The sequence below is a fragment of the Pseudomonas syringae pv. coryli str. NCPPB 4273 genome, assembly GCF_000972175.1.
GTDB lineage: Bacteria > Pseudomonadota > Gammaproteobacteria > Pseudomonadales > Pseudomonadaceae > Aquipseudomonas > Aquipseudomonas syringae.
Map to the genome: position 1 here is coordinate 115,070 of NZ_AWQP01000053.1, position 54,859 is coordinate 169,928.

General features: G+C 58.8%; 52 protein-coding genes and 1 pseudogene (1 of these 53 only partly in view). 27 read left to right on the plus strand and 26 right to left on the minus strand.

The features are described from left to right. From P406_RS20690 to P406_RS20700, 3 genes are all read right to left on the minus strand, one after another. Nucleotides 1–289 carry the 5' portion of a pyridine nucleotide-disulfide oxidoreductase gene (locus tag P406_RS20690; protein WP_046237220.1) on the minus strand. 1,112 nt of this gene lie to the left of the window's left edge, so the window shows 289 of its 1,401 coding nt (coding positions 1–289); it begins with the start codon at nt 287–289; its stop codon lies beyond the left edge, outside the window. Nucleotides 290–997: 708 nt separating this feature from the next. Beyond that, nucleotides 998–1,258, minus strand: coding sequence for a DUF1652 domain-containing protein (locus P406_RS20695; RefSeq protein WP_032699109.1), 261 nt, complete (start codon nt 1,256–1,258; stop codon nt 998–1,000). 405 nt (nt 1,259–1,663) lie between these two features. Further along, nucleotides 1,664–2,173 carry a GNAT family N-acetyltransferase gene (locus tag P406_RS20700; RefSeq protein ID WP_003412242.1) on the minus strand — a complete coding sequence of 170 codons (510 nt, stop codon included), beginning with the start codon at nt 2,171–2,173 and terminating at the stop codon, nt 1,664–1,666. 351 nt (nt 2,174–2,524) lie between these two features. On the opposite strand from P406_RS20700, the gene P406_RS20705 reads away from it, so the two are divergent. The 3 genes from P406_RS20705 to P406_RS20715 all read left to right on the plus strand — a co-directional run bounded on the left by P406_RS20705 (nt 2,525) and on the right by P406_RS20715 (nt 6,205). Beyond that, a complete protein-coding gene (locus tag P406_RS20705; RefSeq protein ID WP_046237255.1) occupies nt 2,525–3,469 on the plus strand; it encodes an alpha/beta hydrolase in 945 nt (314 codons plus the stop codon). Between the two features lie 54 nt (nt 3,470–3,523). Continuing rightward, on the plus strand, nt 3,524–3,964 hold the full coding sequence (locus tag P406_RS20710; RefSeq protein ID WP_046237221.1) for a GNAT family acetyltransferase: 441 nt from the start codon (nt 3,524–3,526) through the stop codon (nt 3,962–3,964). Between the two features lie 120 nt (nt 3,965–4,084). Beyond that, nucleotides 4,085–6,205, plus strand: coding sequence for a TonB-dependent siderophore receptor (locus tag P406_RS20715; protein ID WP_082100885.1), 2,121 nt, complete (start codon nt 4,085–4,087; stop codon nt 6,203–6,205). Nucleotides 6,206–6,262: 57 nt separating this feature from the next. Here P406_RS20715 and P406_RS20720 read toward each other — a convergent pair whose 3' ends face one another. Continuing rightward, nucleotides 6,263–6,784: a DUF3237 domain-containing protein gene (locus P406_RS20720; protein ID WP_003412250.1), complete on the minus strand. Its 522-nt coding sequence runs from the start codon at nt 6,782–6,784 to the stop codon at nt 6,263–6,265. A gap of 184 nt (nt 6,785–6,968) precedes the next feature. Here P406_RS20720 and P406_RS20725 point away from each other — a divergent pair, with 184 nt between their 5' ends. Both P406_RS20725 and P406_RS20730 read left to right on the plus strand, forming a co-directional pair. After that, nucleotides 6,969–7,586 carry a TetR/AcrR family transcriptional regulator gene (locus P406_RS20725; protein ID WP_046237223.1) on the plus strand — a complete coding sequence of 206 codons (618 nt, stop codon included), beginning with the start codon at nt 6,969–6,971 and terminating at the stop codon, nt 7,584–7,586. A gap of 131 nt (nt 7,587–7,717) precedes the next feature. Continuing rightward, nucleotides 7,718–9,346: a methyl-accepting chemotaxis protein gene (locus tag P406_RS20730; protein WP_046237224.1), complete on the plus strand. Its 1,629-nt coding sequence runs from the start codon at nt 7,718–7,720 to the stop codon at nt 9,344–9,346. An 87-nt stretch (nt 9,347–9,433) separates the two neighbouring features. Here P406_RS20730 and P406_RS20735 read toward each other — a convergent pair whose 3' ends face one another. The 4 genes and pseudogenes from P406_RS20735 to P406_RS20745 form a co-directional block, all read right to left on the minus strand. Further along, nucleotides 9,434–10,315 carry a CAP domain-containing protein gene (locus tag P406_RS20735; RefSeq protein ID WP_046237225.1) on the minus strand — a complete coding sequence of 294 codons (882 nt, stop codon included), beginning with the start codon at nt 10,313–10,315 and terminating at the stop codon, nt 9,434–9,436. 138 nt (nt 10,316–10,453) lie between these two features. Further along, a complete protein-coding gene (locus tag P406_RS30575; protein WP_442439551.1) occupies nt 10,454–11,317 on the minus strand; it encodes a methyl-accepting chemotaxis protein in 864 nt (287 codons plus the stop codon). Beyond that, a pseudogene (locus P406_RS30580) lies at nt 11,312–12,166 on the minus strand (MCP four helix bundle domain-containing protein); the annotation flags it as partial. The gene P406_RS30575 and the pseudogene P406_RS30580, both read right to left, overlap by 6 nt. A gap of 118 nt (nt 12,167–12,284) precedes the next feature. Next, a complete protein-coding gene (locus P406_RS20745; RefSeq protein ID WP_046237226.1) occupies nt 12,285–13,010 on the minus strand; it encodes a GNAT family N-acetyltransferase in 726 nt (241 codons plus the stop codon). 575 nt (nt 13,011–13,585) lie between these two features. Here P406_RS20745 and katB point away from each other — a divergent pair. Together katB and P406_RS20755 are read left to right on the plus strand one after the other, a co-directional pair. After that, nucleotides 13,586–15,091 (plus strand): catalase KatB, encoded by a 1,506-nt coding sequence (gene katB, locus P406_RS20750; protein WP_003344123.1) that lies wholly within the window; start codon nt 13,586–13,588, stop codon nt 15,089–15,091. Between the two features lie 60 nt (nt 15,092–15,151). After that, the gene (locus P406_RS20755; protein ID WP_003412261.1) at nt 15,152–15,727 is read left to right on the plus strand and encodes an ankyrin repeat domain-containing protein; all 576 of its coding nucleotides are present in this window, start codon (nt 15,152–15,154) and stop codon (nt 15,725–15,727) included. A gap of 12 nt (nt 15,728–15,739) precedes the next feature. On the opposite strand, the gene P406_RS20760 is transcribed toward P406_RS20755, so the two are convergent. The 3 genes from P406_RS20760 to P406_RS20770 all read right to left on the minus strand — a co-directional run bounded on the left by P406_RS20760 (nt 15,740) and on the right by P406_RS20770 (nt 19,267). Further along, the gene (locus tag P406_RS20760; RefSeq protein ID WP_046237227.1) at nt 15,740–17,833 is read right to left on the minus strand and encodes a hybrid sensor histidine kinase/response regulator; all 2,094 of its coding nucleotides are present in this window, start codon (nt 17,831–17,833) and stop codon (nt 15,740–15,742) included. A 216-nt stretch (nt 17,834–18,049) separates the two neighbouring features. Then, nucleotides 18,050–18,274 carry a DUF6434 domain-containing protein gene (locus tag P406_RS20765; protein WP_032703038.1) on the minus strand — a complete coding sequence of 75 codons (225 nt, stop codon included), beginning with the start codon at nt 18,272–18,274 and terminating at the stop codon, nt 18,050–18,052. A gap of 108 nt (nt 18,275–18,382) precedes the next feature. Further along, nucleotides 18,383–19,267, minus strand: a complete 885-nt coding sequence (locus P406_RS20770) for a LysR family transcriptional regulator (protein ID WP_003403808.1) — start codon at nt 19,265–19,267, stop codon at nt 18,383–18,385. A gap of 99 nt (nt 19,268–19,366) precedes the next feature. On the opposite strand from P406_RS20770, the gene P406_RS20775 reads away from it, so the two are divergent. Both P406_RS20775 and P406_RS20780 read left to right on the plus strand, forming a co-directional pair. Continuing rightward, nucleotides 19,367–19,846, plus strand: a complete 480-nt coding sequence (locus tag P406_RS20775; RefSeq protein ID WP_046237257.1) for a multidrug/biocide efflux PACE transporter — start codon at nt 19,367–19,369, stop codon at nt 19,844–19,846. Nucleotides 19,847–19,949: 103 nt separating this feature from the next. Then, nucleotides 19,950–20,783: a PhzF family phenazine biosynthesis protein gene (locus tag P406_RS20780; RefSeq protein ID WP_046237228.1), complete on the plus strand. Its 834-nt coding sequence runs from the start codon at nt 19,950–19,952 to the stop codon at nt 20,781–20,783. A gap of 6 nt (nt 20,784–20,789) precedes the next feature. On the opposite strand, the gene P406_RS20785 is transcribed toward P406_RS20780, so the two are convergent. Further along, complete coding sequence (locus P406_RS20785; RefSeq protein ID WP_046237229.1) at nt 20,790–21,941, minus strand: MFS transporter; 1,152 nt, start codon at nt 21,939–21,941, stop codon at nt 20,790–20,792. 835 nt (nt 21,942–22,776) lie between these two features. Here P406_RS20785 and P406_RS20790 point away from each other — a divergent pair. The 13 genes from P406_RS20790 (at nt 22,777) to rarD (ending at nt 35,069) form a co-directional block, all read left to right on the plus strand. Then, nucleotides 22,777–23,796 (plus strand): Gfo/Idh/MocA family protein, encoded by a 1,020-nt coding sequence (locus P406_RS20790; RefSeq protein ID WP_046237230.1) that lies wholly within the window; start codon nt 22,777–22,779, stop codon nt 23,794–23,796. Nucleotides 23,797–23,834: 38 nt separating this feature from the next. Further along, entirely contained in the window at nt 23,835–24,947 is a 1,113-nt protein-coding gene (locus P406_RS20795; protein WP_004410948.1) for a DegT/DnrJ/EryC1/StrS family aminotransferase, read from the plus strand. Continuing rightward, a complete protein-coding gene (locus P406_RS20800; protein ID WP_046237231.1) occupies nt 24,948–25,460 on the plus strand; it encodes an NUDIX hydrolase in 513 nt (170 codons plus the stop codon). Further along, the gene (locus tag P406_RS20805) at nt 25,457–26,563 is read left to right on the plus strand and encodes a DegT/DnrJ/EryC1/StrS family aminotransferase (RefSeq protein WP_046237232.1); all 1,107 of its coding nucleotides are present in this window, start codon (nt 25,457–25,459) and stop codon (nt 26,561–26,563) included. The genes P406_RS20800 and P406_RS20805 overlap by 4 nt, the downstream gene beginning before the upstream one ends. Further along, a complete protein-coding gene (locus P406_RS20810; RefSeq protein ID WP_046237233.1) occupies nt 26,544–27,914 on the plus strand; it encodes an FAD-dependent oxidoreductase in 1,371 nt (456 codons plus the stop codon). The genes P406_RS20805 and P406_RS20810 overlap by 20 nt, the downstream gene beginning before the upstream one ends. Further along, entirely contained in the window at nt 27,911–28,609 is a 699-nt protein-coding gene (locus tag P406_RS20815; RefSeq protein WP_046237234.1) for an HAD family hydrolase, read from the plus strand. Before P406_RS20810 ends, P406_RS20815 begins: the two co-directional genes overlap by 4 nt. A gap of 2 nt (nt 28,610–28,611) precedes the next feature. Next, entirely contained in the window at nt 28,612–29,724 is a 1,113-nt protein-coding gene (locus P406_RS20820; protein ID WP_046237235.1) for a fatty acid desaturase family protein, read from the plus strand. Continuing rightward, nucleotides 29,721–30,626 (plus strand): S-methyl-5'-thioadenosine phosphorylase, encoded by a 906-nt coding sequence (gene mtnP / locus P406_RS20825; protein WP_046237236.1) that lies wholly within the window; start codon nt 29,721–29,723, stop codon nt 30,624–30,626. Before P406_RS20820 ends, mtnP begins: the two co-directional genes overlap by 4 nt. Next, on the plus strand, nt 30,623–31,219 hold the full coding sequence (gene nudK, locus P406_RS20830; protein WP_046237237.1) for a GDP-mannose pyrophosphatase NudK: 597 nt from the start codon (nt 30,623–30,625) through the stop codon (nt 31,217–31,219). The genes mtnP and nudK overlap by 4 nt, the downstream gene beginning before the upstream one ends. Nucleotides 31,220–31,227: 8 nt before the next feature. Beyond that, nucleotides 31,228–32,142, plus strand: coding sequence for an ABC transporter substrate-binding protein (locus P406_RS20835; RefSeq protein ID WP_046237238.1), 915 nt, complete (start codon nt 31,228–31,230; stop codon nt 32,140–32,142). After that, nucleotides 32,139–33,359, plus strand: a complete 1,221-nt coding sequence (locus P406_RS20840) for an MFS transporter (RefSeq protein WP_046237239.1) — start codon at nt 32,139–32,141, stop codon at nt 33,357–33,359. Before P406_RS20835 ends, P406_RS20840 begins: the two co-directional genes overlap by 4 nt. Nucleotides 33,360–33,365: 6 nt before the next feature. Next, nucleotides 33,366–34,022, plus strand: a complete 657-nt coding sequence (locus P406_RS20845) for an HAD family hydrolase (protein WP_046237240.1) — start codon at nt 33,366–33,368, stop codon at nt 34,020–34,022. Between the two features lie 162 nt (nt 34,023–34,184). Next, nucleotides 34,185–35,069 (plus strand): EamA family transporter RarD, encoded by an 885-nt coding sequence (gene rarD, locus P406_RS20850; protein ID WP_046237241.1) that lies wholly within the window; start codon nt 34,185–34,187, stop codon nt 35,067–35,069. A gap of 3 nt (nt 35,070–35,072) precedes the next feature. Here rarD and zapE read toward each other — a convergent pair whose 3' ends face one another. Together zapE and P406_RS20860 are read right to left on the minus strand one after the other, a co-directional pair. After that, nucleotides 35,073–36,188 (minus strand): cell division protein ZapE, encoded by a 1,116-nt coding sequence (gene zapE, locus P406_RS20855; RefSeq protein ID WP_046237242.1) that lies wholly within the window; start codon nt 36,186–36,188, stop codon nt 35,073–35,075. Between the two features lie 82 nt (nt 36,189–36,270). Beyond that, on the minus strand, nt 36,271–37,716 hold the full coding sequence (locus P406_RS20860) for a SulP family inorganic anion transporter (RefSeq protein WP_046237243.1): 1,446 nt from the start codon (nt 37,714–37,716) through the stop codon (nt 36,271–36,273). Nucleotides 37,717–37,860: 144 nt separating this feature from the next. Here P406_RS20860 and ampC point away from each other — a divergent pair, with 144 nt between their 5' ends. Continuing rightward, entirely contained in the window at nt 37,861–39,030 is a 1,170-nt protein-coding gene (gene ampC, locus P406_RS20865; RefSeq protein WP_046237244.1) for a class C beta-lactamase, read from the plus strand. On the opposite strand, the gene P406_RS20870 is transcribed toward ampC, so the two are convergent. From P406_RS20870 to P406_RS20920, 12 genes are all read right to left on the minus strand, one after another. Next, nucleotides 39,007–39,723 (minus strand): M24 family metallopeptidase, encoded by a 717-nt coding sequence (locus tag P406_RS20870; RefSeq protein ID WP_004410986.1) that lies wholly within the window; start codon nt 39,721–39,723, stop codon nt 39,007–39,009. The two genes, ampC and P406_RS20870, sit on opposite strands and share 24 nt — an antisense overlap. Nucleotides 39,724–39,795: 72 nt before the next feature. Continuing rightward, nucleotides 39,796–40,710, minus strand: coding sequence for an alpha/beta fold hydrolase (locus tag P406_RS20875; protein ID WP_235810361.1), 915 nt, complete (start codon nt 40,708–40,710; stop codon nt 39,796–39,798). Further along, nucleotides 40,707–41,981, minus strand: coding sequence for an ATP-grasp domain-containing protein (locus P406_RS20880; RefSeq protein ID WP_046237245.1), 1,275 nt, complete (start codon nt 41,979–41,981; stop codon nt 40,707–40,709). The genes P406_RS20875 and P406_RS20880 overlap by 4 nt, the downstream gene beginning before the upstream one ends. Then, nucleotides 41,978–42,910, minus strand: a complete 933-nt coding sequence (locus P406_RS20885; RefSeq protein ID WP_004410990.1) for an alpha/beta hydrolase — start codon at nt 42,908–42,910, stop codon at nt 41,978–41,980. Before P406_RS20885 ends, P406_RS20880 begins: the two co-directional genes overlap by 4 nt. 18 nt (nt 42,911–42,928) lie before the next feature. After that, nucleotides 42,929–44,212, minus strand: a complete 1,284-nt coding sequence (locus tag P406_RS20890) for an MFS transporter (RefSeq protein WP_046237246.1) — start codon at nt 44,210–44,212, stop codon at nt 42,929–42,931. A 57-nt stretch (nt 44,213–44,269) separates the two neighbouring features. After that, nucleotides 44,270–45,238 carry a class I SAM-dependent methyltransferase gene (locus P406_RS20895; protein ID WP_080343829.1) on the minus strand — a complete coding sequence of 323 codons (969 nt, stop codon included), beginning with the start codon at nt 45,236–45,238 and terminating at the stop codon, nt 44,270–44,272. Between the two features lie 48 nt (nt 45,239–45,286). Beyond that, entirely contained in the window at nt 45,287–45,583 is a 297-nt protein-coding gene (locus P406_RS30380; protein WP_046237247.1) for a Rieske 2Fe-2S domain-containing protein, read from the minus strand. Beyond that, the gene (locus P406_RS20905; protein ID WP_235810363.1) at nt 45,564–46,961 is read right to left on the minus strand and encodes an iron-containing redox enzyme family protein; all 1,398 of its coding nucleotides are present in this window, start codon (nt 46,959–46,961) and stop codon (nt 45,564–45,566) included. The genes P406_RS30380 and P406_RS20905 overlap by 20 nt, the downstream gene beginning before the upstream one ends. Nucleotides 46,962–47,143: 182 nt before the next feature. Beyond that, nucleotides 47,144–47,428 (minus strand): Ada metal-binding domain-containing protein, encoded by a 285-nt coding sequence (locus tag P406_RS28185; protein ID WP_080115806.1) that lies wholly within the window; start codon nt 47,426–47,428, stop codon nt 47,144–47,146. 11 nt (nt 47,429–47,439) lie between these two features. After that, on the minus strand, nt 47,440–48,591 hold the full coding sequence (ada, locus tag P406_RS20910; protein WP_046237249.1) for a bifunctional DNA-binding transcriptional regulator/O6-methylguanine-DNA methyltransferase Ada: 1,152 nt from the start codon (nt 48,589–48,591) through the stop codon (nt 47,440–47,442). Nucleotides 48,592–48,661: 70 nt separating this feature from the next. Further along, entirely contained in the window at nt 48,662–49,327 is a 666-nt protein-coding gene (locus tag P406_RS20915; protein WP_004411004.1) for a DNA-3-methyladenine glycosylase family protein, read from the minus strand. Nucleotides 49,328–49,467: 140 nt separating this feature from the next. Next, a complete protein-coding gene (locus P406_RS20920) occupies nt 49,468–50,184 on the minus strand; it encodes a 2OG-Fe(II) oxygenase (RefSeq protein ID WP_046237250.1) in 717 nt (238 codons plus the stop codon). A 232-nt stretch (nt 50,185–50,416) separates the two neighbouring features. Here P406_RS20920 and efeU point away from each other — a divergent pair, with 232 nt between their 5' ends. From efeU to efeO (P406_RS20940), 4 genes are read left to right on the plus strand one after another with little or no spacing between them, the layout of a single operon-like run. Further along, nucleotides 50,417–51,271 (plus strand): iron uptake transporter permease EfeU, encoded by an 855-nt coding sequence (gene efeU, locus P406_RS20925; protein ID WP_046237251.1) that lies wholly within the window; start codon nt 50,417–50,419, stop codon nt 51,269–51,271. An 8-nt stretch (nt 51,272–51,279) separates the two neighbouring features. Further along, nucleotides 51,280–52,491, plus strand: a complete 1,212-nt coding sequence (gene efeO / locus P406_RS20930) for an iron uptake system protein EfeO (RefSeq protein WP_046237252.1) — start codon at nt 51,280–51,282, stop codon at nt 52,489–52,491. A 19-nt stretch (nt 52,492–52,510) separates the two neighbouring features. Further along, the gene (efeB, locus tag P406_RS20935) at nt 52,511–53,833 is read left to right on the plus strand and encodes an iron uptake transporter deferrochelatase/peroxidase subunit (protein WP_046237253.1); all 1,323 of its coding nucleotides are present in this window, start codon (nt 52,511–52,513) and stop codon (nt 53,831–53,833) included. A gap of 29 nt (nt 53,834–53,862) precedes the next feature. Continuing rightward, on the plus strand, nt 53,863–54,687 hold the full coding sequence (gene efeO / locus P406_RS20940; RefSeq protein WP_003417764.1) for an iron uptake system protein EfeO: 825 nt from the start codon (nt 53,863–53,865) through the stop codon (nt 54,685–54,687). Nucleotides 54,688–54,859 lie beyond the last annotated feature (172 nt).

The following is a 54,859-nucleotide window of genomic DNA, read 5'->3' on the forward strand; positions in this document are numbered from 1 at the left end:
CCTTGATGCGCCAATAGGCTGCCGAGTACTCGAGAGGTTCGAACACCTCGCGCAATGCCGGATCGCGAAGGCAATCAATGAACACATCGCCTACCGAGTTGGCAGTGATCCGGTAATCTCCCAGCGCACCCGCACCGGGCTGGTCGCTCGCATCAATGACAATCAGTCCTTTGGCAGCGAGCCCGGGCATCGCGCCGCTCTTCAGGGCGTTGAACAAAAAGCCCATGCCCGCGAGCCCGGCCCCTCCCACCACGCAACCGCAAGCTGTTTCCATACAGTTATCAAACATAATGATGCTCCATCGTCATTTTCATACGTGGGTGCAGTCCAGAAGTTCTGGATGTCGAATACCTGATTGATAAGGCGAACCAGCGTCCCTGCACGATTCGAGGCGAAACACATGCAGCACACTACACACGCGCTCATTCACGGCGCCCATGGGACGACATGATTAGAGAAGGTGTTCTTCACAAAAAATTACAATAGGACCAACAGACACAGGCCCTGAGTTCAGACCTGACAGGAAGAAGGCATCATGCTACCGCCCTTTTTAAGGCAGCGTTTTTATCAACCTGAAAAGAGTGACAATGCGTTACAAAATAAGTCGGGCAACTGAATAGTTGCAAAGAAAAGCGGGAGTGTCAAATGGGCGGCAACGGTCTGGAGCGCTTTATAACCTGATGATCTGAATGATCTTGTATCTTTCGATCGTTAAATGCCCCTTCAAAAGAGCAGTTTTCGCTGACATTAACGCATTCAATGCGTTCAACTTATTTTTTATCGTCTGCGCTAAAAACAGCAAGCTTTCGACGCTGTTAATTTGACGAGCACAAAACGGCTGTGCGCCAACAGAGGTTCGCGTTCATGAAGACCAGCCGAGCCTCTCTCCCTGCGCTGAATGCGGTCGACAAGCGGCCCGTAGAAACGACAAGGCCCCGATCAGCGATGATCAGGGCCAGGTATCGTGATGCCAGGGCATCAGCGGGGTGCAGCAGTATCAGGCAGCGCTGTAATACGCTTTCGAGACACGGGGCATTACCGGCGCTTCGCGCAATTCAGCCACCAGGTCAGCGATGTCCCGAACCGTATTGATACGGCTGAGCGGCCGGCTCTTCTGAAGCTGGGCGCGCCCCGATACCGGATCGCTTATCTGCACATTCATCTGATCATTGGCAATCGTACAGGTGCAACGCAACGGCAGAAGCGCACGTTCAACCATACTCCTGAGTTCTAACTCGGACAGTCCACTCGCGATCATTTCTTTATCTCCTTATGTGTGTAAGCATGTCCCGACAGTGACAAATTTTTGATAATTTTTATTGTTGATGACTTTTTAAAAACGGCCCGCGCCAGCCCGCCAATTATCCGTCGCCACTCACGTGATGCTTAAACCCGTTATACACTGCGCGCTGCACTTCAGGCAACTTCCATAACTTAATATCGATAACCCTTTTAACGCCGCTTCTTATTGAACGCACCCGTGAAAAAAACGATTCACCGCCCTGCTCATCAACAAAATGGCACGTGGCGTGAACCACCGTGGATAACATGCACGTAAAAGAAGGAAGTAAAGACTGACGAACGGTTGAAGAGTGAAACGGGGGCGGCTCTCGCAAGGCACGCCCGCTCCTTCAAAAGAGTCGTGCGTGCCCTGCTCGAAAACTTACTCTTGTTCGTCCTGCATATTCTCTTTTGCGTCGGTGCCGGACAGCCGCAGGTGAATCAGCGCAACACGCTCGCCACGCTTATCGAGCTTTTCTTCGATATGGAAAGGACGGAATCCCATCCGCGGATAGAACAGCAGGCCCGGGACGTTGTGGTTGTAGCAGGACGCGATCATTTCGCTCGCTTCGTGCTTGTCGAACGCAATCCCCATCATGGTGGTGATCATGAAGCGCCCTACCCCTCTGGAGCGGGCTTTCGGTGCGATGATGACGTTGCCCAGCGAACAGCGGCCGCGAAAGGTGCAGAGAGAGAAGTTGGCAAATCCTACCACTTCGCCATCCATCTCGATGACGGTCGAATCATGACGCGTCTCGAGCGCATGGATGAGTTGCGAGGCGGTCAGCGGGTACGTTGCCCTGGGGAACATATAGAACAGCTCATCGGCATTCTGCGGCATCTCGCAGATGAGGGGGACGTCTTTTTCTTCCAGGGGACGGTGAGTGAACATAGGCGGTAACCTCTTGAAGAAATTGAAGAAAGCGCGGGAATACAGCAAGCAGATCGGCGAATCCGGCGACGGTAGATGACAAAAACACAGCGCCCTCGCCCACACAGCATAATCCGCAGCTATCGAAAAGGGCTACCTCAATAACAAAACGTGCTAATGAGCATCGTTGTCCAGGCTGCCTTCGGGCCACATCGCGCAAGGTATTGAAGCCACGGGTTTTACTCGCCTCGGTCTTTCAGTGCTTGCGACGCAGGTACGCAATATCCTGTAACCCGGCGTTCGTCGGCTGGCCTTGCATCCCGGATGCAGATTCTGCATTTATTTCAATTTGTTGACCGGACCATTCTTCTTATGTCGATTTCGCCTCTGGCTCGCTTCAAAGCCCGTCCGCTCAGATGGATTAGCATGATAGCCATCATCCTTGGCCTGCCCGTCGGCTGTGCAGTGCTTGAACACAAGGAGCGCGAACTGGTGTTTCGCATCGAGCCCGGTACCGCCAGCTGGTACAGCGGTCTGCCGGCAGATGTACAGGAAATCGAACTCAGTACACCGGCATTCGGTACCTCGCAGAATATCCACGCATGGTGGTGGCCCGCTGCGGACAAGAACGCCCCGGCGGTGCTGTACCTGCATGGATCACGATGGAACCTCACCGGCCAGCTGTTCCGTATCCAGCAACTCAAGGCACAGGGCTACTCGATACTGGCAATCGATTACCGGGGCTTCGGGCAAAGCATGGGCCAGTTGCCGTCGGAAAGGTCTGTGTATGAAGACGCACGCATCGCCTGGGAACGCCTGAAGCAATTGCAACCCGACCCGCAGCGCAGGCTGATTTATGGACACTCTCTGGGCGGTGCGGTGGCGGTGGATCTGGCGGCCGAACTGGGCGAAGACGCTGAAAAGGGCAATGCGCCGATTCAGGCCCGCGGGCTGATCATAGAATCGACGTTCACCAACCTGGCCGATGTGGCCACCGCGCTGGCCAACACCTCGCTGCCAGTGCGCTGGCTGCTGTCGCAGAAGTTCGACTCGCTGGACAAGATTGCAGACATCCATATGCCGGTGCTGATCGTGCACGGCACCGAGGATCGCTATGTACCGGCTCGCTTCAGCGAACAGTTGTTTGCAGCCGCGCAGGAACCCAAGAAGCTGCTATTGGTGCCTGGCGGTACGCATAACAACAGCATGCAACTCGGGCAGCCCGCTTACAGTCGGGCCATTCGCGCCCTGCTCGATACACCGGCATCGCTGCCTCAGGTGACAAAACAGGGCAAGGACTCAAAGACCGCGGGTTAGACAGCGCCGGGCACGTGGCAGTAGTCTTCGGACTCATGGCCAAAGGACCCCGCAATGAACTGTATTGTCGAGTATTCAGACCCGCATCACCGCCTCGCCGTCATCCAGCTGTGGAAGACGGTCTTCAATGACGACATGCCGCACAATCGTCCAGACCTGTCGATCGACAAGAAACGGGCTGTCGACGACCATTTGTTCTTCGTTGCTCTTGCGGATGACGAGGTGGCCGGTACCCTTCTTGCCGGCTATGACGGGCATCGCGGCTGGCTGTATTCGGTCGCCGTTGATCCAAAACAGCGCGGCAACGGCCTGGGCACCCGACTGGTCAGGCACGCAGAAAAGGCGCTTGCGGATCTCGGCTGCGTGAAGATCAACCTGCAGATCCATACCTTCAATGAGAGCGTGCAGGCCTTCTATCGAACCCTGGGCTACACGCCGGAGCTCATTATCAGCATGGGCAAGCGGATCGATGCCAACGTAACGGCTCAGTCCTGAGCCGAGCGCTCTCTATTTGCCGAGGCGACCGAAACCATCGGGCGCCTCAATCATTTATTTACATGAGAATTAATATCAAATTACAATTATTGCTATTAACGTCCTAGCAGAGCATCTCCCTTGAGCACTTCCTTCCAATGCCCTCGCCGCCCCGGCACTTTTCTGCTGTCCGCGCTTTCTCTGGCGATGTTCTCCGGCGGCGCAGTGCATGCAGCCGAAACCGCGACGCTGCCCGCCACGCAGGTGTCGGCAACCGCGACCGAAACACAGGAAGGCTACAGCGCCAAAAGCGCCAGTACCGCGAGCAAGAGCGATGTACCGCTCAAGGAAGAAGCGCAGTCGGTCAACGTGGTGACACCGCAGACCATCGCCGACTACAACGTGCGCTCGCTAGACGATGCCATGAAGTTTGTCAGTGGCGTCAGCCAGGGCAATACGCTCGGCAACACCAAGGACTCGCTGGTCAAGCGCGGCTTTGGCACCAACGATGATGGCTCGGTGCTGCGTGACGGCGTGCGCTCGGTGGTGTCTAAAAATTTCGGTGCCACGACCGAACGCGTTGAAGTGCTCAAAGGCCCGGCCTCGCTGCTGTACGGAGCAATGGAGCCAGGTGGCGTGATCAACGTGATCAGCAAACAGCCGCAATACGTGCAAAGCACCACGCTCAGTGGCTCGGCGTACAGTGAAGGCGGCGGCAGTTTCGGCATCGACACCACCGGCCCATTGGGCGACTCGGGGCTGGCTTACCGCCTGGTGGCCGAGCGTCAGAGCGAGGACTACTGGCGCAACTATGGCGTTGACCAGCACACGCTGGTCGCACCGTCGCTGTCCTGGACCGGGGAGCGCGCCAGCCTGACGCTGGCTTACGAATACAACGACTACGTCAGCCCGTTCGACCGTGGCACGGTGTTCACGGGCGGTCACCCGGCCGATATCAGCTACGACAAGCGCCTGGACGAAAAATGGGCAAATACCGTCGGCATCAGCGAAACCGCGACCGCGCGCTTCGAGTACCAGCTCAGCGATGACTGGAAAACCCGCCTGACCTACGGCTGGAACAACGACCGCTACAGCCTCTCGATTGCCCAGCCGAGCACGCTGTCCAGCAGCGGCGTGCTGCGGCGTCAGGCCAATGGCGGCCATTACGATTACGAAACGCGTTATGCCAGCTGGGACTTCATCGGCAAGCAGGAGTTATTCGGCCAGCAACATGATCTGCTGATCGGCGCAGAGCAGGAAGACTCCGACAAGTACCGCGGCAAGACCTACCGCAACACCGCGCAGAACGGCTTCAACATCTTTTCGCCCAGCTATGGCGGCCTGGCGGAGCCCAGTGTCGTCAGTGCGACCACCAGCAACCTGAGCAATCAACTGAACTCGTCGTCCGTTTACCTCAAGGACAACTGGCACCTCGATGATCGCTGGATTCTGGTCCTGGGTGGCCGCTATCAGCATTATGACCAGTACATCAAACAGGGACTGGGCGTGAACCGCACGGTGAACCTGGATACCAGCGACGATATATTCCTGCCGATGGCGGGTCTGGTGTTCAAGGTCAATGAGGACCTGTCGCTGTACGGCAACTACAGCCGCTCTTTCGTACCCAACGATGACGTCAACGATGACGGCACCACCTTCGACCCGGAAGAGGGCCGCAGCTACGAAGTCGGGGCCAAATATGCACTGGCACCGGAACTCGACTTCAACCTCGCGGTATTCGACATCGAGAAGAAAAACGTCGTCACTCCTACCGGCGTGACCGGTGTCAGCGAAGCAGCCGGCAAGGTAGGTTCACAAGGCATAGAGCTGGATGTGACCGGTCGAATTGCCGAGCGCTGGGACATGATCGGCACTTACGCCTACACCCACACCGAAGTGCTGGATGATCCAAGCAACAAGGGCAATCGTCTGAGCCAGGCCCCCAAGCACACGGCCAGCCTATACCTCACCCATCACCTGCAAGTCCCGTCCGGTCTGGGGGACTGGCACGCAGGTGGCGGCGCACGCTACGTCGGCGAACGCGCTGGCGACGATGCCAACACGTTCTACATGAGCAGCTATACCGTGGCTGATGCGTTCCTGCGCTGGGATGTGCCAATGGCCGGTTATAAAACACGCCTGCAGTTGAACGTGGATAACCTGTTCGACAAGCAGTACTACCCTTCCAGCACCGGCAGCCAGTTGCAGGTCAATGTGGGTGAACCGCGCACCGCACGCCTGAGCGCCAGCGTCACGTTTTAAGACGTTGCCACGGAGCAGGCCTGCGCGGGCTTGCTCGGTGGCACTTGAAGGGATGTATCAGAACTTAATTCGGTAAAAGCTGATCAGCGCTTCATTGCCATACAGGTATTCGAACCTGCCGATGAATGCGCTCTTCTCCAGCCACTCGTTAGGGCCCAGAGAGACCTGAAAGCGTGGTGTGCAGGTGCACTGATAATGGCCTTCGCTGATTGGCCATACTCCGTTCTGCAATTCGTGCTGGCCCGTTTCGTCAACGAGCAGAGCGCCTCTGCTTTCAACGTTGATCATTTCACCCAACTGGGTGACTAACGTGAAACGGGTTTCCAGAAAGGCAAGCTCGGATGACAACTCAACCAGCGTATTGCTACCGCCGGAAAGTACCGAGCCGCTGAAGTTTTCGCCGTAAAATTCCCCGCCCACTACATTGCTGTTGCTACGCAGTCCGTCGCTGCATATCCCCATGAGCACAGGAGCATCGGTCTTCAGAATCACGGTCAGCATTTTTTCCAGCTGAGGAGCGGCTGCCGTATTACTACGAAAAGCACGTTTGACGGATTTGTTGAAGTCGATAATGGTCATAGAACTGTTCACTCCATCTTTGAATGGATTCGGGCAACGAATGGCCGGGTGCAGTCCATCGGCATTTATCTACGCCTGCTTTTCCAGTAAGCTCCACGGAGTCGACTGAAATCGTACCGAACGGTTCAGTTCCAGTCTAGAGAATTTTGCACACGATCTGCCCACTGGAGAATTGAGGATATGAATGAAGGTCCGTACTGAAGCTCGCCGCGAGGCCATCATTGATGCCGCAGCAAGTGTCTTCCTCGAAATGGGCTACGAGCGTGCCTCGATGAATGAGGTCACCAAACGAATGGGTGGCTCCAAGGCGACGATCTACAGTTACTTTCCCTCCAAGGAAGAACTGTTCATTGCCGTGGTCAACAGGCTCGCAACCGCTCATCTGGCCGACGCGGTTTCAGAGCTGGTGATCCAGGATGACAAACCGATCGATTTGCGCACCCTGTTCACGCGCTTCGGGGAGCGCATGCTGATGGTGCTTATCAATGATGACAAGGCACTGGCCGTGTATCGCATGGTGGTCGCCGAGTCCGGGCACTCGGACATCGGCATGATGTTCTACGAATCCGGCCCCAGCCAGTGCCTGCAGACAGTCACCTCACTGATGACTCTGGCAATGCGAAAAGGCCAGTTGCGTGAAACCGATCCGCACATCGCCGCGTTGCAGTTGACCTCGCTGTTGACTGCCGAGACCGACATTCGCCTTTACCAACAGGCGCCCATGCCGCTGAGCATCGAAGAAATTCGCGCCATGGTCGAACGCGCAGTGGATACCTTCATGTTGGGTATGGAGGAACGCTGAGTCCGCATAACAGAACCAAGCGGTCCTGATAAGAGCCGATATTGCAACCCTTCTGAAATACCTTGTTACTCTTTTACAGCCAAGTTAATCCGAATGAGGGCGATAGCTGATTACCCCTTCGGAGAAACACTATGATCCTGCGAAAACTCAACCTGGCCGCCCGTTCGACGCTCTGTTTCGGCGTGTTCTGCCTGATGATCATTGCCTTGGGCCTGCTCGCCCTGCGTCAGGCGGCCGAGCTCAATGCGGCGGAAAAATTCATCGAGACCAATGTGCTTCCGAGCATAAAACAGCTCGGGTCGATTGATCGGGAGTTTGTCAGTATCCGCGGCAACAACGCCCGTGTGCGCAATCCGATTGAACCGCAGGATCGAAAGACCAAGGCGCTCAGCGATATCCAGCAGTCTCGCTCGCTGATCGCCGGCTATTTTGACGCACTCGGCAAATTGATCGTGACTCCGCAAGGGCGCCAGGCATTCGATGAATTGTCTCAGGCACAGGCCGGGTATCAGCTGGCACAGGACCGCTACCTGGCCTCGGTGGCGGCTGGCGATCTGGAAGCCGCAGTGGCAACCTCCAATGGTGAAATGAAAAGCGCGGCCGATCAGGTTGAAGCCGGGATGAAGAAACTCATCGGCATCAACGACGGCAAAGCCGAGAAAGCTGGCGCTACCGCTCAGGCTGCCTATGAGCAGACATTGTGGATGGTGGGTATTTTCATCGCCGTCGGCGTCATTACCACGCTGCTCCTTGCCTGGATGTACACCCGCAGTCTGACGGGCCCGATTGGCGATTCGTTGAGTATCGCGCAACGCATTGCCACTAATGATCTGAGCAAGGATATCCCGCAACATGGTACTGACGAGGCGGCGAAACTGATTGCCGCACTCGCCACCATGCAAACCAACCTGCGCAATGCCCTGATCCTGATCGGCGACTCGTCCACCCAGCTGGCGGCCACCTCCGAGGAAATGCATGCAGTCACGGAAGATGCATCGCGCACCATTCTGCGCCAGACCAACGAGATCGAAATGGCAGCCACGGCCGTCAACGAGATGAGCGCGGCGGTGGAAGAAGTGGCCAGTAACGCCGCATCGGCATCGGAAGTGACCTCGCAATCGAGCACTGCAGCCATGGCCGGACGCGCGCAGGTCGATGAGACCGTCACGGCGATCAACCTGATGGTTTCCAAGGTGCAGATCACCTCCACCGAGGTACAGGGCCTGGCCGTCATGGCGACGGATATCAGCAAGGTGCTGGATGTCATTCGCGCCATCGCCGAACAGACCAACCTGCTGGCGCTCAACGCGGCCATCGAAGCGGCCCGCGCAGGTGAAGCCGGACGAGGTTTTGCGGTGGTTGCGGACGAAGTCCGGGCACTGGCGCATCGCACTCAGCAATCGACCCGAGAAATCGAGCAGATGGTCGGCTCGATTCAGACCGGTACCGGCAATGCCGTCAGCGCAATGGAGCAGACTAGCGTTCAGGCCCACAAGACGCTGGAGATGGCCAATGGCGCCGGCAAGGCGCTGCTGGAAATCACCGAATCCATCAGCCAGATCAATGAACGTAACCTGATGATTGCCACCGCAGCTGAAGAACAGGCTCAGGTCGCTCGAGAAGTCGACAGAAGCCTGGTCAGCATTCGTGATCTGTCCAGCCAGACATCCGAGGGCTCCAATCAGACGGCCATCGCCACTGCCGAACTGTCGACCCTGGCTTCAAGCCTGAACCGTCTCACCAAGCAATTCCGCGTTTAAGCCCCTCTGCCGGGAAGCTCGCTTCCCGGCATCTTTCCTTGTCGAATGATCTACCCAGGCTTGCCAGCCGTTGCGCAGCGTTAGACGCTACTGCTGCGTGCCGAACATTGCCGTCCAGTAAATCCCTGCGTCACTTTTCGGGTCCATCGCGTAGGCTGCACCCAGCTCGCGGAAATCCGGATTCATCAGATTGGCGCAGTGGCCCGGGCTCAGCAGCCAGCCATCCACCACCTTGCGCGCACTGTCCTGACCGGCGGCAATGTTCTCCCCCACCTGCTGACCTACATACCCGGCCAGTTCGGCGCGGTCGCCAGGTGTACGGCCGTCACGATCCTTGTGGTCAAAAAAGTTTTGATTGGCCATCGCCTGGGAATGACGTTGTGCAGCGGTCCCCAGTACCAGGTTCCAGGCCAGCGGCGTGGTAGCGGCGAAGGATTGTGTGCCGCACTGGCGTGCCTGAGTGCGGGCGTTGTTGATCATTTCCAGTATCTTTTGCCCCTCTGTCTGCCAGTCGCCAAGACGCGACGCGACCAGCGAGCGCGCCAGCACGATACGCCAGTCTCGTCCTTCGCGGCTGACACCGATGTCGACGAACTGCGGGTCCAGTACCACGCGGCAGAAACTCTCCAGAACCGCCTTGAGTGCAGCGTCTGCATTGTTCGGACCGGACAGGCTTATCGCCTGCACGGTGACCATCGGGTAGGAAGCACGCGTCAGCGCCTGTTGCAGGTCCAGATTGCCACTGGCCGGCAGCACCAGACGCGCATCGCTGGTCAGCGGCGGCAGTTCCATGGACACCTGCTCGCCGCAGCGCTGCGCCTGGCCGCGATAGGCATTGAGGGATTCGATCAATTGCGTCTCGTCGCCGGCCAGTGCAGCACTGGCAAACACGCCAGAGCACAACACGGCCAGAAAGGCTATCGACACTCGCGGGAGTGACAGGCGCAGAAGGTAATGAATGACAGGCATGAAAAGTCTCTCTCGGGCTGAGTCCGCCTATGATGCGCGAAATGACCCGGTCGGGCGCAACGCCTTTTTTATGCCTGACCGGAATTTAACAACCGATCGGGCCCAGACGTGCGCCAGACAATGCCTCGTGAGGACGACTTACAGCTTGAAGTTGGCAACCAGTGAGTTGAACGAGGTGGCCAGTCGCGACAGCTCCTGACTGGACGCGCTGGTCTGGTTGGCACCGGCAGCGCTCTGGGTCGACAGGTCCTGAATATTGATCAGGTTGCGGTCTACCTCGCGGGCCACCTGGGCCTGTTCTTCCGAGGCGGAAGCAATGACCAGGTTGCGCTCGTTGATGGTGGCTACACCCAGGGTGATTTTCTCCAGCGCCGCGCCCGCACGCAGCGCCAGTTCCTGCGTGTTGGTGGCCAGCGACAGGCTCTTGCCCATCGCCGCAACCGCGCCGTCGGCGCCCGACTGAACGGTGCTGATCATGCCTTCGATTTCCACGGTCGATGCCTGGGTACGGTGCGCCAAAGCCCGAACCTCGTCAGCCACCACCGCAAAACCACGACCCTGTTCGCCGGCACGCGCAGCTTCAATGGCGGCGTTCAAGGCCAGCAGGTTGGTCTGCTCGGCGATACTGCGAATCACGTCAAGCACCTTGCTGATTTCCCGCACATGCCCGGCCAGCTCGGAGACAGCGCCAGTGGACGCGGTGATCTCGTGGACCATGGTGGTGATGCCCTTGACCGTGTGATCGACCTGACCACGGCCATCGACGGCGTCGTCTGTCGCAGACTTCGAAGCCTCGGACGTGGACACCGCGTTGCGCGCCACTTCTTCCACTGCGGCAGTCATCTGATTGACGGCTGTTGCCGCCTGCTGGATTTCGTCGTTCTGGCGAGTCAGCCCGCGGGTACTTTCATCGGTGACGGCGCTCAGTTCTTCGGCAGCGGAAGCCAGCTGGTCCGAGGCACTGGCAATCTGTTGAATGGTGTTTTTCAGACTGCCCTGCATGTCGGACAGCGCGTCCAACAGTTGCCCGGCCTCATCGCCACTGTTAGAAACAATAGGCTGGGTCAGGTCACCGCCCGCAATGCGCTGAGCACTGGCGACTGCGACAGCCAAAGGACGGGTGATCATGCGGGTAATCAGCACGCCCAGCATGATGGCCACCAGAAACGCAATCACCACGCCAATCTCCAGCATCAATACCGAACTGGCCTTCAGGTCGGCAGCAGCGGCTGCGCCTTCCTTGATCTGACGGTTGTTGGAATCGATCATGGTGCGCATGTAACTGCGCACCTTGGTAAAGCTTTCCGAGGACAGGCTGTTCAACTGGGTCCGGGCAGCCTCGTAATTACCCGCCTTCATCAGGTCGACAACCTGTTGAGAGCCCGAAACGTAAGCGGGCAGCATCAGTTCCAACTGGTCACCGGCGGCGCGCTCGTCATCTTCCAGAGGCGTGGCGCGGTAGATCGCGAACACTTTTTGCGCACGGGCCAGGTCATCACTCAACGCCTGACGAACGCGATCCTTGTCTGTTTCGGAGACACCGCCATCCTGCGCATCCAGCAAACGGTAAAGCCCGCGGTTGTGAGCGGTGAAGCTGGTCAGCGCTTCATTGGTGTTGCTGACCGAGACGAGGTTGTTGGAAAAAGTAAGCTCAAGGGCGTTGGCCAGGCGGGTCACGCCCACCATTCCCAAAGCACCGACGGCCAGCGTAATCAATGCACAGATAATGAAAGCAGAGAGCAGCTTGGTGGAAAACTTGGACTGACGCAGGACGTTCATGGGGCTTACCTGTTGCTGAATGAGGAGTGGTGTCAGTGCCGGAATGAGGTGATCAAACAGCGATGATGTCATAGTGACTTCACCTCATTTGGATCGTTCCACAACCTCTTCTTTTTTCGATAGAAAGACTTTGGCAGTCGCACTTGTGCGGCCAACGCTCTCTATCGGTCCTGCCTCATTGCGTTCTTTGTCAGTGCAGGCGCGAAGTTTTTGACGCGTCGTCTGCCAGCTCATTGTTGCCAAGACGTTGCTCGGCGAACGTTCTCGCTTCAAAGGCCATGCGGTCCAGCTGGCGGTCGCGTTGCTTCTCCGCGTCGACCATCGCGCTGTTGCCGTGCTGTTTGAGCAGGTAAGCGTGAATCTGCCGCACTTCCACCGAGTTGTAGATCGGCGCGATATCCATGACCGCAAGCAAGCCGTCAGTACCGTGATCACGCGTGTTCATGATGACCTGCGGACCACGCGCACCCAGCACCTGAAAGCCCATTGCCTCGAAATACGCGACTTTGCCGACCACGCAATACAGCTCTGCGTGCGGATAGCGACTGGTCATTTTCTCCAGCATCGAGCGTGCGATGCCCTGACGACGGTGGCTGTCGCGCACCGCCATGTAGGCTACGGCGCAGGCCTGCGGATCATCCTGGACAGGCAGGTACAGCAAAAAACCCAATACGGTTTCGGGGTCTTCATCGTCCAGCGCGACGATCAGCTCCACGGTCAGCTGCTGCGAACCATCCATGGCATTCAGGTACAAATGCACCTCGTAGCCCACGCCGTACTGGTAAAGGTTGTACAGCGGGTTGCTCGGCGCGATGGCTACCAGGCTGATGTCAGTCACGTAATCGACGACCATCTGCTGGATCTGGCTCCGGATGAATTCCGGCGGCGGGGTGTGTAGCAGCATGATCGTCGGCATGGGAAAAGGGGCTCCATTTAACAGGTGTGTCTGTACAGGGTGTGGCCACATGATAGCGCGTCGAAGCATTCAGGACCGATATTGTCATATTGCCAGCATCCTGCAGCGCAACACTTAGTTGCAACTTATACGATGACTTGAAAAAAAGAATATCAAATAGCCACCCACCTGAACGATGATCCTAACTATCAGTACGATAGTACCAGCACAAGCCACAGCCACCTGCCAGTAACCAAATAATAAAGTTGATAATGATTCACATCCACCTGAAAGAGGGGCGAGCGAACACGTTTAATGACTGTCGACATTCAATAAAAATCTATTTATTTCAGAGGGATGCAGAACTAGAGAAAACACGGATATATAACGTGATCTACAACGTCTGAACGGGCATCAATGCACCGGGCGAATTCAGTGCAAACATTCTTTACCGGGTCCACCTTTTGCCTGAGTATTTATCTCAATCACCCCGATACATTTTTATAATCACCGCATTTCCCTCACGCGCCTAAGATAATCCGGCCTACTAAAAATATGAGGGATTCAAAATGCCGTTATTAAACTGGTCCAGACACATGGTGTGTCTGACTGCAGCCGGTCTGATTACTATTCCGACCGCTTATGCAGCCGATACCCTGACCCGCGACAATGGCGCCGTCGTCGGAGACAATCAGAATTCTCAGACCGCAGGCGCCGAAGGGCCTGTCCTGCTGCAAGACGTGCAACTGCTGCAAAAGCTGCAGCGCTTTGATCGCGAACGCATCCCTGAGCGCGTCGTGCATGCCCGTGGCACTGGCGTCAAAGGCGAGTTCACGGCCTCCGCCGACATCAGCGACCTGAGCAAGGCGACCGTTTTCAAATCCGGCGAGAAGACCCCGGTATTTGTACGCTTCTCCTCCGTGGTTCACGGTAATCACTCGCCTGAAACACTGCGCGACCCGCACGGCTTCGCCACCAAGTTCTATACGGCTGACGGTAACTGGGACCTGGTTGGCAACAACTTCCCGACCTTTTTCATTCGTGACGCCATCAAGTTCCCGGACATGGTCCACGCGTTCAAACCGGACCCGCGTACCAACCTGGACAACGATTCGCGTCGCTTCGACTTCTTCTCCCACGTACCGGAAGCCACCCGTACGCTGACCCTGTTGTATTCGAACGAGGGCACCCCAGCGGGCTATCGCTTCATGGACGGCAACGGTGTACACGCCTACAAACTGGTCAACGCCAAGGGCGAAGTGCACTACGTCAAGTTCCACTGGAAATCCCTGCAGGGCCTCAAGAACCTTGATCCCAAGGAAGTCGCTCAGGTCCAGTCCAAGGACTACAGCCACCTGACCAACGATCTGGTCGGCGCGATCAAAAAGGGTGATTTCCCGAAATGGGACTTGTACGTTCAGGTTCTGAAGCCTGAAGAGCTGGCGAAATTCGACTTCGACCCATTGGACGCCACCAAGATCTGGCCGGATGTTCCCGAGAAGAAAATCGGGCAGATGGTCCTGAACAAGAACGTCGATAACTACTTCCAGGAAACCGAGCAGGTCGCCATGGCCCCGGCCAACCTGGTTCCAGGTATCGAACCTTCCGAGGACCGTCTGCTGCAAGGCCGTGTGTTCTCCTACGCTGACACCCAGATGTATCGCCTTGGCGCGAATGGCCTGAGCCTGCCCGTCAACCAGCCCAAGGTTGCGGTCAACAACGGCAATCAGGACGGTGCGCTGAATACCGGTCACACCACCAGCGGCGTCAACTATGAGCCGAGCCGTCTGGAACCGCGTCCAGCGGATGACAAGGCGCGCTACAGCCAGCTGCCACTCAGTGGCACTACCCAGCAGGCGAAGATCACGCGTGAGCAGAACTTCAAGCAGGCGGGTGATCTGTATCGCTCCTACAGCGCGAAAGAGAAGACTGACCTGGTGCAGAGCTTTGGCGAGTCGCTGGCCGACACCGACACTGAAAGCAAGAACATCATGCTGTCGTACCTGTACAAGGCAGATCCGGACTACGGCACTCGGGTAGCCGAAGTCGCCAAAGGCGATCTGAGCAAGGTCAAGTCCCTGGCTGCAAGCCTCAAGGACTGATGATCTGATACCCCGTCCCGGTGCTTTGTCGCCGGGACGGTTCCCGTCAGGAGAACGCCCATGAAGCATCTGATCTATGGCTTGCTGCTGTTTGCCGCAGCCGCTAACGCCACACCACCGGCATCGACACCCACCCCCACTCCACCGCCTTCAGAGCTGACCGCCGAACAGACTGCCAGCCAACTGCGCACGCTGTTTTTCGATGCTTCCCGCGAAGGCAACAACCCCATGCTGGACACGTTTATCGAGGCTCATTACGACCTCAACATCCGTGACGAACAAGGCTATACCGGTCTGATTCTGGCGGCCTATCACGGCCATGAAGATTCGGTGATACGCCTGATAGACGCCGGAGCGGACCCTTGCGCCAAGGACAATCGCGGCAATACGGCGCTGATGGGGGCGATTTTCAAAGGTGAACTGAGCATCGCCAAGCGCCTGGTGCAGGCAGATTGTGGTGCTAACCTCACCAACAATGCCGGGCAGACCGCAGCCATGTACGCCGCTTTGTTTAAACGTACTGAAGTGCTCAAGGAACTGACCGACAAGGGCGCAGACCTGAGCATTCGTGACAGCATGGGCAATGACGTGGAAGGCTTGTCCAAAGGTGAATTCCAGGCGCCGCCTGTCCGCTGACGGCTGCTGGAATCAGTCTTCGCGCTCGATCATTTCGTAGATGCGGCTGGCAAACGCTTCCATGGTGAAGGGTTTGGTGAGCACCCACATCCCCGGATCCAGATGGCCGTTGCCAATGATGGCGTTCTCTGCGTAACCGGTAATGAACAGCACTTTGAGGTCGGGTCGAATGATCCGCGCCGCATCGGCCAATTGCCGGCCATTCATGCCACCCGGCAACCCGACGTCAGTCACCAGCAGGTCGATACGCGCATCGGACTCGATCACCTTGAGCGCAGATGCGCCTTCGCCCGCCTCGATCGGAATGTAGCCCTGATCCTCCAGCACTTCGGCCACCAGCATGCGGATGGTCGGCTCATCGTCGACAATCATCACAGTGCGCTCGGTCTGTACCGCGGCCGACCCAGAGGCATCTGCAGACTCGATCTCTTCCGGCGCCCCAAGGTAATGACGCGGCAGGTACAGGCACATGTTCGTACCCTGATCAGGCTCGGAATAGATGCGCACCTGACCGCCGGACTGGCGCACGAAACCGTACACCATCGATAACCCCAGCCCCGTGCCCTGCCCCAGCGGTTTGGTGGTAAAGAAAGGGTCGAAGGCCCGATTGATGACCTCGGGCGACATGCCTGTGCCGGTGTCGCTCACACACAGCGACAGGTACTGCCCGGGGATCAGATCGCGGCTTTGCGAACCACGCTCGTCAATCCAGCGGTTGGCTGTCTCGATGGTAATCCGCCCGCCGCGCGGCATGGCGTCCCTGGCGTTGATGCACAGGTTCAACAAGGCATTTTCCAGTTGCGGTGCATCGATGAACGTTGACCACAACCCGACCGAGGTCACCACCTCCACGGTGATGTGCGGCCCGACCGTGCGCCGAATCAGTTCTTCCATGCCGATGACCAACCGGTTGACGTCGACCGGCTTGGGGTCCAGGGTCTGCCGACGCGAAAACGCCAGCAATCGATGAGTCAGTGACGCCGCACGTTTGGAAGCATCCTGCGCAGCCCCTATGTAGCGGTCCAGTTCATTGAAACGGCCCTGGCTTACCCGTGTCTTGAGCAGTTCCAGCGAGCCCGTGATGCCGGTCAACAGGTTGTTGAAATCGTGGGCGATACCACCCGTCAACTGGCCTACGGCTTCCATCTTCTGCGACTGGCGCAAGGCTTCTTCAGCCTGGCTCAGGCGCTCCTGCTCGCGCAGCCGTTCGCTGACATCGTAGGCAAACAGGTAAGCGCCAATGGCCTGCCCCTGAGCATTGCGCAGCGTGCTGTAACGTATTTCAAAATGGCTGGCCGGATCGTTCGAGTCACTGAAGCTGACGCTTTCGGCGAACTCCTCGCCCGCTAACGCACGCGTCCAGCGCCGTTCAAGATCAGCCTTGCTGTGCGGCCGGTCGTCGAGCAAGTCGAGCATACTGTCACCCACTTGCGGCCGGACGCCGAACAGGCGCTCGAACTCGCGCAGGGCAGCGCCATTGATGGCCATCCAGCGAAAATTGCAGTCGACGACATGAATGATCGCATTGGTGCCGTTGACGACATCGGCCAGCACATTGCGCTCGGCCACGGCTTCGACAATGCGCGCCTCCAGTGTTTCGTTCAGCTGCTTGAGCGCCAGTTCAGCGCGTTTGCGTTCAGTGATGTCTTGAAACAACACGGCGACCTGCTTGCGGCTGGCTGGCTCGATGCGAAACGCGGTCAAGGCCAGATAGCGCCCGGTGGCCACCAGCTCGCGCTCGAAACGGATCGGCTTGCCGGTCCGCAACACGTCACCGTAAAACTCCACCCAGCCATCAGCCTCCTCGCGAACCATCTCGCGCAGCTTCTTGCCCACCACGTTGGAAATGCCGGCGTGGTACTCGTAGGCCGGATTGGCTTCGACGTGAATGTAATCGCTCAGCGGACCGTGCGGCCCGTCAAAGAACTCAATGATGCAAAAGCCTTCATCCATGGCGTTGAACAGAAAACGATAGCGCTCCTGGGATTGGGCCAGGGCGTATTCGGCCTCCCGACCGGTGACGCTCAGGCTCTCTTTAAGCGAGGCGTTTTCCTGCTCCAGAGCCGCCAATCGGCTCTGGAGATGTTGTAAATCTGTCGGGGTCAAAGCGGCGGCACCTGAGGTATTGGTTGCGCCGCTTTCCCGTCATGCGGGGCGGCACGAGCACGCTACGAGAAAAAACCCTCGCATGCAAAAATAATGGCGTTTTGAGCTCAGATATTGTGGGTTTTCGCCAGATCAGAGCGAGATACGATTGTGTGAACAGCCTTCAGGAGTCCAGGAGCGTGCCCTGCAGGAACTGTCCCATCAAGGCGCGCGATGTCAGTTCGACGCTGAGGAAGCAGCATGCAGGTGCAGCCATTGGTCCACGACTTGCCCCATGGTCTTGGGCTCGCCATTGTTGATCCATGCCATGAATGGCCGATCAAACCTGAACGACGCCCCGCACTGCAAGGTCATGAAGCGCCTCACGTTCTGCGTGTTCCGATAGGTGTCATTCACCGGCGTATCACGCGTGATGAGGCCGGAGTGCCAATCGAAAGCCATGCCTGATTCCTTCTGCTGTCGGGTTGCAGGCACTCTTTATAGCCGGATTCTGTTGCAGTCGCGAGGCTGGAAAGGCTTGTGGCGTACAGGAAATTGCGCAACCCCGCCTCACTCTCCCGCGAACGGCACCAACGACTCCAGCAGCCACGCACCCGCAGGCCCCAGACTGCGCTGGAATGACCAGATGACGTCCACCGCCGAGCGCCGCGGCCAGCCGGAGACTTGCAGCTCTTTCAGAAGGCCGCCCGAATAGCGCGACACCAGCCAGCGCGGCAATGCCGACCAGCCAAAGCCGAACGCAGCCATGTCCATCAACAGCAGGTAATTGGGTGCCGACCAATGCCGATGGCCGCTGGTGGGAAGGTCGTCGGTGGGGATGCTGTGCTCGATCAGCGTATTGAGGCGCAAGGCGCGATAGCGGGCCAGCTGTTGGTAATCGACCCGTTCCAGCGCGGCAAGCGGATGTTTGTGCGACACGAACAGACCGAAATCGGCACTTTCATCAATGGTCGCGTGACCGATTTCCGGTGGATAGCTGGCTTGCGCCGACAGCAGCCCCAGTGACGCCCTGCCCGACTGCACCAGGCTGATGGCGTCGCCATGCTCGGCGAACACGCATTCCATCTCCAGCTCTGGAAAGCGTTGATCGAGCTCGGTCATCAGCCGTTCGAAATCGGCAAACTGGTTGGCATCCGACAACACCAGCGTCAGCCGTGGCTCGACGCCTGCCGCAAGCCGCGCGGCAGCACGACGCAGCCGGTCCGAGGCGCACAGCAGATCATCGACACGGCCAAGCATGACCCTCCCCGCTTCGGTCAGGACCGGTTGCCTGGAAGAGCGATCGAACAGCTCCAGCCCCAGATCGATTTCCAGGCGGGCGATCGCTTCACTGATGGTCGATTGACTCTTGCCCAGACGGCGTGCGGCGGCGCTGAACGAACCCAGCGCGGCAATCTGGGCGAAGGCTTCCAGGGCTTCTGGCGAATAACTCATGGCGCTCTCATATCGGTTTAACCGATGGTATTGATTTTCAGCTTAACGCAAACACCGATGATAATGCCGCCATCCATCAGCACCAAGGGCAGCGTAGTCATGAGTAACAGCCAACCGCACATCGACCGGCAACCCGGCGTCGCCAGCAAAACCCTGCGTGAGCGGGCGATGCATGCCGCGCTGTTCGAGATCGGCGGTGTGATTCTGGTTGCACCACTGCTGGCCTGGCTGATGGACCAGTCGCTGGCGATGATGGGCGCCATGACGGTGATGATCTCGACCATCGCCATGCTGTGGAACATGACCTACAACGCGCTGTTCGACCGCCTGCGCATCCGCTACGGATTTACCATGAGCCTGACGGTCCGCATCCTGCACGCAACGGGTTTCGAAGCCGGACTGATTCTGGCCGTGGTGCCGCTGGCCGCATGGTGGCTGACGATCAGCCTGATGGAAGCGTTCTGGCTGGACATCGGTCTGCTGCTGATGTTTCTGCCCTACACCCTGCTGTTCAACTGGGCCTACGACACACTGCGTGAACGCCTGGTACAGCGACGTCTGGCGAGGTGTGAGGTGTGAGGCATCAGGCACACGCATACCGCGCATCAAATGTTCTCACTGGCTAATCAAATCCTCGTCATTGCACACTGTCCCCTACTGACCCAGGCAAGGACACCTTTCGATGACAACTGAAGTACTCAAACTGGCGGCGTTCAGCGATGGAGATCGCGGTGGCAATCCGGCAGGTGTGTGGATTGGCAATGCGTTACCCGATGATGCCGTCATGCAGCAGATTGCCGCCGACATCGGTTTTTCCGAAACGGCGTTCGCTGCGCCTGTCGAAGGCGGCTGGCGGGTGCGGTATTTCTCGCCGCTGGCAGAAGTACCGTTTTGCGGGCACGCGACCATCGCTCTTGGCGCAGCGCTGGCGGCGCAGCAAGGCGATGGCGTGTTTCAGCTGACACTCAATCAGGCGCAGATTACCGTCGAAGGCCATGCGCAGGGCTCACTGACGTCGGCGGCGCTGCAATCGCCACCCACGTTCAGCAAGCCGGTCAGTGCGCCGTTGCTGGAAGAAGCCCTTGCGCTGTTCGGCTATAGCCATGCCGATCTGGATGAGCGCATGACCCCCGCGCATATCAATGGCGGTGCCGGCCATTTGCTGCTGGCGTTGAACAGCCGGGCCAGGCTCAAGGATATGCGCTATGACCAGCAGGCGGGTCACGACCTGATGGTCCGTGAAGGCTGGGCGACGATTCTGCTGGCGTGGGCCGAGACCGATCAGTTGTTCCACACGCGCAACCCGTTTGCATTCGGCGGCGTCTACGAAGACCCGGCCACGGGCGCTGCCACGGCAGGACTGGGCGGCTATCTGCGCGATATCGGCTGGCCGCATGGCGGTTTGATAGACATTATTCAGGGCGAGGACATGGGCAGCCCGTCGCGCCTGCGCGCCGAAATCCCGCAGCAACCGGGAAGCTCGATCCGGGTGTCGGGGATGGCGCGCAGGCTTTAATACCGATCAGGTCCTGAGTTTGCTGCCCCCGATCGCCACGCCCACCAGCATCACGGCAACGATCATGAACGCCAGTTCAAGGCTGCTGACATGGGCAATGAAACCGATTGCCGCAGGACCGATCAGAATCCCGGCGTAACCAACCGTGGTGATGGCCGGGATCGCCACGCTTTCGGGCATGGTCTTCTGCCGGCCGGCTGCGCTGTAGCAGACCGGCACGATGTTCGAGCAACCCGCCCCCACCAGTGCATACCCCAGCAGCGCCGCCTGCCAGAACGGGATCAATGTCGCGACGGCCAGGCCCGCCGCGGCACACAGTCCGCCGAGAATAATCACTCGATTGGAACCGACCCGTTTTACCACTGCATCGCCAAACAGCCGCCCCAGGGTCATGGTCGCGGCGAATACCGCATAGCCCAACCCGGCATAGGAAGGCTCGACATCACGCAACGAGGTCAGGAATACCGCGCTCCAGTCGAGCATCGCGCCTTCGGCCAGAAATACGGTGAAGCACAGCAGGCCGATGAACAGCACCACGCCACGCGGGATCGCAAAGGCTGGCCCGTCGGACGGACTGCCATAGGGCAATAGATTTGGCGCCGCTTTGGCCAGCGCGGTCAGGGTCAGCACCACCACAATCAGCATCGCAGCAAAAGGCGAAATACCCAGGCTGAGCAGGCCGGCGACACCCGCCGCACCGACAATGCCGCCGAGGCTGAACAGGCCGTGAAACCCCGACATCATGGTCTTGCCGCTGGCGCGTTCGACAATCACCGCCTGCACGTTGGCCGTGCAATCCACACCGCCCATGCTCGCGCCAAACAGAAACAGCGTGGCGATCAATAGCGGCAGACTGGAGATCGTCGCCAGCAGCGGCAGGCACAGGCAGATCAGCAGCGTCGAACACACCAGCAGACGCCGACAGCCGAAGCGCGCGGCCAGTGCTCCCGCCAGCGGCATCGAAATGATCGAGCCCACCCCAAGACACAGCAACAAGAGCCCGAGCGTGCCCTCATCGAGGCCCATCCGCTGTTTGACGTAAGGCACCAGCGGCGCCCACGAGGCCACGCTGAAACCGGCAATGAAAAACGCGATACGCGTCGAAGACTGCTCCGCCCGAGCCTTGGCATCCTGGGCTGCGGTGCTGAAAGAGGTCATGCATGCTCCTTTTTGGGGTTGGGTCGCCACGAGTCGCGAAACTCGGCACTTCAGAAACCAAAGCGTCAGACAAACTTATGATACGCAATCGATTCACGCCTGCTCAAAAACACCTTAAACATGAATAATCTGTGTATCCATGATTGGCAAAAAGCCAGCAAACGCCAAGGGTAACTGAAAAAATCGTTAAATATCAAAAGCATTGTAAGGTGTCTCAATGAACTTAATACGAAAGCATAATCTTCGTAACCTTCTTTTATGTTTTTTTGGTCTAGACCTGTTTATTGCCATGCGTAAAAGGCTGGGTTAGATTCATTCCCGCACTGGGTTAGTGCAACTAACCGATGAGATGTTCCCTTTGGGAGTCGTCAGCGGCCACGGAAGAACCAGATGTTCATGGAGGATTCGATATATGAATACTTGCCCGAACGAAAACCATCGCTCCCTGCGTAACGCAACGCATGAGTCTTTCGCCAGCGTACTGTTCCTCACCGGAATCAGTCAGAACAATAAAGGCTCCGGCCCTCCCCGCGTGTCGAACCCCCTCAATCGTCAATCTTCTGTCCTGCTGTGCAACGTGCTTGACCGGTTGCCACGGATATCGAACGCCCCTGACTTGATGCCCCCCGTCACAAGCCAGCCTGCAGCACATGATGGCAGTCCCCCCTGCCTGACGGGCCTCATACCTTAGGGCACTGCTGCCCTGCTCTACCGACTCAAAACGAACACTGCACTCATTCGGTTTGCCCTTCGGCTAATCCGTTACGGAATTCGTGTACGCGCTCGCCCTTGTTTTCCCATGAACTACATCTGACTTTTCAAGACGGAGATGATTATGACTGGACTCAAAGTTGGCATTGTTGGTCTCGGCGCACAGATGCAGGAAAATCTGCTGCCCACGCTTTTGCAAATGCCGGACATTCGTATTGTGGCGGTCTGCGACAGTGATCGCCGCCGAGCCGAGCAGATCAATCGTTTTGTATCGAATGTGATGATCACGGACGATTTCGACGACATGCTCGCAAACGCCGGGCTCGATGCGGTCGTCATGGCCTGCCCGCCCCAGGCTCACCGCGATGTTGCGTTCAAGGCGATGGCCAAAGGTGTCCATGTTTTCGTCGAGAAGCCGCCTTGCTTCACCCTTGACGAACTGGACCAGTTGATCGACGCAAGTCGCCGCTCGAGCGTGATCACCGGCGTCGGCATGAACTTCAAATTTGCCAAGCCCATGCGTCAGTTGCGGCAGATGACCAGTGCCGAACAATTCGGCCAGGTCGTGCATATCCAGCTCAACCACTACGCCAGCAAACCCACCTCGCCACTCTGGGGGCTCGACTCAACGTTGAGGTCGTTCCTGCTCGCACAGGCCATCCATACCATCGATCTGGGCGTCACGTTCGGCGGCGGCGAGCTGCGTGATATCGAGTCGCGAGTGCAACGTCATGGCGATTCGTTACTGGTCAGTCTGGAGCTGCAATTCACCACCGGCGCCAGCGTCAGTCTGCTCAGCGGAACAATGTTCCCCTACTTTGAATTCGACATGAAAATCGTCAGTTCGAACTCGATGATGGTCGAGCTCAATAACCTGTGGAATATCACCATGCACGAGCCGGAGCACGGCACCAGCGCTACCGGTCCGGGTAAACGCTGGAGAGGCGCCTGGCAGCCGGGGCCTCTGGATTCCGGGTATGAGCGCAGTGGCTACTTCGGCGAACTGGAGCAGTTCTTCCATGCCGTTCGTCACAACACCGCTTATGAGGCGAGCTTCGAAAGCCTGCGGCCGACCTATGAGGTCATCGAAAGCATTTGCAAGGCAGATGCCGTCGCTCGACCCGACCTGGCCCTGAGCGCCTGACCCTACGCCACCAATGCCTGTTTTCGGAGCTTGCACACATGTCCAGTCTTTCCAGTAACACCACTGCCCGACCTGCTGTTTCGGATAAATATCGCCCGGTGTATGCGGACGACCTGCTGACCATGCAACTGACGCTGGAGCGTCCGCTGTCGGGGACCAGCGATGTGGTCGGCGAATACGAAAGCAAACTCGCCGCCTGGTTCGAAGCGCAACACGCCATTGCCGTATCGTCAGGTGGTGCCGCGTTAAGTGTGGCTATCTACGCCTCCGGGGTCGGTCCGGGCGACGACGTTCTGCTGACGCCCAGCTGCCCGCTGTGCACGATCTACCCGATCATCGCTGCCGGGGCCAACCCTATCTTCGTCGACACCCGAGCCCACGGCTTCGGTGCCGATCCGGCGTCCATAAAGGCGCGCATCACCTCACGCACCAAGGCCATCATCGATATTCCAATGTGGGGCTATCCGACGGAAGTCGACGAGTTGCGCACCCTGACCCGTGAGCTGGGTATCAAGCTGATTCTGGACCTGGCCCATTCGCACGGCACAACCCTGGAAGGCCGCCCGCTTTCGCAGTTCGGCGACCTGTCCTGTTTCAGCACCCACGAGCGCAAACCACTGGCAACCGGCGAAGGCGGTTTCATTCTCACCGACGACGATGCATTGGCGCAGCGCTGCCGCGACTACAGCCGCTTTGGTAACCTCAATGGCAAGGATTTCGGCCTCAACTACAAGCTCGCTGCATTGCCGGCGGCGCTGGGCGGCAGCCGTCTGGCGTCACTGAATGAGCAGATCCAGAAACGCAGAGAGAACGCGGCGTACTTTCTTGCCCGGCTCGACCACAGCAAGGTCCGGGAGAAGAAAATCATCGACGGCGGCCTGCCTAACTATTACTTCCTGAACCTGGAGCTGCACTTCGCCGACAACCGTGCATTCATCGATTACCTCGACGACGCCGGTATCCCTTCCGACATCAAGCGCTACGGTTGCAAGGCACTCTATGAGTTCCCGGCACTGGCACAGTACCGCAACGAATGCCCGAACGCAGAAGCGCTGCTGGCAGGCATGACAACGATTCCGGTTCATCCGGGCATTACCCGGGCGGAGCTCGACTACATGGCTGATCGCATCAACCAGTACGGTGGCGCATAAATGACTGAACCACTCGATCGCTCACAACTGGATCGGCATTTCACCGCGTCCGGGTTCGTCTTGAACCCGGAGCGCAAGATGCTGCTGTTGCATCACCGCAAGCTGGGCGTCTGGCTCTATCCGGGCGGCCACATCGAACAGGGCGAAACCCCTGACGTTGCAGTACTCAGAGAGATTTTCGAAGAGACGGGCATTCATGCCGAGTTGCTCGGCGAGCGTGATGAAGAGCTCGCCGATGTCGAAACCGATGTCACCGTCCTGCATCAGCCTTACCGGGTGCTGTGCGAATACATCAATGACAAACGCGGCCCGCACTATCACCTGGACCTGATTTATGTAACAGCAACCAACCTGCAGGCCTGCCCGGACAACCGGGAAGTCGAGCATGCGCGGTTTTTCAGCCATGCAGAAACCGCAGACCTGAAGATGTTTCCCAATTTCCGGCGAATGGTCGACCGGGTTTTTGCAGACGATGCGCTGTGGGATCTGGTGGGAATGAAGGTGGCACCATGAGCCTGCGTACCATTACCCAGCTGCGCACCATTACCCAGAAAGGGCCGATGCATTCGATCGATGACCTGCATGAGCTGGAGCGGGCGCTGCATTCGGGCCTGACAGGCACTTCGCAGGTGGTCGATGAATACGAAGCGGCGCTTTCCGGGCTGTATGGCATCAAGCATGTGATCGCTGTGTCTTCGGGTGCGGCATCAGTGACCGCTGCGCTGGCCGGTGTCGACTTCCAGCCGGGCGACGAAGTCATCGTCGCCCCGACGGGGCCGATCTGTACGGTTCTGCCAATCCTCTCGCTGGGGCTTGTGCCGGTGTTCTGCGATGTCGCGCCGGACAGTTTCGGCCTGGATCCGCAAGACCTGCAGCGCTGCATAGGCCCTCGTACCTGCGCAGTCATCGAAGTACCGATGTGGGGCTATCCGATTCGCTCGAATGAAACCTGGGCGATCATGCGCCAAGCCGGTATTCCTCTGATCCAGGATCTGGCCCACGCACACATGACCCGGCTGGACGGCACCTGGCTCGCACGGCATGGGGATATCAGCTGTTTCAGTACCCATGACTGCAAATTCATCTCGACCGGCGAAGGCGGCTTCGTGATGACCGATGACGACGACCGGGCCAGACGAATCCGCGCCTATACCCGTTTCGGCAACCTGACAGGCGAATCGCTGGGCATCAACCTGAAGCTGGGCGGGCTGCAGGCGGCGCTGGGGCTGGCCCGTTCGCGTCAGCTCTATTCGCATCTCGAACGGCGCATGAGAAACCGCGATCGTCTTCTGTCCATGCTCGACAACCCGGCGTTTCGCGAGCTGCCTGTCGTCACAGGCGGCGCAGTCAACGCCTACTCGCTGCTCCTGCAATCAGTGGGGCATGACGGTCGCCAACTGGTGCACTACCAACAACGCCACGGTATCGAATCGGACATCGGCAAGTACGATAACCAGCCGCTTTACCAGTTGCCGCTGCTGACCCGGTATCAACGCGATTGCCCTAACGCTGCCAGATTGCTGCGTTCACTGACGACGGTGCCTCTGCACCAGAATCTGCTGGACGACGATCTGCATTACATCGCCAAGGTGCTCAATGACTACTCTCCCGATTGAACCGGCCCTGCGCTCGGGCCATGCGGTAGTAATAGGCGGCAGTGTCACCGGCTGCCTCACCGCTGCCGTGCTGGCGCGCCGCTTCGAGCGTGTCACTGTCGTCGAAAAAGGCGACTTTTACGACGAGACAGGCCCGCGTCAGAGCCTGCCTCAAGAACATCATGTGCACCTGCTGCTGTTGCGCGGCAAGCAGATCATGGAGCGGATCTATCCGGGTCTGCTGAGTGCGCTCGAACAAAGCGGCGCTCAGGTTGCGGACCTCGGACATGATGTGAAGTGGTATCAACGCGGCCGCTGGAAAAACCGTTATCGCAGCGGCATCGAAGCTCACTACTGCAGCCGCCGGCTCATCGACAACCAGTTGCGCCGTTGCCTGACGACCGTACCGCAGGTCAGCATTCTGTCCGGTACACGGGTCACGCGCATCGAGTTTTGCGGTGCCGACAATCTGCGTCAGGTGAGCGGCGTGGTGATCGATGACGGCTCGGGCAAGCGCAACCTGTCCTGCGACCTGCTGGTGGATGCCAGCGGCCGCGGCACGCACATGCCTTCCTGGCTGAAAGACGCAGGCTTCGGCAGCGTGCAGCACAGTGTGGTCAAGACCGAACTGGGCTACGCATCGCGCATCTACAAACGGCTTCCTGCCTTCGCTGAACAATGGCAAGTATTGCTGGTGCTGCCCACCGCTCCGGCCCAGCGCTCGATGGGGGTCATCAGCCCGATCGAGGGCGATCGCTGGATGGTCACCACCGGGGGCTGGTTCGGCCACTTCCCCGGCAAGGACCCCGACGAGTTTCTTCAGGCACTGGCCAGCCTGCCCGTCCCGGACATCCATGACGTCATCCGCGAGGCCGAGCCACTCTCGGAGATCTTTACGTTCAAGATGCCTGGCAGTCGCCGCACTCACTACGACCGTCTCAAACACTGGCCGGAGGGCCTGCTGGTGGTGGGCGATGCGTTGAGCAGCATGAATCCGCTGTACAGCCAGGGCATGACCATCGCGGCACTCGAAGCCGATTGCATCGATGAGCGCCTTGACGCACTGCTGGATGAGTCACTCCGCTGCCATCAGTTGCAGGGCCTGCTGTGCAGTGTCGTTGACGGTGCCTGGAACATGGCCACGGCCGAAGATTTTCGTTTTCCGGAAACCTCCGGGGAACGCACCTGGCGCACACGTTTCGACCATTGGTATGGCGCCGGGCTGGGTGCGCTCTCGGCCAGCAATCGTCGTGCGCTGGAAACGCAGATCAGTGTGACTAACCTGGTGATGGACCCGGCGCGGGTGTATTCGCCAGCGATTGTGTCGCGCATCGCTCTCAACGCCCTACTTTCCCGGAATACCCGACAATGATCGACGACATCCTGCATTTCTCCGGCATCGAGCATGTGGTGTTCGACTGGAACGGTACGTTGATCGACGACCTGGATCTTGCCGTCTGCGCCGTGAATCGCTGTGGCGAGCAGTTCGGCGTCGCGCCTGTCACCGCCGAACAATACCGGGCAAGGTTCGACTTTCCGATTGCCGGGTTCTACGCATCACTCGGCTTCGACCTGGACCGTGTGCCGTTCTCTACCATCGTGCAGCACTACCTCGCGCACTTCGACGCAAACGTTGCCCACTGCCCGCTGCAACCGGGCGTAATCGAGTTTCTCGACGCAGCACGCAGGGTCGGAATCGGCGTCTCGATCCTGTCGGCATCGCACTGTGACGTTCTGGTTCAGACCCTGCGCGCGAAGGGCCTGTATGAGTGTTTCGAACATGTCGTGGGGCTCAGCCATAACCAGGCCACCAGCAAGACCGCCGAGGCCGTAGTGCTGCAGAAAACCCTGGGCACACCGGCCTCACGCACCCTGTTTGTCGGCGACACACTGCATGACTTCGACGTCGCAAATGCCGTGGGCTGGTCGCCGGTGCTGGTTGCGACAGGCCATCAGAACAGCGAACGCCTGCGACTCAGTGGTGCCCCGCTGTTCGATGGCCTGGGCGATCTGCTCGAACGCTTCACGCCCTTCCCCATACCGCACGCCAAAACCGGGGGTGCCTGAGCATGGCCACATCGCACATTGTTCTGTCTGGCCTGATCGCCACTGCATTGACCTTGCGTGCGATCGTTGCCTTTTACTACCGCGACAAGCAGCGCATATTGCGATTGCTGCGCCTGATACCCCGGCTACCGGACCGCAAGGAGCACTACTACCGACCGCTGGATGGCTGGCTCGCGCCGCTGCCGTTCATCTGGACCTGGCTGGATATCGTCGCCGCCGTGCTGCTCGCATCACTCTACTCCTCGCCGCTGGCCTGGCTGATGGTGGTGCTCTGGAGCGGTGGACGGCTGCGTGCGCTGCAGGAGTTTGGCCATAACGCCGTGCATTTTGCGTTGTGCCCGCATCACGATTGGCAGTGGTGGCTGAGCGATATCTTCTATCAGTTTCCAGCGTTCAAACGTGACATGCGCAGCCGACACCAGACCCACACGCTGGAACACCATCGTAACCCCAATCATCCGGATCTCGACCCCAACCGCGCACGGGTGCATGCCGGTGGCTACGTGGCCGGCATCTCCCCCGGCAAATTCTACTGGTTGCTGCTCTATCCGCTGACGCCCCAGGGGGCCCGGGTCAATCTGAGCACCATGGCGCGCAACAGCCTGTTGAATCACTCGCGCCTGAGCACGGTGGTTCGCGTCGTGTGTCTGCTGGCGGTTACCGCGCTGCTCTACTGGGCAGGCGGCTGGAAAGGCGTGCTGTTTGGCTGGCTGGTTCCGCTGCTAACGTCGTATCCGGTGTTTGCCTGGGTGTCACTGCTCACCGAGCACCGCTGGTTTGTCGAAGGGACGTCCAGGGACCGACGCGATCTTGAATACCTGGCAGGCCGACCCACCGATTATTTCGGCATCACCGGGTGGCTGATTCGCGTGTTCATCGCGCCGACGTCCGACGCCTATCACCTGGCGCACTCGCTGTACCCCGGCGTGCGCTGGAACTACCTGCCGGCGATTGACCGGCATCTGAAAATCCATGAGCCACGCTACAGCAACAACGCCAGTGAAGGCCTGCTGCTTCGACGCGGCAGCGCACCCACTGCGCTATCCGAACTGTATGAGCGTCTGGTGACCACCGGACATCCAGAAACCATCTTGAAAACCAGAGGCAGCGTATGAATACCCAGGCACATCAGCACATTCAACGTATCGGCATCATCGGCGGCAGTGGCCTTCAACAGTTGCCCGGTTTGAAGGACATACAGCTCGTCGAGTGCGAAACGGCGTTCGGCAAACCCTCTTCTCCCGTCACGCTGGGCACCCTCAACGAGGTGCCGGTGGCGTTCGTGCAGCGCCACGGTGTGGGCCATACCATCCCGCCCGCGTTCATCAATGTGCGCGCCAATATTGCCGCGCTGCGCAGTGTCGGCTGCACTCAACTGTTGTCGGTGAGTGCCGTGGGCAGCCTGAGCCACGATGCACCGCCGGGCAGCTTCGTGCTGATCGACCAGTTCATCGATCGCACCATCAAGCGCGACAAGACGTTCTTCGGGCCGGGACTGGTCGGTCACGTACCGTTTGGCGACCCGGTGTGCGGGCGCATGCGTTCGGTGCTGGCCAGCGCCGCAGAAGCCGCCGACGTGCAGGCCCGCAACGGCGGCACCTACGTGGTCATGGAAGGGCCGCAGTTTTCGACACGCGCCGAGTCCAGCCTCTATCGCCAATGGGGTGGCACCGTGATCGGCATGACCGCCATGCCGGAAGCCAAGCTGGCACGCGAAGCGGAGCTCTGCTACGCAATGATTGCCATCCCCACGGACTTCGACTGCTGGCACGAGTCCCATGAACAGGTCAACGCGACGCTGGTCGCCCAGCGAATGGCCGATACGGTCGCACTGACACGCCGTCTGGTCACCGAAGCCGTGACGCGGTTGGGCGAACACCAGGGTACCTGCTCAGCCGGGTGTGATCATGCGCTGGACACCGCCGTCATGACCGCCCCCGAGCACCGCGATCCGGAAATGATCGCGCGCCTGCTGACGGTTGCCCCCAACGCCACTCACCTGGGGGCCAAGGCATGAACAATCCGGGCACCACTCAGGACAGAGTGCGTATCAAGAAGGTCGAAGTGCTCTCGGACAACTGGTACGTACTGCGCAAGACCACCTATGACTTTCAGGGGCGCAACGGCGCCTGGCGCACCCTGACCCGGGAAACCTACGACCGCGGCAACGGTGCAACCATCCTGCTCTACAGCAAGCTGAAGAAGACCGTCGTCCTGACCCGGCAATTCCGCTTTCCGGCCTTCGTCAACGAGCACGACGGCATGCTGGTCGAAACCTGCGCCGGGTTGCTGGATCGCGACGATCCGCAAACCTGTATCCGCAAGGAGACCGAGGAAGAAACCGGTTATCGCATCCAGGAGGTGCGCAAGGTCTTCGAAGCGTTCATGAGCCCTGGGTCGGTGACCGAGCGGCTGTACTTTTTCGTCGGCGAATATTTCGATGAAAACAAGCTGAGCGACGGCGGTGGTCTGGAAGCGGAAGGCGAAGAAATCGAGGTTCTCGAGCTGCCGCTGGACGAAGCGCTGGCCATGATAGACACCGGGGCGATCTGCGACGGCAAGACCATCATGCTGCTACAGTACGCCAAGCTGCATGGACTGCTGGATTGAGGCCGGGCATGGATGAACTTATCGCTATCAGCTCGATGGAAAATGCCGAACTGGCCGAGTTCGTGGCAGGCATCAGCGAGCATATCGGTGTACCGGTGCGCCTCTCGCGCTGGTCCACATCAGAATTGATCGAACGCGTGATCGATGGCACGGCAGGCGACTGGGATCTGCTGTTGGGGACGGCTGCCACCGCCCTGCTCGATCCTGCACTGAACTCGCAGTTGCTGACGCTGGACGCGCTTGATTGCTCGACTCTGCCCGCGCAGGCGATTGCCGCCGACCGACGCTGGTTCAGCCCGTCAGGCTTTGTCCCGGCCTTTTGTTATGACCCGCACGTGCTCGCTGCCCACGGCCTCACGCCGCCACTGTCCTGGGAAGCGCTGTGCGCACCGGCGTGGGCGAATCGGATTGCCTTGCCAGATCCGGGACGCTCGGGCGCAGGCTATCTGCACCTCAGCGCGCTGCTCGAAGAGTACGGCGAGCAGGCCTGGGACAGGCTCGCTCACATTGCACAACTGCGGCCATCGATCAGCGGGTCGTCCACCGCCCCGATAGAGGCGGTGATCAAGGGCCATGCGCTGGTCGGCGTGACGGTGTCCACGGCTGCTACTCGCGCAGCGGCGCAGCGCGGTTCCCTGCACTGGTGCGTGCCCGGTGATGCACGTCGCTACGAGTTCGAAGTGTTCGGCTGTCGCGCCGGTTCGCCGCGTGCGACACAGGCGCTGCAGGCACTTGGCTGGATGCTTTCGCCGGGCGCCGCTGCCATCAGCCGACGCTACGGCAAGGTCGTGATCGGTGGCGTGTCGAGCGATACACTGGCAGCGGCCGACCTAAAGGCGCTGGATGCCATCGAGGCCAGCCATACCAAAGTCGCCCGTTGCGCACGCTGGCATTCACTGTTCGACACAAAGGCTGGCCTATGACCGACATGGCCCACAACCAATCGATGCAGTCGCCCTCTGCCCCGGCAAGAACGGAGCGACGGCCGTGGGGGATTTACCTGATGTTCGGCCTGTTCGGGGCCCAGCAAGGCATGCTCGGACCGCTGATGCCGTTTCTGCGTGCCGAGTTCAATCTTGATCTGCGCTGGACTGGCCTGCATTTCGCCGCATACGCCTTGGGGCTGGTGCTGATCGGGGTTCCCTATCGCTGGCTGGAGGGCCGGGCACTGACAATCGGCATCGGTCGTATCGCCATAGGCTCTATCGTGCTGGCCAGTGGACTGTTTTCGATCGCCGGCGGTTTGACCATGACACTGCCGGGCAGCGTACTGATGGGCTTCTCGGGTGGTCTGGTCATGGCTGTCGGACAGGCCATGCTCGGCAGACTGTATGGTAGGCAGGCTGCCGCCAAACTGGTGGAAGCTCACATCGTGGCGGGCCTCTGTGTACTGGGCGGCGCGCTGCTGGTGGGCGCCGCGACAGCCATCGGGCTGTCGTGGCGCATGGCCCCGCTGATGGTCAGCAGCTGGGCGCTGGTCATGTTCTGCCTGCCGCTGACTATTCATAAGTCCGGGGCCGGCCATAACGCCTCATCGCAAAGGGTCGATACCCCGCGCCTGCAACGCCTGACCCGGCTCAGTCTGTGGGCCTTGGTGATACTCGGGATCTCGGCGGAATGGGGCGTGGGGTTCTGGGGCGCGGAGTACATCAAGACCCATGTACAGACCAGCGCGTCGGTCGCAGCGACGCTGATGAGCCTGTACTTTGCCGGCACCGTCTGCGGGCGACTGGTCAGCAGCTACGCGCTTCGCCGGGTCTCACCGTTTACATTGCTGACCCTGGTGATATTCAGCGCCATTGCCACGCTGCTGGTGCTGTCGTTCGTACAAGGCGTCATCGGCACAGCGATCCTCACGTTCGTGCTCGGTGCCTGCCTGGGCAATTTCTTTCCGCTGATTCTTGGCTCGTCCATGCGTATTGCGCCACAGGCCAGCTCGACGCTCAGTACCCAGGCATCACAGGCGGTCGGTGTGGCGCTGCTGCTGGCGCCGTTTCTGCTCGGGCTGCTGTCCGAGCGAATCGGGGTCGAGGCAGCTTTCAGCCTGCTGATCGTCTATCCCCTTCTCATGTTGCCGCTGGTCCCCGCCTTACGTGGTGCCTGGTCTGCCGGCAACGCTACCGCCCCCTCAAAGGAGTAGGAATCGATGGCCCTTCGCGCGCTGTTGTTCGATCTGGACGGAACGCTTATCGACACCGATGAACTGCATTTGAACGCCTATAACCAGCTGCTCGCACGCTGGGAACGTTCGATGGACATCGGTTATTACAAGGCCCATGTCATGGGCTTTCCGGATGACATGATTTTTGGCGGCCTGTTTCCCGATATTCCGGCGGCGCAATACGCCAGTCTGGCGGCGGAGAAAGAGGCCATGTTTCGCGCTCAACTGGGCGAGACGATCCCGGTGGCAGGCGTGTTGCGTATCCTGGATCACGCGCGCGAAACCGGCCTGCGCACCGCAGTGGTGACCAATGCGCCCCGTGAAAACGCCATGGCCATGCTGACCGGCCTGGGCATTGTCGACCGGTTCGACACCATCGTGATCGGCGGTGAGCTGGCACGTGGCAAACCACATCCGATGCCTTATCTCACGGCCTTGGAACTGCTCGATGTGACGGCCGATCAGGCGCTTGCCTTCGAGGACTCGCTGGCAGGCGTCCAATCGGCGAGCGCCGCCGGGATCCATACCTTCGGCATGCTGTCGGGGCTGGATGAGGGTCAGCTACGAGCGGCCGGTGCCCGGGACATCATTCGCGACTTCAACGGTGATGCGCTCTGGCGACACCTTGAATCGCCCTCCTGACGCGCCCGTTTTCGGTCAGGTGCAGGGTGACATCCGCGCGCCCTCGCCTGACGAACGTTGCGCCTGCAAATCCGAGCTTTTTGCGACCCTGCACACTAAACTAGCCTCCGCGCGCACCAGACAGGTGCGCAATCTGTCGATTCAGCTGTTGCGGAGGCCGTTGTGTACAAAGGTGTGGTGCTGTCAGTCCTGGCGTCTACGCTGTTCGGGGTCATGTATTTCTATACGTCACTGATGGCCCCGCTCGACGGCGAAGAAATCTTCGGCTGGCGCATGCTGCTCACCGTGCCCTGCGCGACGCTGTTCATGCTGGTCAGCGGTGACTGGCGGCGAGTCCGCGAAGTGGCTGTCCGGCTCAGGCAGCAACCGCTGCTGATCTTCGCGCTGCTGCTGTCTTCGGTGCTGCTCGGTGCGCAGTTGCTGATCTTCATGTGGGCGCCGCTGCACGGGCGCAGTCTGGAGGTATCGCTGGGCTATTTCCTGCTGCCGCTGAGCATGATTCTCACCGGCCGCGTGGTGTATGGCGAGCACCTCTCCTACCTGCAGAAAGTCGCTGCGGTGTTTGCCCTGATCGGCGTGGCGCATGAGCTGTGGCGGCTGGGCAGTTTCTCCTGGGAAACCCTGCTGGTCGCGGGCGGCTATCCGCTGTACTTCGTGCTGCGTCGCACGCTCAAGACCGATCACCTCGGCGGGCTCTGGTTCGACATGCTGCTGATGCTGCCCATCGGCCTGTGGTTCATCGCCCACGGCCATCCGCAGGCCATTCAGCAGGCACCGCTGTTGTACCTGCTGATTCCGCTGCTCGGGGTGATCAGTGCCTCGGCGCTGGTCAGTTACATTCTTGCCAGCCGCCTGCTGCCGTTCAGCCTGTTCGGGCTGCTCAGTTATGTCGAGCCGATCCTGCTGGTCGGCGTCGCCCTGCTGCTGGGCGAGAGCATCAGTCGCGATGAATGGCTGACGTACCTGCCGATCTGGCTGGCCGTGGTGGTCCTGATGATCGAAGGCGCCAAGCATATGCTGGCCCAGCGCCGCCGCGATGCGAGCTGAGCGTCAGGACTCGGTGAAACGCTCCAGCTGCATTTCCTGAAGCCGACTGAGGGTGCGCCGAAAGGCAAACGACAGGTAGCCCTCGGTGTACAGCTCGTCCATCGGCACCGGCGCTTCGACATACAGCGGAATGCGCCGGTCATAGCACTCGTCGACCAGCGCGATGAAACGGCGCACGCCGTCATCGTTGGGCGACAACTGCGGCAGCTCGCGATCGCCTGCGGTCACCTGCTCGACGCCATCCTCGGTGCCGCGGGCAATTTTCGCTTCGCGCTGCGCGGCCCCCAGCAGCGGCACCTCGCTGAGCAGAATCACCGAAAAGCGATCACACAAGGCGATGAAATCCATGGCCGCCAGCGGCTGTTCGCAAAGGTCGCGATAGCGGCACCACACGGCCGTGTCGGAATGCTGAACCACATTGATGCTGCGATAACCGAGCATGACCTGCGAATCGTGGACCGGCTGATCCGCGCTCAACGCTTCGAAGATGCCCTGCAAGGCACTGGGTCGACCGGCTTCGGCAATCCAGTAGCGCTGATGCAGTTGCCCGGGGTGCAGCCGGTGATCCTCGCCGCCGTCGACGGCCACGACATCCATGTACTTCAGAATGGCCGCAACCGCTGGCAGGAAGCGCTCGCGATTATGGCCATGGCTGTATAACTGCTCCGGTGGCTGGTTGGACGTGCAGACCAGCACCACGCCCTCTTCGAACATCACCTGCAGCAGCCCGCCGAGAATCACCGCGTCGCCGATATCGGTGACGAACAGCTCATCGAAACACATCACCCGCACGTCACGCGCCAGCTCCCTGGCGACCACGGTCAGCGGCTGGGAAGTGCCCATCAACTCGAACATGCGTTTGTGCACCCAACGCATAAAGTGATGAAAATGCTGACGCCGGGCCGGTATGCTCAGGCTCTCGAAAAAGCGGTCCATCAGCCAGGTCTTGCCACGCCCGACCGGCCCCCACAGATATACGCCGCGGGCCCTACCGCGAGCGTCGGCCAGCCCCTCGTAACACGCCTGCAATTGCCGGGCGGCCTGCAACTGCGCCTGATCGGGTTGAAATCCACGCTGGACGGCACGTTCGTAGGCTTGCAGAGGAGAGACGGCATCCATCAGGCACACACCCTTCGCTATCGGAGAAAAGACATCCAGCGTATACGAGGCTGCGCCGCGCAACGCAACTCATCAACTCAACTCAGGCATGCTGCACGCCGGCACGCTTGAGCAGTCGCTTGCAGCGCTCGGACAGGTGGACCACACGCAGATGCTTGTCCGCTTTGGCGTAGCGCTCGCGCAGGGTTTTGAGCGCAGCGATGGCCGAGTAATCGACAAAGCTCAGATGGCGGCAATCCAGTGTCACCTGAGTCGGGTCTTCGGCCGGGTTGAACTGGTCGAGAAACGGTGTGGTCGAGGCGAAGAACAGCGTGCCATGCAGGTGGTAGACCTTGCTGCCATCGGCTTCGATGTGACTGTCGGCGTACAGCTCGCGAGCCTGCTGCCAGGCGAAATTGATTGCCGCGATGATAATCCCGAACACCACTGCGGTGGCCAGATCGGTCAGCACCGTGACCACGGTCACGGCAATGATCGCCAGCACGTCGTTGACCGGCACCTTACGCAATACGCGCAGCGAGGCCCAGGCGAAGGTCTGCTGGGCGACCACGAACATCACTCCGACCAGTGCCGCCAGTGGAATGCGCTCGATCAGCGGCGAGAGGAACAGCACGAACATCAGGATCATCAAACCCGCTACCACGCCCGACAGACGACCGCGGCCGCCAGAACTCAGGTTGATCACGGTCTGGCCGATCATCGCGCAGCCACCCATGCCGCCGAAGGCACCGGACACCACGTTGGCAGCACCCAGTGCCACGCACTCGCGATCCGGATAACCACGGGTTTCGGTGATCTCGTCGGTCAGGTTCAAGGTCAGCAGGGTTTCCAGCAGACCGACCAGCGCCATCAGGATCGCGTAAGGCGCGATGATGCGCAGCGTCTCCAGATTCCACGGAATGTCCGGCATGGCGAATACCGGCAAGCCACCAGCAATGTGCGCCATGTCGCCCAGGGTGCGGGTCGGCAGGCCAAGCAGGTAGACCGCCAGCCCGACGCTGAGGATGGCCACCAGCGCTGGCGGCGCAACGCGGGTCAGGCGTGGCAACAGGTAGACAATCGCCATGGTCAGCGCCACCAGCCCGAGCATCACGTACAGCGGCGTACCGCTGAGCCATGATTCACCCACTTTGAAGTGTTCCAGTTGCGCCATCGCGATGACGATCGCCAGGCCGTTGACGAAGCCCAGCATCACCGGATACGGCACCAGACGCACCAGTTTGCCGAGCCGCAGCAAGCCGAACAGGATCATGATCAGACCGCCCAGCAATACGGTCGCCAGCAAATACTGCACGCCCTGCTGAACCACCAGCGCGACGATCACCACGGCCATGGAACCGGCCGCACCGGACACCATGCCCGGACGCCCGCCGAACAGCGCAGTCAGGGTACAGATGATGAATGCGCCGTAGAGCCCCATCAGCGGATTGAGATGGGCCACCAGCGCGAAGGCGATGCACTCGGGCACCAATGCAAAAGATGTGGTGAGGCCTGCCAGGACTTCGGCACGTATACGGATCGTTTTCATGGGTTACCTGAGCGGCGCTCCGTGGAAGAAGCGCAAAAAAGGGGGCATATTACGCAAACCTTTGACGACCGACCACCACGGCGGGGCTTCCAGGAAGGCTCTCTGATGATCGGCCCATGCCCCAAAACAACAAGGAGTAGACCGATGCAATGGAATGGAACGCTGCTCTGCACAGGCCTTCTGCTGGCCAGTGCGGTGGCTGTTGCCGACGACGACACGGCGGCTGTCGACGCATTCGTGCAGGCAGAAGCCAGCAAAGTGATGCAGGAAAATCACATTGCGGGCCTGTCGATCGCCGTCACTCGCCAGGGCAAACAGCAGTTCTACACCTACGGCGTCGCGTCAAAAGCCACCGGCCAGCCAGTGACCCGCGATACGCTGTTTGAACTTGGCTCGATCAGCAAGACCTTCACCGCCACCCTCGCTACCTGGGCGCAGGCCAATGGGCAGCTGTCGCTGACGCAAAGCATCGACAGCTATATTCCGCAGTTGCAGGCCACGCGGCTGGGCAAGGTGCCGGTTTTCCATCTGGGCACTCACACGGCTGGCGGCTTCCCGCTTCAGGTGCCGGATAACGTGCAGAACCCCCGCCAGTTAATGGAATATTTCAAGGCCTGGCAGCCCGAATATCTGCCCGGCACCCATCGCACCTACGCCAATCCCAGTGTGGGCCTGCTCGGCATGGTTGTGGCGCGCAGCATGAAGCTGCCGTATGAAACAGCCCTGCAGCAGCGGCTGTTTCCGGCGCTGGGTCTGAGCAGCACCTATATCGATGTACCCGATGAAAAACAGGCGCTGTATGCGCAGGGCTACAACAAACTCGACGAGCCGGTCAGGGTCAATCCAGGTCCGCTGGCGGCGCAAGCCTACGGGGTGAAATCGAGTACCCGGGACGTACTGCGTTTTATCGAAGCGAACATCGGCCTCGGTCAAAACGACGCCGCGCTGCAAAAAGCCCTGCGCGACACTCGGACCGGCTACTTCAAGGTCGGCGGTATGACTCAGGACCTGATCTGGGAGCAGTATCCGCTGCCGGTCCGTCTCGAGACGCTGCTTGAGGGCAATGCCAGCGCCATGCTGAACACGGTCAAAGCCGAAATGATCGAGCCGCCGCAGGCAGCGCAATCTTCGGTCTGGGTCAACAAAACCGGATCAACCAACGGTTTCGGCGGCTACGTGGCGTTCATTCCGGAAAAACAGCTCGGCATCGTGATTCTGGCCAACAAAAACTATCCGAATGAAGAGCGCGCAAGGCTGGCTTACCGGATTCTTGGCCAACTGCAGTGCTGTTCAGAGGAGCCGGGTACGCTCTGACGATTCGGCGAAATACTCGTCTTCCAGCAGCATGTCTTCAAAAAAGGCACCGTAGGTGTGATCAGGGTGCCTGATATGGATTTCCAATACCCATAACTGGCTGCTGGGTGTGAATTCGATATCGGCCATCGCACCTTTGTAGATCGCGGTATGCGGAAAGTCCGACAACCTGTGGCCATCAAGGTCCATATTCAACTCCCAGCCACGCCGCTCACTGGCTTGGGCAGCAAAAAGGTAAAGGGCCTTGCCCGTTGCTCCAGTGGTCAGCCAATGCCGGCGTACTTCGTGGAATATCGCTTGTGAATCCTGCGCGCAACGAGCCTTCCCGATATCAGTGCCGGTCACGAACGTTTGCCCGCCATCGCCCTCGAAGCCCTGCCAGGTCGGGCCGATATCAATAAAGAAAATGTCGTCTTCGCCAAGTACGACTCCGACGTCGGAGGGGGCACCGAAAGTCTTGATGGTGTTGCTTGCGAAGCGGACAAATACCCCATGCCATCCGCGAAGCATTTCCCGTTCTGCAAGCACATGTTTGGCCAGCTCAAGCGCTTGTTCTTCAATCATACCCGGCTTGATCAGCCCTGCTATTTCCATCACCGCGTCACGCGTCATGTTGCGGACCCTCATCATGTTGCTTGCGTTGTAATGCGCGCCGACGGCTTCCAGAGCATCACGATCATGCAGATTGAGCATGGGAGTTACCTCAATTGAGAGCGAATGGGTTTCAAAGGGGGTGTTGACCACTACAGCCCAGTGGAGCGGCGGTTATCCGTTGCAACCTGACGTGCGGCGGCAATGCGCTCTCAAAAGGCTCAGAACCCGTTCGTTCTCCTCGATAAAAGAAAACGAACCGCTGCGTTCAAGAAACTCAAGTTCGACACAGCCCTGTTCGAACTCGCGTTGCAAATCGGGATAAAGTGCGCGGTCATGACGGCCGGCCAATACTTTTACAGGCACCGAAATTTCTTTGAGACGCGGTCTGAAATCAGGAATGCTCAACAACTGGCCGCCGATGTCGAAATCGACATCCTTGCCACAAAACACCGGATAGAGTTCTGTATTGCGCGCTCCCGGTTCGGTCAGCAGCCTGCTGGCGTTTTCCGGGTTGTAAAACCTTACAAGCGCAGTCGCCCTGCCGAACAGCGCTTGCATCTCTGGCGACGTAGACACCTCCCCCTGCGCGCGTATTCGTTGTATGGCCGCCCACACTTCAGGCAACTGACACCTGATCACGTGGTTGATGTTGTCGTGATTCTTCTGCCACATCTGCGGGCTGTGCAGGGAGTTGCACAGCAGTAGGGAGCGCACGCTGAAAGGCTCATCCAGCGTGACTTGCAGGCTGATCAACCCACCATAGGAAAACCCGAACAGATGGGCGCCGTCCGGGCATAGCTGTTTTATCAGCGCTTTTACATCAAGCACATCTTCAGCAAAGGTGATGTCCGTGAGGCTAACTGGCCGATCGGAGCGACCCCGGCCATAAAGGTCGACGTAGATCACCCGAAAATCTCTGTGCAGGTCGTCAAAGTGTGGATGAAAGATCGCATGTGAACCGGCCGGCCCCAGACCAGCCAGTAACACCAAAGGCTCACCCTCCCCGCACTGCTCGACCCAAAGCCTTTTACCCCTGACCTCGCAGAGAGTGCCCGGTGCATGCTGGATACAGACTTGTCCGGTCATGCAGCCCCCTGCTCAAGGCTCTGAAATACTGCTTTTTCAGCCTGTCGAACGGCAATGACATCTTTTTCCAACTGCCTGGGATCGCTGTGGGCCAGCACGACAAATCCGAGTGCCAGCGTGGCAAACAGATCCCGAGTCGCAGGTACTGCCTGCTGATCCTGAACCTGAATACTGGTATCCAGACAGGAGGAAAGCTGCGCAAGTGCATGCAGCCTGGCCACCCCTCTGACCACTGAGGGTGCCAATGCCCTGAAAAACACTACAGTCATGTTCTTGAGCAGGGTATAGCGCCGACCAGGCACGATGCTGTGTGCAAAGTAATTGACTGAACGGTGAATCTGACTGTCTCCCGTTGCCTGAAAACAAAGCCGCGGGTGCCCTCCGCCGTGGGGTCTGGCCCCCACTTCGACCAAGCGCAAACCGTCGCGGGTCTGCATGATTTCAATATGAGCATTGCCCCAGTGAATGCCCAGCGCGTTCAAAACCTCCTGCGCATAGTCCATCAGCGGCTCTACCACGGCATCCTCCGGGCTGACCCAATCCATTCGGTCGTAGATGGCCATGCCGGTTGCATGCTCCAGCTTGGTGTACTTGCAGACACTGCAGAGCGTGTGCGTGCCGCCGTGGCTGAATGTATCGACAACGTACTCTGTACCTGACAGGTACTCCTGAATCAGTACCCGGTCGTTGATGATTCCCAGCCGATTGGGCTGACCGAGCAAAGCATCGAATGCCTGTTTGAGGCCAGACTCGTCATCCACTCTGACAACGCCGTCGGTACTGGCACTTTTAGGAGGTTTGACTACCAGACTGCGGCCTGCAAGTCCGCTGCGCAGCAGCCAGTCCTGCATGAGGGAAAAATCATCCGTACATATCTGTTTCATCATCGCCACGCCAGACTCGACCGCAGCCTGCGCCATCACACCCTTATCCCGCCTGGCGGCTGCCAGATCAACCGTGTTTGCGCACTCGGGGACCAGTAACGGAGCCAGTTGTTCGGCAAGCTCCACGCCGGATTCGCAGCCGGCAAGTACACAGAGCGGCAGGTAGTTACGCAACGTGTCAAGCAACGGGCCAAGGTCTTCGCTATCGGCGACGCAGACCCGCTCGAAGTCTGAGGGTCGATAAGAAGCGGCGTAGACATCCGGCGGTTCTACTGACGAGAGAACCGCAATGACCTTGCAGCCAGAGGACTCAAACTCCCTGGCAAACAGGCTGCCGGACGAATACGGGTCCACGATGACCACATAGCGTTGCGCGACCGGGCTCATGATGCCGCTCCCAGCATCTCGCCGATTTTCGCGCAGTAACGGTCCCATGCATCCTGTACCGAGGGGCTCAAGGAGCGCGCCCGAATGGCGGCATGAACCATTCCGGGCTCGATCACCCACTCGACGTCGACCCCCTGCTCCTGCAACTTGTGCGCATACTGCTCGGCATCAATGGCCAGCGAGTCTTTTTCCGCCCCCATGATGTAGGCTTTGGGCAAACCCTCGAAATTGCCTGCTATCAGGGGCGAGATATAAGGGTGCGAAACGGTCTGGGCGTCCGGCGAATAACACGCGGTATAGAACTCCATTTCTCCACCTGTCAGCAATGGCGCGTCATCGCCTCCCTCTTGCCACCGTGTGAAGTCCAGCACCGGACTGATCAAAGCCTGACCAGCAAGTTCTGGACCGTTGCGATCACGGCACATCATGGCGATGACCACGGCCATATTCGCCCCCGAGCTGTCTCCTGCGATGACAATGCGTCTGGGGTCAATTCCCAGAAGCGCGGCGTTTTCGCAGGCGTAGACCAACGCCGCATAACAATCTTCCAGCGCCCCGGGAAAAGGATGCTCCGGGGCGAGTCTGAAATCGACCGCCATAACCTTTACCGAAGCCTTGGAAGCGATCTCGGCAGCAGCACTGTGGTGCGTGTCCAGGGAGCCGACCACGAAACCGCCACCCCTGATGTAGATGACCAGACCTGCATGGAGTGTCTGCGCCGGTTCATAAAACCGGAATCGCGTGGGCAACTGGCGATGGATCACATCCTGCTCGCTCCAGCTCACGTCAGCCGGAACGTCGTAAGGAAACTCGACCACAAGGCTCTGATACAAGCGGCGTTGTTCATCCAGCGGATACGTATAGAAATCAGGCGGCATGACTGCGTTGCAGCGCCCCACAAACTCTTCAATACCAGGTGCGTAACTCATCGACGATTCTCCAGCAGGTTAGTGGGTGACATCCGCGTTCACTGCCTGATTCGGTGCGCGTAGATCGGCCAGAATCCCTCGCCTTACGAGCGGCAACAGACACAGAGCAGTTCCTATCCCACCGAACCAGAGCGTCCATTCGAGCCCTGCATACGTGATGATCAGAGAGGTCAAGACGCTGCCCATGGGAATCGCTCCCCAGATCATGAAGCGCTGTACCGAATTCACTCTGCCCAGCAGCGTCAGAGGCGTTTCGGTCTGCCTCAGTGTCAATGAAGTGGGGCCAAATACGCCTTCGCCCAGACCGTGCAGAACGCTGGCAGCAATCAGCCCTGCAATAGAATCCGCGGCACCGAAGACAGCAATCAGGAACAGACCGCAGACCGAGGTCGCCGCAGCGATAACCAGCGTGCGCGAAATACCGAAGTGGTTCATCAACCGCGACGAGATTAGATTAGCCACCGGAAAACCTGCCGCTGCGGCACCGATTACCAGGCCGATAGTGCCGGGAGACAGCATCAGAACATCTTTGCAATACAGCACAAGGCTGGTTTCTATGATGGTCAGAAACAGCACATACACGGCACCGCATAAAAACACTGGCTCAAGTTTCGGGTGCGAAAAGACAAATCTCAGTCCGGCCTTTATATCGGACATGATCGACATTCTTACCGGTGCGACCTCGGCTCGATCCAGGTCAGTTCTCTGATGGCGAATCGCGCCCAGCGTGAGCGCCGAGACCAGAAAAGAACCTCCATTGAGCAAAATGGCTAAAGGCGGCGCAAACACGGCAATGACGGGCCCTGCGGCCATGGGTCCGAGCGTTCGAGCGATCGACTCGGAAAAAAACAGCTTGGCGTTACCTTTCTGAAGCTCACTGGCCCTGGAATAGAGTTCAGGGAGAAACGAGTTATAGGCCACCTGAAAGAACACAGTGGCCACCCCCGCACAGAACACCAAAACCATCAGCAAGGGAAAGGTCATCCAGCCTTGCATCGAGAGCAATGCGATGCTTGCATACACGACCATCTGAACCAGATCAGCCAGTATCATTGTCTTGCGCTTGGGCAGGCGGTCAACCCACGCACCGACCGGCAGCCCGAAGAAAAGAAAGGGTACAAACATCAGAAACGGCAACAACACCGCCTGCGCCGCCGATGCACCGACCACTTGCACGGCCAGCAGCGGAAGTCCGATAACCAGAAACTGATTACCCAACAGACTTAACGATTGACCCGACCATAATAAATTGAAATTCCTGTGCGCAGCGTGCTGCACCGGATCTGTTGTTTCAGCGTCCATACCGCATCTCCTGACTCATGGGAACGGGCCGCGCCTTGATTGGGGCAGCCGGGTGCCTCAACCGGCAATCGTGCGCAGCGCACCCGTTGAAAGGCTGTCGCCGAACTGCACACCACTGCAATCGATGGAGAAAGGCACTTGATAATCCTGCCCCTGCCGGACATAGACCGGACTGTCGAACAATTGAACGGCCTGCATCCAGTGAGAGCGACTGTTATGAGGATCGTTGGACAGACAGTTATCGTCCTTCAAGTACAGGTCGAACCAGAAAACAACACCATGCGCCACCGCGTTGGCATCTGCGGTAAAAGTCATTTCTGACGCCATATCAAAAGAGACACGGCCCTCAAACCTGGCGCTGTAAAACTCGACCGGATCGCTGATCAGTTGGTGAGGCCAGGTCTGTAGACGAACCGGAAAATAGCCAGCAGTTTTGAATTGATTGAAAGCGCTGACATCCAGCCCATAAATATCGTCGTGCACACCGTTCAGATTGGCTACGTCCTGGCTCGATAGCAGACAGGCATTCAACGTGACGGCGCGAGGAATCACCTCAGCGTCCGGTTTCAACAACTCGCGTTTGGCATGCAACAGGGCCATACCGAAACCTTCGCCAAAAAAACCGCAGTCAACCGTTTCGGAAATCATGACGTCGATGTGCCGAGGCACGTCGACACCTGACAAAAGGTCCGTAGACATTTTATTAATGACCGTCACCTGCTGTTCCAGCCCGTTGGCGCGAATGATTTCCCGTGCCTTGTCGGCCACGCGTGTATTGAACTCGCAGGTGTAAACATGCCTGGCCCCTTTGCGAGCGATCAGCATGGCGAGCAATCCCGACCCGGTGCCTATATCCAGAACGGTTTTACCGGAAAAGTCTGTTGCTTCAATGGCCTCGTAAAACGCTTGGTTACGCTGGTGGTCATTCAACATCGCGAAGTGCCAGCGAGGAATACTGGTGACCCTATGAGGGGGCTCGCCCACGGCGGGGGAAGTAAAAACGGGTGTACTGTTTACACTCAACATTTCATCTCTCCGAAGATAATAATGATCGTCTTTCCATGCCGCACTGGATCAAACGTTCTGTATGAGGCGTTGAAAATCCTGAAGGCCGACCCACACAGCGCCCCTGTTTTGCACGTAGGGAATATCCAGATAAGGAATCCGGCATTTTCTGGTTTTCCTGCCATGCCAGGGGCAGGTCACCGACTCCTCATCCTCACTGCCATGCGTCAAAGGCCCGCCCCGGTGCTGGCACGTCATATCCTTGAACGTAATCTCTCCGTGCTCTCCACGTCGCATCTGAATGTATTTGAGCGCCGTTTTTATAACCGTGTCGTGACCTGAGCTTTCAAAGGCTATAAGTTGCATAGTGGCGATAATCCCCAATAGAAAGAATTCGGTACTTGCAAGACTCGGAAAGCACCAATGCACCGTGCAGTCTGTTTTTGGCAATAACCACACACTCGCCAGGTCCCAGATCGCTGAAGCAGTCAGGGCCATGGCAAAACCTCAGCAGGCCTTCATCCACGATGCAGAACTCATCGCCGTCATGCACATGAGGAACGGAAAGTTCGCCTTTTGGCTCGTCAAGGTGAGTCACGGGTATCGTGTGAATACTGGCCAGTACTGCGGCTTTGATATCCATGCCCAGTTGTCGATACTGCGCACGCTTGTCCATCCATGTTATTTGCGCACACAGATCATCTTCCATGATCTGTTGCAGGGCGCAGGCCATTTCGATGCCCTTGACAAACTCGGGATATACACAAGCACCGTACTTCTCTGCCAGCGGCAACAACAGCTCATTCAACGTCATGGACCCGTGGTAGCCGTCGATATGAACATGCTCGGTGTAATAGCGCGTGTCGGCGTCTGAAAAGCAGCGTTGCAGCAGTGCCTTGACACGTCCGCAGTAAGGACCGAATGAGTTTTCCGCATAGGTGATTGCGCCGACGTATTCAAAAAACCGTTCGGGGCTGCGCGTCAGCATATGAAAGTAGTTGTTATTGAGCAGAGAAGCATTCAGATAAAAATTCCAGTACGCATGTGAATGATCCTGGAGGCCGACAGATTTCAATGTTTCCTTGAACAGCGTGCTGTGTTTGGCAGCATGTCTGCCGTAGCCAAACTCATCCAGCAGCACACGGAACAAAGCCGATTGCGCTTCGCCGAAATCACCTTTCACAAACCGGGCCATGTGCGATGACTCGGGCAGGAAGTCTACGGCGTGCTGCATCAGCAGAAGACGCACCAGTACGGCCTGATCGGTGGCGTTTTCTATGAGGCTGATCGAATCGTTACCGGCGGAGGATGAAGGTTCCAGCCTGTTCGCCAGGTAGCGCTTGAACAACATACTGTCCCACTCTCCACCGACAGTCACTTCGTCCTGCAACGCGCCCAATACCCGGTGCTCCAGTTCAGGAATCAAGGTGGCGGCCAGTGCTCTGAGCGGGTCGCTGTAAGACGTCTTGAGGGCAGCAACAATATTTTCCGACGTGTCTGGCAAGTAGAAAAAATCTTGTTCATACAGTGCAGTCAATGCCCGGTTCATCGTAAAGGATGAAGCGTCAAATAATGTCGTTCGGGAAACAGGTTCAAAACTCAAATACGCGAATGCCTGGGGCCGAAGTGGTCTTTTCCATACGCTGTTTTTTTCAACCCAGGAAACACCATCTTTGTAGAGGTGTATGTCCTTTAAGCGAGCCATATGATCGTCGAAGTCGTATACAGACAATGCAGATTCCATTGCAATACTCCCAAGCCATTAGGTGCGGTCGATTAGATCAGGCAATCCATTACTTGCTTTCACACGTACGACAGCGCCAAGGCGCTCTAATACGTTCCGCTCGACGGCGCTAACAGAAGAAGTAGCAGGCGGGACAATCACTTTATTTCAGGATGATACGAGGAACACCCCGTTTCTTGCTTTCACATTATCTTGGCAATCGAAAGTTTCACGTTCGACCTGCTTTCCGATTTCCAGTGTCGATACTCGGCAGCCATGCACCTGCCACAGGGGCGAAAACCGGCAGAAATAGCTGTCGGCTCGTCAATAAAAAAGACCCGGTGCTGCCTGTAACCTCCCTTGCTCAACGCCAGAAGCGCGGCGGGACAATTCAGACGACCGTATATCTTGCTTCGTCGATGCCCTCCCAACCGACCCGGCTCGCGGCTCAGAAAGGGTTCACCCTGTGCATCCACGAGCTTCCACATTGATGTGCACCTCACACCTTGCACTTGGCAAAAGTGGTGTCATCGTGCTCCTGGCCGTTGTCCAGTCGAAAATCTTCAGCCTTATCCTGGAATTCAAGCTCAAGCAATTTGCGCTTGCGCTCGACACCCCAACGATAACCGGATAAAGACCCGTCGCTGCGCACGACACGATGGCAGGGAATGGCAACTGCCAGCTTGTTGGCACCGCACGCGTTGGCGACCGCCCGTACCGCACTCGGCATACCTATTCTGGCGGCGATATCGGTGTAGGTTGCAGTCGATCCGGCAGGTATATCCCTGAGCGCCTGCCATACCCGCTCCTGAAAAACCGTGCCACGAATATCGAGCGGTAGCGCCAGGCCGGTCGCGGGTGATTCGACAAACCCCACCACCTCGGCGACCAGTTGTTCAAACTCTTCATCCCCGCCGATCAGGTTGGCATTGGGGTACTGATCCTGAAACCTTTCGACCAGAACATTCGGGTCATCCCCCAGTGAAATGGCACAGATACCCTTGGTGCTTCTGGCCACCAGAATCGAGCCCAGTGAACTTTCACCCAATGCAAACCTAATATCGACATTGGCCCCGCCTGCCCGATATTCGGAAGGTTTCATACCCAGCATTTTCTGCGAAGCCTCATAGAATCGGCTATTGGAGTTGAAACCTGCTTCATACAGCGCACTGGTGATGGTCACATCGTGAGAGAGCTGGACTTTCACTCGCGAGCGCAAGGAAGCGACGCTATAGGCTTTCGGCGTCAACCCCGTAAGTTTCTTGAAGGTGCGGTGAAAATGAAAACTGCTCATTCCGACCTTTTCCGCAAGGTCGCTGAGGTTTGGCACCGAGTCGAACGTGTCGATCAGCCTGCAGGCTTCGGAAACCGCCGCAGCATGCTTGATTGCCACGCTTTCCTGATCACTGTTGCCGCGCATCGACGGGCGAAAACCAGCGGCTTCAGCCTCGCCCTCTGTATCAAAGAATACGACGTTTTCCGGCTTGGGAAGCTTGGTCGGGCTGCACGGCTTGCAATAGATACCCGTCGTCACCACGCCATAGACAAAATCAGCGCCGATTCCCGAACGGCGGTTGATCAGAACATTCCAGCGCGGATCGTCTTCGGTCCGTGGAGCGTGCTCTGCGACTCGATTCTCTGTGCTTTCCATGGTAGTACCCCGCCTTGAGTTTCCATGAACATATCGTCAACCGAACCCATTGGCACTCCGACTCTTGCTTTCAAATTCGAAATGGGGCGCTTTCGACCAAATCGATAGGCACACGCCAAAGATACCAGGCCGCAACCGTTCTGAACGGTGCGAACCGTTCAGCCATAGCGGCCATCTCTTTATGACCTGGCTTGAGCTCGAGAGCATACAGCCGTCGGTAACCTTCGCACACGCCATAGTCGCTGGCTGGCATCACATCCATCTGCCCCAGACCGTAGATAAGCATCATTTCCACGGTCCAGCGGCCGACACCCGGCAACTGAACAAGACGAGCGACCAGTTCCTCATTGCTCATGGCCAGTGCATCACTGATATCAGGGACCAGCCCATTGCTCCTTGCAACAGCAATAGCCTTGATTGCGCGGCACTTGGACGCCGAGAAACCGCAGGACCGCAGTGTCTGTTCATCCAGATCGATCAACGCCTGCGCAGCCGGGAAGGCGGTGTCTGGAAACAGGGCCCGCAGCCTCATGACTATCGCGTCGCCCGCCTTGGCATGTAACTGCTGATAGGCGACAGCCTTGATCAGTGCCTGAAATGGATCCTGCGCGGAAGTGACCGGGTGCAGGCAGGGACCGACGTGATTGATAAGCAACTCCCAGCGCCTGTCGATGGCCTTGAGCCGTTCGACTGCATGGGCGTGTGGCGCATCAGCCCTATCCGATTCTGGTGACATGGTGTTTTCCAAAGCGAAAGATATGAGCCGAAGGAAAGCTCAATGTGAGTGAACCGTCGCAGTTTCTGCAAATGATCGCGTTATGCTCCAGCCCCAGCAACCACGCAGCCCTCCTGATCAGGTTCGCGCGGCGACCTGCATCATTGCGCATCGTGAAAGATAACGCCCAAAGTGAAGCGACTCCCCGTGAGAACCTCACTGACGCCATGCCGGGCGAAAACCGAGTAGAAACCCCGAGCCCCCTTCACCGGGCGCCGGTTAACGGCAAATATCACCGCGTCACCGGCCTCCAGAGGCACGACGCTGACTCTCGACTGCATTCTGGGCCGCTGTTCGGTGATGACAAACTCGCCACCCGAGAACGCCTCGTGCGGTGGCGACAACAAAACAGCCATCTGCAAAGGGAATAAAGTGTCGCCATACACATCCCGATGCAGGCAGTTATAGTCCCCCGCGCCGTAACGCAGTAGCAAGGGAGTGGGTCGGGTCTGACCAGCGGCGTGGCATTGGTCGAGGAATGATGAGTGCTGCTCGGGGTATCGGTGTTCGAATCCGAGATTCTCGTTCCAGCAGTTGGCCAGAGGCACAAGGCGACGATAAATATCAGACCTGAGTGCCGCAACAGGCTCGGGCAGCGGGTACGCGAAATACTTGTATTGTCCCGCGCCGAAACCGTGCCGCCTCATATCGATGCATGACCTGAACAAATGTTCCTGAGGGTACGACTCAGCGATGCGCGCGCAGGTGTCCGCTCGCAACAAGCCTGAAAAGACCGTAAACCCATGGTCGTTGATACGTCGCAGATGCTGGGTCCAGTTTTCCGAATCGAGCCTTGATTGCAGCGTAGGGTCGAGCATTGGCGTCCTTCCTTAAATGGCATGCTTTACCCTACGCACACCCTGGGCGCAGCGCCTCCCGTTTATTGCTCCTGAATTCTTCGCTGAACCTAACCTGAACGACCTGCCAAAAACACAAAGCCGATAAAAAACAACTACCCGCATTCAAGAATGAGTATCATTATGTTACGCAGTGTTTCCGGCCTACGACCCGCTGAGACACGTTCACCCTACAGCTTTGACCCGGTGAGATATGCTCGTTCCCTTTTTGATCATGCTGCGCGAAGGCATCGAAGCCGCGCTTATCGTTGGCATTATCGCCAGTTACCTGAAGCAGACCGGCCGCGGCGAGTGGATGCCTGCGGTGTGGATCGGCGTATTTCTGGCTGCCGCGCTGTCGCTGTTCGTCGGTGGCGGGCTTGAGTTGATGAGTGCCGAGTTTCCGCAGAAGCAGCAGGAACTGTTCGAAGGCATCGTCGGCCTGATCGCGGTCGGCATTCTCAGCTCCATGGTGTTCTGGATGCGCAAGGTCGCGCGGTCGATCAAACACGCGCTGCACGAATCACTCGACGCTGCCCTCACCGGCTCGAAAAACCAGACCTACGCGCTGATCGCCATGGTGTTTTTCGCCGTGGCCCGCGAAGGCCTGGAAACCGTGTTCTTTCTGCTCGCCGTATTCCAGCAGAGCGAAGGCTCCGGCGCGCCATTGGGCGCCCTGCTCGGCCTGTTGCTGGCAGTCGCTTTCGGCGTGGCCATCTACAGCGGCAGCATGCGCCTCAACCTGAGCCTGTTTTTCCGCTGGACCGGGTTGTTCATTCTGGTAGTGGCAGCGGGCATTCTCGCCAACTCCGTTCAGGCACTGCATGAAGCCGGGGTCTGGAATCACCTGCAGGAAGTGGTTTTCGACATCAGTGCGCTGCTGCCGATGGACGGCCCTGCCGGTTCGGTACTGGCCGGCATGTTCGGTTACCAGGACGCGCCGACGGTCAGCACCCTGAGTGCCTACCTGATTTACCTGATCGGGGCGCTGCTGCTGTTCTTCAAGCCGCACACCCCGGCCGCTTGCAGGGTCATGCAGCCAAACACATCTTCTGTTACGAACGAATAAGGGCCTCCATGTCTAACCGTCCCTCAGGGCCTTCCGGGAAAGCCCGGCCGCCCCGTGTCCTGCGATTGGCAGTCGCCGGCTCAGTGATCCTGATGATCGCCGCAGGCGGGCTGTTCTACTACGCCTCGCAGGTTGCGGCCAAAAAGCGCGCGGCCAATGCCGGTACTGAAACCGTGGTCAATATCCACGCCCACAACTGCGAACCGAACGCCTTGACGGTCGCCGCGGGCAAGAACGCCTTCCGCATCGTCAACCGCTCGGAGCGCGCCGTCGAATGGGAAATCCTCGATGGCGTGCTGGTGATTGAAGAACGGGAAAACATCGCGCCAGGTCTGAGCCAGGTGATCAATGCCAACCTGGCACCCGGCGATTACGCGATTACCTGCGGTCTGCTGAGCAACCCGCGTGGCACCTTGCATGTCACGCCGACGGCAGAGTCCGACGCCAAGGCCAAGGCGCGTCCGTCCATGACCGCCTTCATCGGGCCGCTCTCCGAGTACCGCGTGTACCTGAGCCTGCAGAGCTCGGCGCTGATCAAGGCCGTCACCGCCTTGCAACAGGCCATTGATGCCGGCGACCTGAGCGCTGCTCAAGCAGCCTACCTGCCAGCCCGCGCCGCTTACCAGCGCATTGCACCGGCTGCACAGCGCCTGGCCGAGCTGGACAATGCGATCAACGCCCGCGCCGACTATTACGAGAAACGTGAACAGGACCCCGGCTTCGGCGGCTTTCATCGCATTGAATACGGCCTTTACGAGCAACACAGTGTCGAGGGCCTGGCGCCGGTCGCACAGCGTCTGCAAACCGATGTCACCCAGCTCAAGCAACAGTTGATGGCGCAATCGCTGGCGCCCGAACAACTGGCGGCCATTGCCACGCGCACACTGCGCAGCCTGGCTGATGTGCGCAGCAACGGCGAAGAGGAACGCTACAGCCACAGAGACCTCAACGGCTTTGCTGCCAATCTGGACGGCACCCGCAAGATCGTCGACCTGCTGCGGCCGTTGCTGGCCCGCAGTGCGGGCGATCTGTTGCAAAAGATCGACGCAGCCATGGCTGATCTGGACACCACGCTCGATGCGTTGAGCAGCGCCGATGGCGGCGTGCGCCCCTACGATCAAGTGGATGAGGCGCAGCGTCAGCAGATCGCCGCCAAGGCTGGCGCTCTGGCTGACGCACTCAATGGCATCGACCCGGCACTCGGCCTCTCCGGCCTTTGATTTACTGGAGCACAGCACGATGAAAAATCCGGACAGCAATCCAGAAACAAGCAACGCTCCGGCCTCCCTGCAACGCCGCCGCGTGCTGATGGGGCTTGGCGCTGCAGGGGCCGCGCTGGCTGGCAGCAGCCTGAGTGGCAACGTACTTGCCGCAGCACCTGCAAAAGTCGCCGAAGCGCCGAACAGTGAGAAAACGCAGGACCACAACGAGTTTCACGGCCTGCATCAGAGCGGCATCGTCAACCCACGCCCTGCTGCGGGCATGCTGGTGGCATTCGATGTTCTGGCCGCAGACCGTGAGGACCTGGAACGTCTGTTTCGCACGCTGAACGAGCGCATCGCATTCCTGATGACCGGTGGCCCGGTGCCGGAGATCGATCCGAAACTGCCACCGCCGGACTCGGGCATTCTCGGTCCGGTGGTGACCCCGGACAACCTGACCATCACCGTGTCGGTGGGCGAGTCGCTGTTCGACGAGCGTTTTGGTCTGGCCCCGATCAAGCCGAAACGCTTGAGCCGCATGACCGGTTTCCCCAACGATGCGCTGGACCCGGCCAGTTGCCATGGCGACCTGAGCATCCAGTTCTGCGCCAACACCGCCGACAGCAACATCCATGCGCTACGCGACATCGTCAAGAACCTGCCCGACCTGCTGCTGGTGCGCTGGAAACAGGAAGGCACCGTGCCGCCCCAGGCACCGAAGAAACCCGGTCAGCCGCCGGAAAGCGCGCGCAACTTTCTGGGTTTCCGGGATGGCTCGGCGAACCCGGATTCCAACAACCAGAAGACCATGAACGAACTGGTCTGGGTGCAGCCGGGCAGCGACGAACCGGCCTGGTCCGCCAACGGCAGCTATCAGGCGGTGCGCATCATCCGCAACTTCGTCGAGCGCTGGGACCGCACGCCCTTGCAGGAGCAGGAGTCGATTTTCGGCCGCAGCAAAAGCACCGGCGCGCCCATGGACGGCAAAGTCGAGAGCGATGTGCCCAACTACGCAGCCGACCCGGAAGGCAAGAAAACCCGGCTGGATTCGCACATCCGCCTGGCCAACCCGCGTACTGCCGAAAGCCAGCGCAACCTGATCCTGCGCCGCCCGTTCAATTACTCCAACGGGGTGAACAAGAACGGTCAGCTGGACATGGGTCTGCTGTTCATCTGCTACCAGGCCGACCTGGAAAAAGGCTTCATTACGATACAGAGCCGGCTTAACGGCGAGCCGTTGGAGGAATACCTCAAACCGGTCGGTGGCGGCTATTTCTTCACCCTGCCGGGGGTAACCGGCGACCAGGATTTCATCGGTCGCTCGCTGCTGGCGGCCGTATCGTCCACTCAAAACGCATGACCTATCCACTCCTGACCCGGAAGACCCTCATGAAAAAGACGCCCCTGGCTTTGCTCCTGACCCTTGGCCTGCTCCAGACTCCACTGGCGGCCTTCGCCGCTACCGCGCCGCTGGATCTGGTAGGCCCGGTGTCGGACTACAAGATCTACGTGACCGAGAACATCGAAGAACTGGTCAGCCACACCCAGAAATTCACCGATGCCGTGAAGAAAGGCGACATCGCGACAGCCAAGAAGCTCTACGCCCCAACCCGCGTGTACTACGAGTCGGTCGAGCCGATTGCCGAACTGTTCAGTGACCTGGACGCGTCCATCGACTCACGCGTCGACGACCATGAACAAGGCGTGACGGCGGAAGACTTCACCGGCTTCCATCGCCTGGAATATGCGCTGTTCTCGCAGAACACCACAAAAGATCAAGGCCCTATCGCCGACAAGCTGTTGAGCGACGTCAAAGACCTGGAAAAGCGCGTGGCCGACCTGACCTTCCCGCCGGAAAAAGTCGTCGGCGGCGCCGCAGCCCTGCTGGAAGAAGTGGCAGCGACCAAGATCTCCGGCGAAGAAGACCGTTACAGCCACACCGACCTGTATGACTTCCAGGGCAACATCGACGGCGCGAAGAAAATCGTCGACCTGTTCCGCCCGCAGATCGAACAGCAGGACAAGGCCTTCTCCAGCAAAGTCGACAAGAACTTCGCCACCGTGGACAAAATCCTCGCCAAGTACAAAACCAAGGACGGTGGCTTTGAAACCTACGACAAGGTCAAAGAAAACGACCGCAAAGCCCTGATCGGCCCGGTCAACACCCTGGCAGAAGACCTCTCGACCCTGCGCGGCAAACTGGGCCTGAACTGACCTGAAGCGCCGCGCCTGCCCAAGGTGCGGCTCTTTGCCCTGCCCGGTGGTTACTGCACCTGAGTGTGACGCGGAGCGTCACGAACTGCATTCCCACGCGGAGCGTGAGGAACGATAGTCATCAGATTCCGGGCCGTGCCTTTAGCCAAATCCAAATTGCTCTAAAGTGCTT

Coding starts and splice junctions, on each gene's coding strand:
- P406_RS20695 (WP_032699109.1), bottom strand. CDS start 1,258: ATGATCGCGAGTGGACTGTCCGAGTTAGAACTCAGGAGTATGGTTGAA.
- P406_RS20700 (WP_003412242.1), bottom strand. CDS start 2,173: ATGTTCACTCACCGTCCCCTGGAAGAAAAAGACGTCCCCCTCATCTGC.
- P406_RS20705 (WP_046237255.1), top strand. CDS start 2,525: ATGTCGATTTCGCCTCTGGCTCGCTTCAAAGCCCGTCCGCTCAGATGG.
- P406_RS20710 (WP_046237221.1), top strand. CDS start 3,524: ATGAACTGTATTGTCGAGTATTCAGACCCGCATCACCGCCTCGCCGTC.
- P406_RS20720 (WP_003412250.1), bottom strand. CDS start 6,784: ATGACCATTATCGACTTCAACAAATCCGTCAAACGTGCTTTTCGTAGT.
- P406_RS20725 (WP_046237223.1), top strand. CDS start 6,969: ATGAAGGTCCGTACTGAAGCTCGCCGCGAGGCCATCATTGATGCCGCA.
- P406_RS20730 (WP_046237224.1), top strand. CDS start 7,718: ATGATCCTGCGAAAACTCAACCTGGCCGCCCGTTCGACGCTCTGTTTC.
- P406_RS20735 (WP_046237225.1), bottom strand. CDS start 10,315: ATGCCTGTCATTCATTACCTTCTGCGCCTGTCACTCCCGCGAGTGTCG.
- P406_RS30575 (WP_442439551.1), bottom strand. CDS start 11,317: ATGCAGGGCAGTCTGAAAAACACCATTCAACAGATTGCCAGTGCCTCG.
- P406_RS20745 (WP_046237226.1), bottom strand. CDS start 13,010: ATGCCGACGATCATGCTGCTACACACCCCGCCGCCGGAATTCATCCGG.
- katB (WP_003344123.1), top strand. CDS start 13,586: ATGGTGTGTCTGACTGCAGCCGGTCTGATTACTATTCCGACCGCTTAT.
- P406_RS20755 (WP_003412261.1), top strand. CDS start 15,152: ATGAAGCATCTGATCTATGGCTTGCTGCTGTTTGCCGCAGCCGCTAAC.
- P406_RS20765 (WP_032703038.1), bottom strand. CDS start 18,274: ATGGCTTTCGATTGGCACTCCGGCCTCATCACGCGTGATACGCCGGTG.
- P406_RS20770 (WP_003403808.1), bottom strand. CDS start 19,267: ATGAGTTATTCGCCAGAAGCCCTGGAAGCCTTCGCCCAGATTGCCGCG.
- P406_RS20775 (WP_046237257.1), top strand. CDS start 19,367: ATGAGTAACAGCCAACCGCACATCGACCGGCAACCCGGCGTCGCCAGC.
- P406_RS20780 (WP_046237228.1), top strand. CDS start 19,950: ATGACAACTGAAGTACTCAAACTGGCGGCGTTCAGCGATGGAGATCGC.
- P406_RS20785 (WP_046237229.1), bottom strand. CDS start 21,941: ATGACCTCTTTCAGCACCGCAGCCCAGGATGCCAAGGCTCGGGCGGAG.
- P406_RS20790 (WP_046237230.1), top strand. CDS start 22,777: ATGACTGGACTCAAAGTTGGCATTGTTGGTCTCGGCGCACAGATGCAG.
- P406_RS20795 (WP_004410948.1), top strand. CDS start 23,835: ATGTCCAGTCTTTCCAGTAACACCACTGCCCGACCTGCTGTTTCGGAT.
- P406_RS20800 (WP_046237231.1), top strand. CDS start 24,948: ATGACTGAACCACTCGATCGCTCACAACTGGATCGGCATTTCACCGCG.
- P406_RS20805 (WP_046237232.1), top strand. CDS start 25,457: ATGAGCCTGCGTACCATTACCCAGCTGCGCACCATTACCCAGAAAGGG.
- P406_RS20810 (WP_046237233.1), top strand. CDS start 26,544: ATGACTACTCTCCCGATTGAACCGGCCCTGCGCTCGGGCCATGCGGTA.
- P406_RS20815 (WP_046237234.1), top strand. CDS start 27,911: ATGATCGACGACATCCTGCATTTCTCCGGCATCGAGCATGTGGTGTTC.
- P406_RS20820 (WP_046237235.1), top strand. CDS start 28,612: ATGGCCACATCGCACATTGTTCTGTCTGGCCTGATCGCCACTGCATTG.
- mtnP (WP_046237236.1), top strand. CDS start 29,721: ATGAATACCCAGGCACATCAGCACATTCAACGTATCGGCATCATCGGC.
- nudK (WP_046237237.1), top strand. CDS start 30,623: ATGAACAATCCGGGCACCACTCAGGACAGAGTGCGTATCAAGAAGGTC.
- P406_RS20835 (WP_046237238.1), top strand. CDS start 31,228: ATGGATGAACTTATCGCTATCAGCTCGATGGAAAATGCCGAACTGGCC.
- P406_RS20840 (WP_046237239.1), top strand. CDS start 32,139: ATGACCGACATGGCCCACAACCAATCGATGCAGTCGCCCTCTGCCCCG.
- P406_RS20845 (WP_046237240.1), top strand. CDS start 33,366: ATGGCCCTTCGCGCGCTGTTGTTCGATCTGGACGGAACGCTTATCGAC.
- zapE (WP_046237242.1), bottom strand. CDS start 36,188: ATGGATGCCGTCTCTCCTCTGCAAGCCTACGAACGTGCCGTCCAGCGT.
- P406_RS20860 (WP_046237243.1), bottom strand. CDS start 37,716: ATGAAAACGATCCGTATACGTGCCGAAGTCCTGGCAGGCCTCACCACA.
- ampC (WP_046237244.1), top strand. CDS start 37,861: ATGCAATGGAATGGAACGCTGCTCTGCACAGGCCTTCTGCTGGCCAGT.
- P406_RS20870 (WP_004410986.1), bottom strand. CDS start 39,723: ATGCTCAATCTGCATGATCGTGATGCTCTGGAAGCCGTCGGCGCGCAT.
- P406_RS20875 (WP_235810361.1), bottom strand. CDS start 40,710: ATGACCGGACAAGTCTGTATCCAGCATGCACCGGGCACTCTCTGCGAG.
- P406_RS20880 (WP_046237245.1), bottom strand. CDS start 41,981: ATGAGCCCGGTCGCGCAACGCTATGTGGTCATCGTGGACCCGTATTCG.
- P406_RS20885 (WP_004410990.1), bottom strand. CDS start 42,910: ATGAGTTACGCACCTGGTATTGAAGAGTTTGTGGGGCGCTGCAACGCA.
- P406_RS20890 (WP_046237246.1), bottom strand. CDS start 44,212: ATGGACGCTGAAACAACAGATCCGGTGCAGCACGCTGCGCACAGGAAT.
- P406_RS20895 (WP_080343829.1), bottom strand. CDS start 45,238: ATGTTGAGTGTAAACAGTACACCCGTTTTTACTTCCCCCGCCGTGGGC.
- P406_RS30380 (WP_046237247.1), bottom strand. CDS start 45,583: ATGCAACTTATAGCCTTTGAAAGCTCAGGTCACGACACGGTTATAAAA.
- P406_RS20905 (WP_235810363.1), bottom strand. CDS start 46,961: ATGGAATCTGCATTGTCTGTATACGACTTCGACGATCATATGGCTCGC.
- P406_RS28185 (WP_080115806.1), bottom strand. CDS start 47,428: ATGTGGAAGCTCGTGGATGCACAGGGTGAACCCTTTCTGAGCCGCGAG.
- ada (WP_046237249.1), bottom strand. CDS start 48,591: ATGGAAAGCACAGAGAATCGAGTCGCAGAGCACGCTCCACGGACCGAA.
- P406_RS20915 (WP_004411004.1), bottom strand. CDS start 49,327: ATGTCACCAGAATCGGATAGGGCTGATGCGCCACACGCCCATGCAGTC.
- P406_RS20920 (WP_046237250.1), bottom strand. CDS start 50,184: ATGCTCGACCCTACGCTGCAATCAAGGCTCGATTCGGAAAACTGGACC.
- efeU (WP_046237251.1), top strand. CDS start 50,417: ATGCTCGTTCCCTTTTTGATCATGCTGCGCGAAGGCATCGAAGCCGCG.
- efeO (WP_046237252.1), top strand. CDS start 51,280: ATGTCTAACCGTCCCTCAGGGCCTTCCGGGAAAGCCCGGCCGCCCCGT.
- efeB (WP_046237253.1), top strand. CDS start 52,511: ATGAAAAATCCGGACAGCAATCCAGAAACAAGCAACGCTCCGGCCTCC.
- efeO (WP_003417764.1), top strand. CDS start 53,863: ATGAAAAAGACGCCCCTGGCTTTGCTCCTGACCCTTGGCCTGCTCCAG.